At 62.1% G+C, this 57,671-nt stretch carries 46 protein-coding genes and 1 tRNA gene (2 of these 47 running past the window's edge); 29 read left to right on the forward strand and 18 right to left on the reverse strand.

Features of this window, described 5'->3' with window-relative positions; translation table 11 throughout:
* Window positions 1–441, forward strand: the 3' portion of a protein-coding gene (gene plsY / locus GWL_RS01240; protein WP_008325770.1) for a glycerol-3-phosphate 1-O-acyltransferase PlsY. It extends 177 nt beyond the left edge of the window; 441 of the gene's 618 nt are visible here — the last part of the coding sequence; the start codon falls outside the window, past its left edge; the stop codon is at window positions 439–441.
* A 102-nt stretch (window positions 442–543) separates the two neighbouring features.
* On the opposite strand, the gene tsaD is transcribed toward plsY, so the two are convergent.
* Entirely contained in the window at window positions 544–1,599 is a 1,056-nt protein-coding gene (tsaD, locus tag GWL_RS01245; protein ID WP_008325771.1) for a tRNA (adenosine(37)-N6)-threonylcarbamoyltransferase complex transferase subunit TsaD, read from the reverse strand.
* 128 nt (window positions 1,600–1,727) lie between these two features.
* On the opposite strand from tsaD, the gene ybiB reads away from it, so the two are divergent.
* Window positions 1,728–2,762, forward strand: a complete 1,035-nt coding sequence (gene ybiB, locus GWL_RS01250; protein WP_008325772.1) for a DNA-binding protein YbiB — start codon at window positions 1,728–1,730, stop codon at window positions 2,760–2,762.
* Between the two features lie 234 nt (window positions 2,763–2,996).
* Here ybiB and GWL_RS01255 read toward each other — a convergent pair whose 3' ends face one another.
* Entirely contained in the window at window positions 2,997–3,449 is a 453-nt protein-coding gene (locus GWL_RS01255; RefSeq protein ID WP_008325773.1) for a hypothetical protein, read from the reverse strand.
* Between the two features lie 1,000 nt (window positions 3,450–4,449).
* On the opposite strand from GWL_RS01255, the gene GWL_RS01260 reads away from it, so the two are divergent.
* Complete coding sequence (locus GWL_RS01260; RefSeq protein ID WP_008325775.1) at window positions 4,450–6,552, forward strand: bifunctional diguanylate cyclase/phosphodiesterase; 2,103 nt, start codon at window positions 4,450–4,452, stop codon at window positions 6,550–6,552.
* Here GWL_RS01260 and GWL_RS01265 read toward each other — a convergent pair.
* From GWL_RS01265 to trxA, 5 genes are all read right to left on the reverse strand, one after another.
* Complete coding sequence (locus tag GWL_RS01265) at window positions 6,542–7,933, reverse strand: MATE family efflux transporter (RefSeq protein WP_008325776.1); 1,392 nt, start codon at window positions 7,931–7,933, stop codon at window positions 6,542–6,544. The two genes, GWL_RS01260 and GWL_RS01265, sit on opposite strands and share 11 nt — an antisense overlap.
* Before the next feature lie 17 nt (window positions 7,934–7,950).
* A complete protein-coding gene (locus tag GWL_RS01270; RefSeq protein ID WP_034349695.1) occupies window positions 7,951–9,675 on the reverse strand; it encodes a glycosyltransferase family 39 protein in 1,725 nt (574 codons plus the stop codon).
* Between the two features lie 241 nt (window positions 9,676–9,916).
* The gene (locus tag GWL_RS01275; RefSeq protein ID WP_008325780.1) at window positions 9,917–10,186 is read right to left on the reverse strand and encodes a type B 50S ribosomal protein L31; all 270 of its coding nucleotides are present in this window, start codon (window positions 10,184–10,186) and stop codon (window positions 9,917–9,919) included.
* Window positions 10,187–10,463: 277 nt separating this feature from the next.
* Window positions 10,464–11,726: a transcription termination factor Rho gene (rho, locus tag GWL_RS01280; RefSeq protein WP_008325783.1), complete on the reverse strand. Its 1,263-nt coding sequence runs from the start codon at window positions 11,724–11,726 to the stop codon at window positions 10,464–10,466.
* A gap of 131 nt (window positions 11,727–11,857) precedes the next feature.
* Complete coding sequence (trxA, locus tag GWL_RS01285) at window positions 11,858–12,184, reverse strand: thioredoxin TrxA (RefSeq protein WP_006462943.1); 327 nt, start codon at window positions 12,182–12,184, stop codon at window positions 11,858–11,860.
* A 514-nt stretch (window positions 12,185–12,698) separates the two neighbouring features.
* Between trxA and GWL_RS01290 the strand changes: the two genes are divergently transcribed.
* The 8 genes from GWL_RS01290 (at window position 12,699) to dnaG (ending at window position 26,146) form a co-directional block, all read left to right on the forward strand.
* Entirely contained in the window at window positions 12,699–15,458 is a 2,760-nt protein-coding gene (locus tag GWL_RS01290) for a PD-(D/E)XK nuclease family protein (protein ID WP_008325787.1), read from the forward strand.
* Window positions 15,455–18,928, forward strand: a complete 3,474-nt coding sequence (locus tag GWL_RS01295) for an exodeoxyribonuclease V subunit beta (protein WP_008325788.1) — start codon at window positions 15,455–15,457, stop codon at window positions 18,926–18,928. Before GWL_RS01290 ends, GWL_RS01295 begins: the two co-directional genes overlap by 4 nt.
* Before the next feature lie 317 nt (window positions 18,929–19,245).
* Window positions 19,246–20,454, forward strand: coding sequence for a cation:proton antiporter (locus GWL_RS01300; protein ID WP_008325789.1), 1,209 nt, complete (start codon window positions 19,246–19,248; stop codon window positions 20,452–20,454).
* Window positions 20,451–21,680, forward strand: a complete 1,230-nt coding sequence (locus tag GWL_RS01305) for a YbdK family carboxylate-amine ligase (RefSeq protein WP_008325791.1) — start codon at window positions 20,451–20,453, stop codon at window positions 21,678–21,680. The genes GWL_RS01300 and GWL_RS01305 overlap by 4 nt, the downstream gene beginning before the upstream one ends.
* A 251-nt stretch (window positions 21,681–21,931) precedes the next feature.
* Complete coding sequence (locus tag GWL_RS01310; RefSeq protein ID WP_008325807.1) at window positions 21,932–23,140, forward strand: NAD(P)/FAD-dependent oxidoreductase; 1,209 nt, start codon at window positions 21,932–21,934, stop codon at window positions 23,138–23,140.
* A gap of 212 nt (window positions 23,141–23,352) precedes the next feature.
* Entirely contained in the window at window positions 23,353–23,565 is a 213-nt protein-coding gene (rpsU, locus tag GWL_RS01315; protein ID WP_006462949.1) for a 30S ribosomal protein S21, read from the forward strand.
* 297 nt (window positions 23,566–23,862) lie between these two features.
* On the forward strand, window positions 23,863–24,309 hold the full coding sequence (locus GWL_RS01320; RefSeq protein ID WP_008325808.1) for a GatB/YqeY domain-containing protein: 447 nt from the start codon (window positions 23,863–23,865) through the stop codon (window positions 24,307–24,309).
* A 40-nt stretch (window positions 24,310–24,349) separates the two neighbouring features.
* Window positions 24,350–26,146 carry a DNA primase gene (dnaG, locus tag GWL_RS01325; protein ID WP_008325809.1) on the forward strand — a complete coding sequence of 599 codons (1,797 nt, stop codon included), beginning with the start codon at window positions 24,350–24,352 and terminating at the stop codon, window positions 26,144–26,146.
* Window positions 26,147–26,619: 473 nt separating this feature from the next.
* Here the strand turns inward: dnaG and GWL_RS23795 are convergent, their stop codons facing one another.
* Window positions 26,620–26,916 carry a hypothetical protein gene (locus GWL_RS23795; RefSeq protein ID WP_237713500.1) on the reverse strand — a complete coding sequence of 99 codons (297 nt, stop codon included), beginning with the start codon at window positions 26,914–26,916 and terminating at the stop codon, window positions 26,620–26,622.
* A gap of 52 nt (window positions 26,917–26,968) precedes the next feature.
* Between GWL_RS23795 and rpoD the strand changes: the two genes are divergently transcribed.
* Together rpoD and GWL_RS01340 are read left to right on the forward strand one after the other, a co-directional pair.
* Window positions 26,969–29,194 (forward strand): RNA polymerase sigma factor RpoD, encoded by a 2,226-nt coding sequence (rpoD, locus tag GWL_RS01335; protein WP_008325811.1) that lies wholly within the window; start codon window positions 26,969–26,971, stop codon window positions 29,192–29,194.
* A gap of 57 nt (window positions 29,195–29,251) precedes the next feature.
* Window positions 29,252–29,330, forward strand: a tRNA-Ile gene (locus tag GWL_RS01340).
* 257 nt (window positions 29,331–29,587) lie between these two features.
* Here the strand turns inward: GWL_RS01340 and GWL_RS01345 are convergent.
* Window positions 29,588–30,619: an AraC family transcriptional regulator gene (locus GWL_RS01345; RefSeq protein WP_008325812.1), complete on the reverse strand. Its 1,032-nt coding sequence runs from the start codon at window positions 30,617–30,619 to the stop codon at window positions 29,588–29,590.
* 128 nt (window positions 30,620–30,747) lie between these two features.
* On the opposite strand from GWL_RS01345, the gene GWL_RS01350 reads away from it, so the two are divergent.
* The 4 genes from GWL_RS01350 (at window position 30,748) to GWL_RS01365 (ending at window position 35,682) form a co-directional block, all read left to right on the forward strand.
* A complete protein-coding gene (locus GWL_RS01350; RefSeq protein ID WP_008325813.1) occupies window positions 30,748–32,418 on the forward strand; it encodes an AMP-binding protein in 1,671 nt (556 codons plus the stop codon).
* A gap of 48 nt (window positions 32,419–32,466) precedes the next feature.
* Complete coding sequence (locus tag GWL_RS01355; protein ID WP_034349705.1) at window positions 32,467–33,231, forward strand: SDR family NAD(P)-dependent oxidoreductase; 765 nt, start codon at window positions 32,467–32,469, stop codon at window positions 33,229–33,231.
* 69 nt (window positions 33,232–33,300) lie between these two features.
* Entirely contained in the window at window positions 33,301–34,503 is a 1,203-nt protein-coding gene (locus GWL_RS01360) for an acetyl-CoA C-acyltransferase (RefSeq protein WP_034349707.1), read from the forward strand.
* 36 nt (window positions 34,504–34,539) lie between these two features.
* Window positions 34,540–35,682 carry an acyl-CoA dehydrogenase family protein gene (locus tag GWL_RS01365; RefSeq protein WP_034349760.1) on the forward strand — a complete coding sequence of 381 codons (1,143 nt, stop codon included), beginning with the start codon at window positions 34,540–34,542 and terminating at the stop codon, window positions 35,680–35,682.
* 77 nt (window positions 35,683–35,759) lie between these two features.
* Here GWL_RS01365 and GWL_RS01370 read toward each other — a convergent pair whose 3' ends face one another.
* From GWL_RS01370 to GWL_RS01395, 6 genes are all read right to left on the reverse strand, one after another.
* Entirely contained in the window at window positions 35,760–36,683 is a 924-nt protein-coding gene (locus GWL_RS01370) for a helix-turn-helix domain-containing protein (protein ID WP_008325817.1), read from the reverse strand.
* A 469-nt stretch (window positions 36,684–37,152) separates the two neighbouring features.
* Window positions 37,153–38,202, reverse strand: coding sequence for a phenylacetaldoxime dehydratase family protein (locus GWL_RS01375; RefSeq protein WP_008325821.1), 1,050 nt, complete (start codon window positions 38,200–38,202; stop codon window positions 37,153–37,155).
* Window positions 38,203–38,227: 25 nt separating this feature from the next.
* A complete protein-coding gene (locus GWL_RS01380; RefSeq protein ID WP_008325822.1) occupies window positions 38,228–39,469 on the reverse strand; it encodes a GTP-binding protein in 1,242 nt (413 codons plus the stop codon).
* Window positions 39,466–40,125, reverse strand: a complete 660-nt coding sequence (nthB, locus tag GWL_RS01385) for a nitrile hydratase subunit beta (RefSeq protein WP_008325823.1) — start codon at window positions 40,123–40,125, stop codon at window positions 39,466–39,468. Before nthB ends, GWL_RS01380 begins: the two co-directional genes overlap by 4 nt.
* Window positions 40,126–40,187: 62 nt before the next feature.
* Entirely contained in the window at window positions 40,188–40,787 is a 600-nt protein-coding gene (gene nthA, locus GWL_RS01390; RefSeq protein WP_008325824.1) for a nitrile hydratase subunit alpha, read from the reverse strand.
* A gap of 70 nt (window positions 40,788–40,857) precedes the next feature.
* Complete coding sequence (locus GWL_RS01395; protein WP_008325825.1) at window positions 40,858–42,372, reverse strand: amidase; 1,515 nt, start codon at window positions 42,370–42,372, stop codon at window positions 40,858–40,860.
* 453 nt (window positions 42,373–42,825) lie between these two features.
* Between GWL_RS01395 and GWL_RS01400 the strand changes: the two genes are divergently transcribed.
* Both GWL_RS01400 and GWL_RS01405 read left to right on the forward strand, forming a co-directional pair.
* Window positions 42,826–43,737 (forward strand): transporter, encoded by a 912-nt coding sequence (locus GWL_RS01400; protein ID WP_034349709.1) that lies wholly within the window; start codon window positions 42,826–42,828, stop codon window positions 43,735–43,737.
* Between the two features lie 114 nt (window positions 43,738–43,851).
* Complete coding sequence (locus GWL_RS01405) at window positions 43,852–44,130, forward strand: hypothetical protein (RefSeq protein ID WP_008325827.1); 279 nt, start codon at window positions 43,852–43,854, stop codon at window positions 44,128–44,130.
* Between the two features lie 134 nt (window positions 44,131–44,264).
* On the opposite strand, the gene GWL_RS01410 is transcribed toward GWL_RS01405, so the two are convergent.
* Complete coding sequence (locus GWL_RS01410) at window positions 44,265–45,659, reverse strand: PLP-dependent aminotransferase family protein (RefSeq protein ID WP_034349712.1); 1,395 nt, start codon at window positions 45,657–45,659, stop codon at window positions 44,265–44,267.
* 443 nt (window positions 45,660–46,102) lie between these two features.
* On the opposite strand from GWL_RS01410, the gene GWL_RS01415 reads away from it, so the two are divergent.
* From GWL_RS01415 to GWL_RS01450, 8 genes are all read left to right on the forward strand, one after another.
* Complete coding sequence (locus tag GWL_RS01415; RefSeq protein ID WP_006463016.1) at window positions 46,103–46,585, forward strand: MSMEG_0572/Sll0783 family nitrogen starvation response protein; 483 nt, start codon at window positions 46,103–46,105, stop codon at window positions 46,583–46,585.
* A 16-nt stretch (window positions 46,586–46,601) separates the two neighbouring features.
* Window positions 46,602–47,684 (forward strand): Nit6803 family nitrilase, encoded by a 1,083-nt coding sequence (locus GWL_RS01420; RefSeq protein WP_008325830.1) that lies wholly within the window; start codon window positions 46,602–46,604, stop codon window positions 47,682–47,684.
* Window positions 47,641–48,723 carry an MSMEG_0568 family radical SAM protein gene (locus GWL_RS01425; protein WP_008325832.1) on the forward strand — a complete coding sequence of 361 codons (1,083 nt, stop codon included), beginning with the start codon at window positions 47,641–47,643 and terminating at the stop codon, window positions 48,721–48,723. The genes GWL_RS01420 and GWL_RS01425 overlap by 44 nt, the downstream gene beginning before the upstream one ends.
* A gap of 1 nt (window position 48,724) precedes the next feature.
* The gene (locus GWL_RS01430) at window positions 48,725–49,288 is read left to right on the forward strand and encodes an MSMEG_0567/Sll0786 family nitrogen starvation N-acetyltransferase (RefSeq protein ID WP_008325833.1); all 564 of its coding nucleotides are present in this window, start codon (window positions 48,725–48,727) and stop codon (window positions 49,286–49,288) included.
* Window positions 49,285–50,286: a sll0787 family AIR synthase-like protein gene (locus tag GWL_RS01435; RefSeq protein WP_008325834.1), complete on the forward strand. Its 1,002-nt coding sequence runs from the start codon at window positions 49,285–49,287 to the stop codon at window positions 50,284–50,286. The genes GWL_RS01430 and GWL_RS01435 overlap by 4 nt, the downstream gene beginning before the upstream one ends.
* Window positions 50,287–51,480: an MSMEG_0565 family glycosyltransferase gene (locus tag GWL_RS01440; RefSeq protein WP_008325835.1), complete on the forward strand. Its 1,194-nt coding sequence runs from the start codon at window positions 50,287–50,289 to the stop codon at window positions 51,478–51,480. It abuts the gene before it with no gap.
* Window positions 51,473–51,760: an MSMEG_0570 family nitrogen starvation response protein gene (locus tag GWL_RS01445; RefSeq protein WP_008325836.1), complete on the forward strand. Its 288-nt coding sequence runs from the start codon at window positions 51,473–51,475 to the stop codon at window positions 51,758–51,760. The genes GWL_RS01440 and GWL_RS01445 overlap by 8 nt, the downstream gene beginning before the upstream one ends.
* A 64-nt stretch (window positions 51,761–51,824) precedes the next feature.
* Entirely contained in the window at window positions 51,825–53,108 is a 1,284-nt protein-coding gene (locus GWL_RS01450; RefSeq protein WP_008325837.1) for an MSMEG_0569 family flavin-dependent oxidoreductase, read from the forward strand.
* Between the two features lie 67 nt (window positions 53,109–53,175).
* Here GWL_RS01450 and GWL_RS01455 read toward each other — a convergent pair whose 3' ends face one another.
* Together GWL_RS01455 and GWL_RS22680 are read right to left on the reverse strand one after the other, a co-directional pair.
* Window positions 53,176–54,435 (reverse strand): type II toxin-antitoxin system HipA family toxin, encoded by a 1,260-nt coding sequence (locus GWL_RS01455; protein ID WP_008325838.1) that lies wholly within the window; start codon window positions 54,433–54,435, stop codon window positions 53,176–53,178.
* Window positions 54,422–54,757: a helix-turn-helix transcriptional regulator gene (locus tag GWL_RS22680; RefSeq protein ID WP_008325839.1), complete on the reverse strand. Its 336-nt coding sequence runs from the start codon at window positions 54,755–54,757 to the stop codon at window positions 54,422–54,424. The genes GWL_RS01455 and GWL_RS22680 overlap by 14 nt, the downstream gene beginning before the upstream one ends.
* Window positions 54,758–55,272: 515 nt before the next feature.
* On the opposite strand from GWL_RS22680, the gene GWL_RS01465 reads away from it, so the two are divergent.
* Together GWL_RS01465 and GWL_RS01470 are read left to right on the forward strand one after the other, a co-directional pair.
* On the forward strand, window positions 55,273–56,211 hold the full coding sequence (locus GWL_RS01465) for a LysR family transcriptional regulator (RefSeq protein ID WP_237713501.1): 939 nt from the start codon (window positions 55,273–55,275) through the stop codon (window positions 56,209–56,211).
* Window positions 56,212–56,677: 466 nt separating this feature from the next.
* Window positions 56,678–57,671, forward strand: partial view of a DUF1338 domain-containing protein gene (locus GWL_RS01470; RefSeq protein WP_008325859.1) — the 5' portion only. It continues 80 nt past the right edge of the window; 994 of the gene's 1,074 nt are visible here — the first part of the coding sequence; the start codon lies at window positions 56,678–56,680; its stop codon lies off the right edge, out of view.

The following is a 57,671-nucleotide window of genomic DNA, read 5'->3' on the forward strand; positions in this document are numbered from 1 at the left end:
GACGGTTTCAAGGGTTGGCTGGCAGTGTGGCTGGCACAGAAGTTCGGTCCGCAGTTTGGCGTGGACGATACCGGCATTGCGCTGGTGACTCTGGCCGTCTTCCTGGGCCATCTGTGGCCGGTGTTCTTCCGCTTTGTCGGCGGCAAGGGCGTGGCGACCGCACTGGGCATCCTGCTGGCGCTGGATCCGTGGCTGGGCCTGGCGACGCTGGCGACCTGGCTGGCGGTGGCCTTCGCCTTCCGCTATTCGTCGCTGGCGGCGCTGGTGGCAGCGCTGTTTGCGCCGTTCTACTACGGCCTGTTGTTCGGTACTACCGATGGCATTCTGCTGGCCGTGGTGGCCATGGCGGCCCTGCTGATCTATCGCCATCGCAAGAACATCGGCAACCTGCTGGCGGGCAAGGAAAGCCGCATTGGCGACAAGAAGAAGGCTGCCAAGTAAGGCCAGGCAAGGCCAGGCAAGCCTGCCGATTGGATTGGAAAGAAGGGCCGCAATTTGCATTGCGGCCCTTTTTGCTTATATCGTTTAAATAATTTACGTGATTCAGGCAGTAGTGGTGTCTTCCTGTCGCTGCGGCGGCCGCAACTCATCCAGCGGCCAGCGCGGGCGTACGCCAAAACCGTATTCCTTGCGCGCCGCACCCGGCTCCTCACGCAGGCGCATGGCACCGGCGAAGGCGATCATGGCACCGTTGTCGGTGCAGAATTGCAGTTCCGGGTAGAAGACTTCATAACGCCGCTTGGCCGCCGCCGCATCGAGGGCCGCGCGCAGCTGCGCATTGGCACCCACGCCGCCGGCGATGACCAGACGCTTCAGGTTGGTCTGTTTCAGGGCCGTCATGCACTTGGCCACCAGCACGTCCACGATGGCATCGACGAAACCGCGCGCGATGTTGGCCTTGTCCTGTTCGCAGATGTTTGCGCTGTGCTGCTTGACCACGGTGAGTACCGCCGTCTTCAAGCCCGAGAAACTGAAATCGAGATTCTTGGAGTGCAGCATCGGACGCGGCAATTGATAAGCATTCGGATCGCCGAACTCGGCCAGGCGCGAAATCGCCGGCCCGCCCGGATAGCCCAGTCCCAGCAGCTTGGCCGACTTGTCGAAGGCTTCGCCAGCCGCGTCATCCAGAGTTTCACCCAGAAGTTCATAACGCCCCACGCCATCCACGCGCATCAACTGCGTATGCCCGCCCGAGACCAGCAAGGCGATGAAGGGAAAGCGCGGCGGCTTGCTCGCCAGCAGGGGCGAGAGCAGATGACCCTCCAGGTGATGGATGCCCAGCACCGGCTTGTCCAGCGCCAGGCCCAGCGCGCAGGCCACCGACGCACCCACCAGCAGCGCCCCGGCCAGACCCGGCCCCTGGGTGTAGGCGATGGCATCGATGTCAGTGGCGGGCACTCCGGCATCGGCCAGAGTTTGCGTGAGCAGCGGAATGGCGCGGCGGATGTGGTCGCGCGAGGCCAGCTCGGGGACGACACCGCCGTATTCCTGGTGCATGGCAATCTGCGAATGCAGGGCATGCGCCAGCAGACCGCGCTCGGTGTCGTACAGAGCGAGGCCGGTTTCGTCACAGGAAGATTCGACGCCGAGAACTAACATGGGATGCACTCAATGAAGCCGCCGCACCAGCGCAGGAGCACCGTGCGGCAAAGGCGCTATTGTAAAGGAAAGCCGCCGCACGAGCGCTGCAGCTGGGGCATCCGGCGCTTTTGGTGTACCCTTCGCCCATGTCAAACGATGCCCACATTCCTGCTCCGGCTGCGGCCGTCGAGCCTGCCTCCGGCACTGCGCTGCCGTCAGCGCCCCCCTTCGCCGCCGCCCGTTTCATCAAGGAAATCGGACGCGGCAAGGACGGTGCCCGCAGTCTCTCGCGCGAGGATGCGCAATTGCTGTACGCCGCCATGCTCGAGGGGCGCGTTAGCGATCTCGAACTCGGTGGCATCCTCCTGTCCATGCGCATCAAGGGCGAGTCGGTCGACGAGATCGCCGGCTTCCTGGCCGCCGCCGAGGCTTCTTTCACACCCTTGCGTGCGCCCGCAGGGCCCTATGCACCGGTGGTGCTGCCCAGCTACAACGGCTCGCGCAAGATGGCCAACCTGACCCCGTTGCTGTGCCTGCTGCTGGTGCGTCGCGGCGTGCCGGTGCTCATGCACGGCGTCACGCAGGACCCGCAGCGCGTGACCAGCGCCGAGATCTTTACCGCCCTGGGCGTGCCTCATGCGGCGTCGGCGGCCGAGGCCGAAGCCCGCATGGCCGCCAGGCTGCCGGCCTTCATCCCGATCGCTGCCCTGGCGCCCGCGGTGGCCCGCCTGCTGGACCTGCGTCGCATCCTGGGGGTACGCAATTCCACCCACACACTGGTCAAGATCATGCAGCCGTTCGCGCAGCCCGCATTGCGTCTGACGTCGTACACCCATCCGGAATATCTGGAGATGCTGACCGACTACTTCAGTCATGCCGCCCCGCATGATCGCGGCGATGCCTTCCTGATGCGCGGTACCGAAGGCGAGACCGTGGCCAATGCGCGGCGGGCCCAGCGCATCGACTGGTTCAGTCGCGGCATGCGCACCGTGCTGGTGGAGAAACAGAGCGTGGCCGAGGAGCTGCCGGATCTGCCCGATGGACAGGACGCCGCTGCGACCGCAGCCTGGATCATGGAGGTGCTGGAAGACCGCCGTCCGGTCCCGCAGGCCATCGCCGAGCAGGTCGATCACTGTGTCGACGTGGCCGCGCGCGTGGGAGGCAACCTGCCTGCCGCGTGAACGATGTGCCACAGAGAATCCCGTGAGGCGGGAAGCTGACACGTTCACAGGATGCGCGCGCAAGCGCAGTGGCTTGGGACCGATCCTGCACAGGCCGGCGATAAGAAAACAACGCGAAGAAGCAGGATCCCAGGGGGGGCGGGATCGTGATTCGGAGAGGTGGGAAACTGGGAGAAAACGTCAGGAAATCATGCAGCCGACGCTACGCACGAGCGTGAAAGCGTGAGATCGTCTTCAGGTGCGTGATCGACGACGCGGGGTGGTCTTGGCGGCCGGAATGATCTTCTCGGCCGCCTGGATAGCAAGCTGGGAGAAGGCGAAGATCACTTCCTTGACGATCTTGCGCTGCGGCGCGGGCAGATTGATGAACGCCTCGAAGGCTTCGCGTTCGCGGTAGCCGATGGCTTCTTCCCAGCGGGCGCGACGCTTGTCGATGCGCTTGCTGAGTTCTTCGCCGAAGCGCAGATGCTGTGGCGTGACAATGAGCCACTCGGCCAGGGTTTCCAGCTTGTCCTGCTTGGGCATTGACTCCCCCAGCAGCCAGCGGCGTACCCCATGCAGGGTCATCGGCTTGCCCCAGTAACGCAGATTGAATTCCCTTTCCAGAACGGCGGGCTTGGGTTCGTATCCAGCTTTTTCCATCGCTGCGCGCAGGCGCTTGGCGAATTTTTGATTGGCGGTTTCCATGATTTCGAAGGTACTTTGAGGTAGCGCTTTCCGGGGTACGTTTGCTTCCGAGGTGAGTTACGCCGCAAACGTGATTTATACTCACTGCCTTGAACGCCTGCGCCATCGCTCCGGCAACGGGCCGCACGCCACCCCGCCGAAGCAGTTCCGGCAAGCATTTCCGGCCGATGGGAAAGCGTCCATGTGCAAGTCTCCACAGCGATCTTTGGTGCAGTGTGCAGCCGCATTTGGCACGGTGCGCCGTGCACAGATGTCAGGTCATCAGGCCACTGCAAGTACGTCGTGGAGAGTGCGTTGCAGGGTCGGCCGGGTGCATCGCATGCTTGACGCAGGAGGGACGATGCCGGTCTTGTGATGTCTGCATTGTCGGTCCAGATGTCTTGCGTGTGCATCGGGTGGGCGCAAATTTTTAAGGTTTGTGTCCGCCGCGAGACACGCGCCGTGGTACGCGATGCGGGCTTTACGATCTGGCGCGGCGCGGCATTTCGCGCCCGAAGCGCGCTAGAATAGCGGGACAGAGAAAAGGGGAACCGGGCATCCGGTGAATGAATAGCCGATATCTTTCCCATTCCACGGGGATGGAATTTTGTTAGATAATTCGGCCCATCCTTTTGGGGGGCAGCAAGGTCCGAAAACTTTCCGGACAGTCACACGAGCAGCAAGCTGGTTGCAACTAATCGAACAAATCAAAGAAGTCAGCAGCATCCTTGTGGTACGTTTTTGTTACGTAACTTTTTGATGTTCCCGCAATGACGCCTGTGGCGTCGCGTCAGTGGCATGGTTTCCTGCCGCACGCGATGCGGCCAGCTCCATTGCGGGATGGAACGCGGCGACCCGTGGAGATGCCACGGCGATCGACTGACGTCCTGCAGCCCGCTACGCCATGTCGGCAGCGTGGGTGCGCCGGGACGGAACGGCCGCGATACCGAGCAGGCGTGCTGTCCTGCGGGCTCCCAGCGATCGCCCGCGTGGAAGGTGCGCACCCGAGCCAGGTCCGACGATGTCAGCTTCCTTTCATTTCCTGCTGTTGGCCTTCGCCTTGCTGGTCGCCAGCCTGTCGTCCTATGCGGCCTTGGAGGTCTCCGAGCGCATCGTGCTGCAGGAAGCCCAGCGCCGCCGGCTATGGCTCTCGGTAGGGGCGGTCGTGTTCGGCATGGGCGTGTGGGGCGCCATGCTGCTGACCGTGGCCTCGCTGGACACCCCCGTGCGCATTGGTTTCGATGCGCGCATGGTGGTGCTGGCCCTGTTGCTGTGCCTGGCCAGCGCCTTTTACCTGATGCACCTGACGGGCATGCGGCGCCCCCATTCCACCCGGCTGGTGATCGGCGGGCTGGCCATCGGCGCAGCCTTCAATGCCGCCTTCCACATTGCGCTGCGTTCCATGACGCTGGTGCCGCCCGTGCTGTACGACACGCACCTGCTGATCCTGGCGCTGGTGGTATCGGAGGTGCTGGCGGTGTTCATCGTCACGCTCTTTTCGGCCAGCAACGGACGCAAGCCCATGACCGGTTCGCTCAACTCGCAGCAGGCTCGTCGCGTGCTGGCCGCCCTGCTGGTGGGTGCCGGAGTGGTGTCGGCGGCGGTGGCCGGGCTGCGTGCACTGCGCATCGACCCGCAGACGCAGAGCCTGGCCGGAGAAGGCATCACGCGTGAGCATCTGGTCAATGGCCTGGTGTTCCTGGCCTTCCTGGCCATGGCGCTGGCGCTGGTGGTCAGCGGCGTGCAGCGCAACCAGGTCTTGAAGAAGATCGTCGGTCGCACCAATGACAAGCTGCTGCACTTTGCCACCCATGATGTACTCACCGGCCTGCCCAACCGGGCTTTGCTGGCGGACCGCATCCAGCATGCGGTAGAGGTGGCGCGCCGCAATGGCAGGCCGTTCGCGGTGCTGTTCATGGATCTCGATGGCTTCAAGGCCATCAACGATTCGCTCGGCCATGCCGTCGGGGATGGCCTGCTGGTGGCCGTGGCGCAACGTATCCGCGCCTGCATCCGGGGCGAGGACATGGTGGCGCGCATTGGTGGCGACGAGTTCGTGGTGGTGATGAGCAATCTCTCCACGCCCGAGGTGGTGGAGCAATTGTCGGAAAACATCCTGGCCGTATTGCGCCAGGATTTCCAGATCGAGGACGCGACCCTGCGCGTGACCTCCAGCATCGGCATTGCCGTCTATCCCAACAGTGGGGAGTCGGTCGATACCCTGATGAAGAACGCTGACGCCGCCATGTACGAGGCCAAGCAGAGCGGTCGCAATACCTATCGCTTCTTCGAACCAGCCATGCACGCCAGTGCCATGCGCCATCTGCAGGTGCGGCAGGCACTGCAGCAGGCCATCGACGGCCAGCAGTTCCGCCTGCATTTCCAGCCCAAATATCGTGGCGCCGGCAAGGAACTGACCGGGCTGGAAGCCCTGCTGCGCTGGCATCATCCTGAACTGGGCGAGATGGCGCCGTCCGAATTCATTCCCATCGCCGAGCGTTCGGGCCAGATCCTCAGCATCGGCGACTGGGTGCTGCAGGCGGTGTGCACGCAGATCGCCTGCTGGGATGCGGCCGGGATGAAGCCGGTCAAGGTGGCCATGAACCTGTCGCCGCTGCAGATGCGCAGCGATCTGGTGGACAGCATCGTCGAGGTGGTCAGCGCAGCCGGCATCGCGCCGCAGCGGCTCATGTTCGAGATCACGGAAACGGCCGCCATGAAGGATGTGGAGCGCACCACGCGGGTGGTGCGCGAGCTGCAGTCACTGGGCTTCGACATTGCCATCGATGACTTCGGCACCGGCTATTCCAGCCTGGCCTATCTGGCGCAGTTCCACTGCCGGCAGGTCAAGATCGACCGTTTCTTTACCTCGCGCCTGGACCTGGAGGACCACTCCGGACGCGCCATCGTGGCCGCCATCATCGCGCTGGCACATGCCCTGCAGATGGAGGTGGTGGCCGAAGGGGTGGAGACCGAAGGGCAGTTGCGCGAACTGCAGCTGCTGCATTGTGATCAGGTGCAGGGCTTCCTGCTGGGGCGACCGGATGAGCCCTTGAGCGTGCCCGGGCTGGTCAATGCCAGCAATGACGATCTGTTTGCGGCCGGCAGCGTGATCAAACGCTGAGTTCGCCGCGTTGCGCGCGGCGCTGTATGACCCGCAGATAGGCCAGCAGTCCTGCACCCACCAGGCCGAGACTGACACTGTTGGCCAGCCAGAATCCGGCCGGACCGCGCAGGGCCGACGGTGTCACGCCCAGCGGATCGAGTCCCAGCAGATAACCGCCGCCCAGACCCACCCCCCACAGCGTGACCGCGTAGATGACGGTGGGCACCACCGCCACCTTGTAGGCACGCAGCACGAAGGCCGTGGTCACCTGCATGGAGTCGAACAGCTGGTAGAAGGCGATGTAGAGGAACAGCGGCAGTGCTGCACTGACGATGACCGGGTCCGGCGTATAGGCGCGAATGATATGCCCCCGCAGGAACCAGACGATCACGCCGATGACCACCGACAGCGACACCGCCAGGCGTATGCCGGCACGGCCGATCTTTCTGGCCTCAGGCATGTTGCCGCCGCCGATGGCTTGCGCCACCAGCGTGCCGGTGGCGCTGGCAATGGACAGCGGCAGCATGTAGAGCACCGTGCCGACATTGGCCGTGATCTGATGTCCGGCCACCGGTACTGCACCGAGGCGCGCGATGAACACCGCCATCAAGGTGAAGGCGGTGACCTCGATGAAATAGGACATGCCGATCGGAATGCCCAGTCGCAGCAGGGTGCGCTGGCTTTTCCAGGAGGGCGCGACGAAACCGCTGCCAAACAGCTTGAGCGGACGATACAGGGGCAGGCGGGCGACCAGCATCCAGGCCGCAATCATCATCAGCCAGGCGATGAGGGTGGTGGCGATGGCGCAGCCTGGGCCGCCGAAGGCCGGCAGTCCCAGGCCGCCGAAGATGAGCAGGGCATTGAGCGGGAGCTTCAGCAGCAGTCCGCCCAGTTGCAGGGCCATCACCATCTTGGGCCGGGCCAGTGCCGTATTGAGCGAGGAATAGACGCGGAAGAACAGCGTGGCCGGCAGCGCCAGCGCTTCGATGCGCAGGTACAGCGTGGCCTTTTCCACCAGTTCCGGCGAAGCCTTGGCCAGCGCCAGGAAGAGCGGCGAGAACATCAGGATCAGGGAGCCCACGATGGACAGCAGTACGGCCAGCCACAGGCCCTGCTTGACCTCGTGGCCGATCTCGCCCGTGCGACCGGCGCCGAAGAGCTGGCCGATGGTGGGCTGCAGCGCCTGCAATACGCCCGACAGGCCGACGAAGACGCTCACGTAGATCGACACGCCCAGTGCCAGCGCGCCCAGGTCCAGGGCCGAAAAGCGCGAGACCATGGCGGTATCGATGACGCCATTGGCGATGATGGCCAACTGCCCGATCAGCAGTGGCCAGGCCAGCCGCGCGATGCGGCCGACGTGATGGCGGGAGGAGAGGGCGGGCAGTTCAGTGGTCACGCGGCGATGGTCCCCGATCAGCGACCGGCGCGGCGATACAGGCGGAAGCGCTCGTCGCGGTCGGAGGGCCGGCGGCCTTCCCAGAGCATGCGCCAGTTGCCAGGGTACTGGCGCAGCATGAGCGAGGCATCCTGGTTGCTGATGTCATCCTGCAGCAGCAGGTAGTCGCAGCTCTGGTCGCGCTCGTCGGCAAAGCGCACGTTGCCGAAGTAGGCGAAGGAAGCGCGCTGGGCCGGACCGACATTGGTCTGTACGCATTGCTTGACCGAGCCCAGTTTCGATTCGATCTGTTCGGCCACGCCTGCATAGCTCTTGCCATAGTTGACCCAGGGCAGCCACAGCGTCATCAGCAGTACCCAGCACAGGATCACGCCGCCCGAGGACAGCACGACCGCGCGCCACAGTACCGAAGGACGGCGCGAGATGCGCCAGTGCACCACGACGATCCAGGCGATGGTGGCGGCCACGGCTATGGCCAGGGAAATCCAGGTGAAGCCGGGTTTGAAGCCGGGGGCCAGCTTGTAGGCATTGCGGGCGATCTGCGCCGGCCAGCCGGTTTCCTTGGCGATCCAGCCGATCCAGATGAAGGCGGCCGAGGTGGTCAGCGTCATCACCGAGAACCAGTCCACCGCATTGATGGCGCCGCGCTTCATGGTCGGCAGGCCGAAGGCGGCCAGGATCGCCAGTGCCGGCAGCAGCGGCAGCAGCATGCCTTCTTCACGATGCACGTTGATGAGCACCAGCAGCGTGATGGGGATCAGGAAGGCCAGTGGCAAGGCGATGTGCAGCGAACCCAGCTGACGTCGCCAGGCGTACAGCGCCCAGCCGGCGAAAGGCCAGGCGGGCCAGGCGAACCAGACGCCGTACTTGCCGAGGAAGGCCAGGGTGGACAGCGTCGGACGATTGAGCTGGTAGATGTTCCAGCTCATCCACAGTTCGAACTGGCTGGCCGCTTCGGCCGGGATGAGGTGCTGCAAGGCCACCACCCATGCCGCGCTGATGAGCAGGGCCAGCGGCAGTGCCAGCAACAGCAAGCGGCTCATGGCGCGGCCGTCCTTGCGCAGGAGCGCCAGCAGCACCAGCGCGATGAGCACCCCAGCCGGCAGCAGCCAGCCATAGGTCAGCACCAGCATGCCCAGCGCCAGGCCCAGCCACATGCCGTGACGCCACTTGCCGGCATCGAATACGCGCGCCGCGCCGAACATGGCATAGGCCACCAGCGCGATCTGCAGGGTCTTGGGACTGGTCTCGTGGCTGTGCAGCAGCAGGCCGAGGAAACCGAGATAGATCAGGAAGGCGCCATCGGCCAGGGTACGGCCGAAGTCCTTGGGCTCGGGCTGGCCGCCGAAGGCCAGCTTCAAGGGCTGTGCTTCGGCGCGGCGACCCAGCAGGTAGGTGGTGTACCAGATCGACATGGAGCCGACCAGGAAGCAGCCCACCACCGAGATGCGTGCGGCCAGCGGGTCGCCCAGCAGCCAGCCGAAGAGTTTGATGCAGATTGCACCAAACCAGTAGGCCAGCGGGCTTTCGGCCGGCAGCGGCAGGCCGGCCACGTTGGGGGTGAGCCAGTCGGTCAGCGTGCCGTGGGCCATGGTCCACATGATGCCGAAGCTGGTGGCGTCCTCGTTCTTCCACGGATCGCGGCCGATCAGGCCGGGCAGGATGTAGAGGAGGGCAAGCGCAAGCAGGACCATGCGCGGAAGCGCATTGGTCGCGGCGGCGGGAAGACGGACTGGCTTCATCAAGATCTTGTTGCTCTTGTTCTGTGCTGCGTGTTGGGTGATGCGCTGGCCGGAGGGCCTGGGCCGCGCGGTCGCCGTTGTGTTCGGCGGCTGGTGTTTTTTTAGCAGGCCCTATTGTGCAGGAAAACCCGGTAAAAAGTTGTTTCTGTCTGCTACATCGTGGTGCAGGCGCGGCCTGGGCACCACCGAAGATCCAAACAAAAAAGGCAGCCGGAGCTGCCTTTTTTGAGGGAAGTACAGATTACGCCTTCGAGACCGCAGTCTTCGAACCGACGGAACCGAACTTCTGGCGGAACTTCTCGACGCGGCCAGCGGTGTCGACGATCTTGTGCTTGCCGGTGTAGAACGGGTGCGATTCGGAGGACACTTCGATCTTCACCAGGGGATATTGCTTGCCTTCGAACTCGGCGGTTTCGCGGGTGCCGATGGTCGAGCGGGTGATGAACTTGAAGTCGTTCGACATGTCGTGGAACAGGACTTCGCGGTAATCCGGGTGGATGCCTTCTTTCATGATTGCCTCAAGAGTAGTTTGGTAGCCAATCGCCACTTCGTCGGTCGCCCTGCTTCTTGACCCGATTGATGATCACTTGCCGGTTTGGAAAAGTCCGAAATTATACAGTGGAATCAGGGGCTTGGGTCAAGGCGGGCAAGCGCTCGGGCCGGTGCGGCGTGGTATTTCAGATGAAAACGCGCCCCGCTTGTTTCCCATCGGGCAATGAAAAACGGCATGTCCGGTGAGGGACATGCCGTTTTCCGAACCTGCCAGGGACTTAGTTGCTTTGATGAACTTAGTTGCCCCGGCGCATCATGTCGAAGAACTCGGCGTTGTTCTTGGTGGACTTCATCTTGTCGAGGATGAATTCCATCGCCTCGATTTCATCCATGTCGTACATGAGCTTGCGCAGCACCCAGATCTTTTGCAGCTGGTCCGGCTTGATCAACAGCTCTTCGCGGCGGGTGCCGGACTTGGAGAGGTTGATGGCGGGGTAGACACGCTTCTCGGCCAAGCGACGTTCCAGGTGCACTTCCATGTTGCCGGTGCCCTTGAATTCTTCGTAGATCACGTCATCCATGCGCGAACCGGTTTCGATCAGGGCGGTGGCGATGATGGTCAGCGAGCCGCCTTCTTCGACGTTACGTGCCGCGCCGAAGAAACGCTTCGGGCGTTGCAGCGCGTTGGCATCCACACCGCCGGTGAGCACCTTGCCGGAGGCCGGGATCACGGTGTTGTAGGCGCGTGCCAGACGGGTGATCGAGTCCAGCAGGATGACCACGTCCTTCTTCATTTCCACCAGGCGCTTGGCCTTTTCCAGCACCATCTCGGCGACCTGCACGTGACGCGTGGCCGGTTCGTCGAAGGTGGAGGCGACCACTTCGCCGCGCACCGAGCGCTGCATTTCGGTCACTTCTTCAGGACGTTCGTCGATGAGCAGCACGATCATCACGGTATCCGGATGATTGGTGGTGATGGCGTGGGCGATGTGTTGCAGCATCACCGACTTGCCCGACTTGGGCGAGGCCACCAGCAGGCCGCGCTGGCCGCGGCCAACCGGGGCGATCAGGTCGATGATGCGGCCGGTGATGTTTTCCTCGCCGCGCATGTCGCGCTCCAGCTGCAAGAGCTTGTTGGGGTGCAGGGGCGTGAGGTTTTCAAACAGGATGCGGTGCTTGGAGGCTTCCGGCGGTTCGCCGTTGACCTTGTCGACCTTGACCAGGGCGAAATAGCGCTCGCCATCCTTGGGCGTGCGCACTTCACCTTCGATGGAGTCGCCGGTGTGCAGATTGAAACGGCGGATCTGCGAAGGCGAGATGTAGATGTCGTCGGTGGACGCCATGTAGCTGGCGTCGGGCGAGCGCAGGAAGCCGAAGCCGTCAGGCAACACTTCGAGGGCGCCATCGCCAAAAATCTGTTCTCCTGATTTTGCGCGCTTCTTCAGGATGGCAAACATCAGCTCCTGTTTGCGCAGGCGCGCAGCATTCTCGATGTCCAGGCTGATGGCCATTTCCAGCAAGGCAGAGACGTGCATCGCTTTTAGTTCTGATAAGTGCATATGAGTGTCCCGGGACGGGATAAGTAAAGGTGGGGGAGGGAATTGCGTGGTGTGGATCTAGGATAAAGCCTGGCGTCCTGTGCCGGGCGGACGGCAGCGCGAGCGCGCCGCCGTCGGATGTTACATCAGAATCAGATGTTGCTGTCGATGAACGAGACCAGCTGACCCTTGGCCAGTGCGCCGACCTTCTGGGCAGCGGCTGCGCCGTTCTTGAACAGGATCAGGGTCGGGATGCCGCGAATGCCGAACTTGGCCGGGATGGCCTGGTTGGAATCCACGTCCAGCTTGGCGATCTGCAGCTTGCCGTCGTATTCCTTGGCGACTTCTTCCAGGATCGGGGCGATGGCCTTGCAGGGACCGCACCATTCGGCCCAGAAATCAACCAGCACGGGCTTGTCGGACTTCAGCACATCGGCTTCGAAGGAGGCGTCAGTAATATGTTTGATATGTTCGCTCATGGCATTTCCTCGAGATGAGGCAGTGGTGTAATTAGTCAATCAGCGCCGTGGACACATACCATCAGGCCTGGCGTGAGCCATCAACGCTTCCGGAGTTGCTAGGTCTACGTGGAGTCGTTGCGCGCCGATTCAAGTTGTAATTGAAGCGCGGCAGAGGTAAGCGGCGGGGTACAGGGGCAATCATAACCCATTTTCAGGGAAAGTGTAGACGCGCAGGCCAGGGCTTGTTGTCACCCGTCCTCATTGCGACTGCTTCGGCGCCAACCGAGTACCGGCGCGGCTTTGCCCGCAGGCACCGAGCCCGGCGCAAGGGCCGCTCCGGGGCTGGCTGGCATACAATGCGCAACAGCGGCTGCGCGCAGGCGATTGAAAAAATCTGTTGGAGCAAGAGAAAAATACAATGGCCGTGCTGGTCATCCCTGCTCTTGTGCCACCTCTCGTGGCGCCTTGGCAGGGCGTCCGCGCTATCCTCACCAGCCCTCACCGAATCCAGAGAACAGAGAACAGAGAACGCATGCTGCTTGCTACCGTACCGATCCCGCCCACTCCCGATTTCTGGCAACAGGCCGTGCGTGCGCTGCTGCGCGAGGGCCAGCCGCTGGGCCAGGCGTTGCAGGCCCAGACAGCCGGAACGCTGGATTTCTCGGGCGTGCAGTTGATGGTGCCGGCGTTTTCCCACGCCCAGAATTTCAAGGCGGCCCTGGCCCGCGAACTGCGTCGTCCCTATATCGCCCCGCGCATCAATACGCTCTCGGGCCTGTTGGCGATGCAGCCGCCGGGCGAGCGTACGCCGCCCTCCGAGAGCGAGCGACTCATGCAGCTCTATGCGCAATTGCGCGAGCATGGCTGGCTCAAGAAAATGTTTTCCGCCCGTCGCAACGCCGATCTGCTGCCGCTGGCGCATACGCTGCTGTCCCTGTCCGATGAGCTGACCCTGGCATTGCTGCCGGAGATCCGCGCCAATGCCGATGGCGAAGACGCCGCCGTGGGCCGCTGGACCCAGGCCCTGGCGCAATTGCTGGAACCGCTGGCGCCTTCGGCGCACGGCATGCTCTCCGATGAAGCGGCGCTGGTGTGGCAGGTCTGGAAGACCCAGCTCGATGCCCAGGACCGCATCGTGCAGCGCTTCGACGCGATGCTGGCCCTGGCCGAGCAGGCCAGCCTGCCACTGGTATGGGTCAGCCCGACCGAGCCGGAGCCGCTGGATGCGGCCTTCCTCGCAGCCTATGCGCAGCGCCAGCCGGTGCGCATCGTCACGCTGGACTGGCGTCGCGCAGCCATCGCACCACGGCATCCCTTGTATCTGTCGGCCTGGGAAGAACTGGTGCAGGACGATGACACCATCGCGCCGGAGCCCGGCGCGCCCGCCGTGGCCACTGCTCCGTCCATCGCGCTACCGCGACTGTGCCCCGCCGCGGATCTGGAGAACGCCGCCGTGCAAAGCGCACAGATCGTGTTGCGCTGGCTGCAGCAGGGCAAGACCGACATCGCCATCGTGGCCCAGGATCGCGTCACCGCACGTCGCCTGCGCGCCCTGCTGGAGCGCGCCGAAGTGTCCGTGGCCGACGAGACCGGCTGGAAACTCTCCACCACCCGCGCCGCTGCCGCCCTGGCGGCCTGGAACGACCTGGTCTCGGCCCGGGGCGAAACCAATGCACTGCTGGACTTGCTGAAATCGCCCTTCGTCTTCCCCGACGATGCCGACCGCACCGACCGCGTCATGCGCATCGAGGCGCGCCTGCGCCGTACCAATATCGCCGGTGACTGGCAGGCGCTGCAATCGGCCTTCGCCGAGACAGGGCGTGAGGATGAGCTGGCCTGCATCATGACGCTGGCCAGGCAGGCCGCGCGCTTCGGTGGTCGCAAGACGCTGGCGCAATGGTGCGAGACGCAACGCGGCCTGTGCCAGGCGCTGGGCATGGACGCCGCGCTGCGCGCCGATGGCGCGGGGGAGCAATGCCTGCTGATGCTCGACGAGATCGCCGCCGAGCAAGGTGGCCTGAGCGATACGTTCAGCTTCGCCGAATGGCGCGCGCTGCTCAACCTGCGCCTGGATGCCACTTCCTTCATGCCGCCGATCAAGGACCGGCGCGTCGTGATGCTGCCGCTGAACGGCGCGCGGCTGCGGCGTTTCGAGGCGGTACTGGTGATCGGTGCCGATGCCGCGCATTTACCTTCACCTCCGCAGGAAACCCTGTTCTTCTCCAATGCCGTACGGCGCGAACTGAACCTGGCCACGCGGGCCACGCGCCAGCGTCAGCAATTGCGCGATCTCACCGAATTGCTGTGCGTGAATCCGGAGGTGGTGCTGTGCTGGCAGACTCATCAGGAGGGCGAACCCAATCCGGTCAGCCCGTGGATCCAGCGCCTCGAACTGAAGCTGGCGCAGCAGGGCGCCGCGGCACTGGAACGCGTGACGCTGCCGCCACCGGTGAAGCCATTGCGTGCCGTAGTCTCATCCATGCCCATGCCGAGCGCACCGGATCTGTTGCCGACGTCCTTGTCGGCCAGCGGCTTCGGCAGTTTTCTGGCGTGCCCCTATCAATTCTTCGCGCAACGCATGCTGCGCGTGGCGGTGATGGATGAGTTGTCGGACATGCCCGAGAAGCGCGACTACGGCAGCTGGCTGCACGAAATTCTTTATCGTTATCACGCCCACCTGCGCGATAACGCCACCCCGCTGCCAGCCCGCGCGCCGCTGCTGGCGCAGTTTTCCGAGGAGGTGTTCCAGCGCGAGATGCAGCGCCATCCGGCGGCGCTGGCCTTCCATGCGCGCTGGCAGAAGGTGATGCCGGCCTATCTCCTGTGGGCCAATGAGCGCGAAGCCGAGGGCTGGCATTTTGCCTTCGGTGAAGAAGCGCAATCACACGCCCTGCAGTGGGAAGACGGCGGTATCGAATTGGTCGGGCGCCTCGACCGTGTGGATCGCAATGCCGATGGCGAGCGCGCCGTGCTCGACTACAAGACCCGTCCCGTCGGCCAGCTCCGGCAGAAGGTCAAGGAAGAGGACGACCATCAGCTGGCCTTCTACGGCCTGCTCGCCGGTGGCCGGGTGGAACACGCACACTACGTCGCCCTTGAACTCGGCCCCGACAAGAAAACCGGCGATGCCGCCGCCCCTGATTTCGTACGCCAACAGAAGATGCTCCAGCAACAGATCACCACCACCATGCACGCCGTCGCCCACGGCGCAGCCCTGCCGGCCAACGGCATCGAATCGGTCTGCCAGTATTGCGAGATGCGTGGCCTGTGCCGCAAGGGAGCGTGGCTGTGAGCGCCGCCGACAAGCAAGCCGCCGCCTACGAGGTCAATGGTCAGGCGGTGGAGGCTGCCGTCTTCACGCGCGCAGCCTGCGATCCGCGCCATTCGGTCGTGGTGGAAGCCTGCGCCGGCAGCGGCAAGACCTGGCTGCTGGTGGCGCGCATGTTGCGCTTGCTGCTCTCCGGTGCGCAGGCGTCGGAACTGCTGGCCATCACTTTCACCCGCAAGGCCGCCCAGGAAATGCGCGAGCGCCTGCTCGAACTGCTCCATGAACTGGCCCTGGCCGATGACACGCAGGCCGCTACCCTGTTGCGCGAGCGCGGCGTGGCCGAACCCGATCTGCCGCGGCTGCTGCCGATCGCGCGTGGACTCTACGAGCGCATCCTCGCCTCAGAACAGAGCCTGTCCATCGATACCTTCCACAGCTGGTTCGCGCGTTTGTTGCAGATTGCACCTTTGGCCTCGGGGGTGCCCCACGGCTATACCCTGACCGAAAAGAATGGCGAACTGCTGGACGAAGCCTACCGTCGCTTCATGCAGCAGTTGCGCGATCCCGAGGGCGCCCCCATCAAGGCGGCGTTGCTGGAACTCTATGAACTGGCCGGCGATTTCAATGCACGCCAGTTGCTCGATGCCTTCATCGACAAGCGTGCCGAATGGTGGGCCGCTACCCAGGACGACGGTGAAGAGGGGGAGGACGGCGCTGCGATACCTGCCCCCCTGCGCTGGCTGGAAGCCCTGTGCGGCGACGATGCGCAGCGTGATGCGCGCCTGTCGCTGTGGGATGATCCCGCGCTGGTAGCGCGCGCCAGCCAGATCGCCCTCCTGCTGGGGCAGGGCGGCAAGCCCAACAAGGACCGTGCGGTGGCCATCGAATCGGCCTTGACGGCGGGTGCCGCGCTGGACAACTTCGATGCGCTCTGCAACCAGTTCGTCGACGACAAGGACAAGCCGCGCAAGAACGGCAAGGCCAAGTCCCTGCTGGCCGCACTGGCGCAGCACTTCGGCACCGGCGAGGAGGCTGCGCTGGCGGCCTTTGAAGAGGAGTTCAATGCAGTTGGCAACGAACTGCGCAAGTTGCAGGGACGCAGCAAGGAAAAGGCCGTACTGCAACTCAACCGCGCCCTCTTCACGGCAGGCCGCGCCTACCTGGCCTGCTACCAGGAAGTGAAGTCCGAACAGCGCGCGCTGGACTTTGCCGACCTCGAATGGCAGGCCTACCGCCTGCTGCGCAACGAGGCCAGCGCGGCCTATCTGCAGACCCGGCTGGACGCGCGCTACAAGCACATCCTGCTGGATGAATTCCAGGATACCAATCCGCTGCAATGGTGCATCGTGCGCAGCTGGCTGGATGCCTATGGCGATGATGCGGCTCAGCCCAGCGTGTTCGTGGTGGGCGATCCCAAGCAGTCCATCTACCGCTTCCGCCGTGCCGAACCGCGCGTGTTCGTCGCCGCGCGCGAGATGCTGGGGGCGCAGGGCGCAGCCATCCTGCGCGCCAACCAGACGCGCCGCAATGCCTCGGCCGTGGTCGATGTACTGAATCGTTCATTCGTCATGGGTGGCAATCCGCTGTTTGCGCAGCAGACCACGCTGGGCCTTGCCGGGGGCGAGGTGTGGCGGCTTCCGCTGGCGCGTCAGGACGATGATGCAGAAAACGTCAATGCGCCTGAAACCGCCGACGAATCGGCTTCCCACGAGGCCACGGAAAACGCTGAAGACATCATCCCCTGGCGCAATCCGCTGACCACGCCACGCGGTGAGCAAGACGATGCCCGCCGCCTGCTGGAAGGACAGGCGCTGGCGCAGGCCTTGCTCAAAGCCTGTCGCGAAGTGCCGGTGGCCGACGGCCGGGGTACTCGGCCGATGCGCTGGGGCGACATCATGCTGCTGGTGCGCAAGCGTACGCACCTGGCCGCCTATGAGAGCGCCTTGCGCGCCGCCGGGATTCCCTTCATTTCCGACAGGCGCGGCGGTCTGCTCGAATCGCTGGAGATCGCCGACCTGATTGCGCTGCTGACCTTCCTCATCACCCCCAACGATACGCGGGCGCTGGCCCATGTTCTCAAGAGCCCGATCATCGGGGCCGCCGACGATGAGCTGGTGCAGATCGCCCGCCGGGTGGCGCATTCCGAGGGGGGGCACTGGTGGCAGCATCTGCAGGAGATGCAGGATCAAGGCGCGGCCCCGGCCGCCCTGGTGCGCGCCGTGACCCTGCTGCGACGCTGGCTGCAGGCCGCACCGCACCTGCCGGTGCATGACCTGCTGGACATGATCCTGCATCAGGGCGAACTGGTGGCGCGCTATGCGCAGCATGCCTCGCCGCTCACGCGCAACCAGACGCTGGGCAATATCGCGGCCTTCGTCGAGTTGTCGCTGAACATGGATGCCGGACGCTATCCCAGCCTGCCCAAGTTCATCGATGCCTTGCGGCTCCTGCAGCGCAGCTCGGGCGGTGATGCGCCCGACGAGGCCAGCGTCGACGCCAGCGCCGATGCGGTGCGCATTCTCACGGTGCACAGCGCCAAGGGGCTGGAAGCGCCGGTGGTGGCCATTCTCGACGCCAATCACAGTGATGGGATGGAAGACAATCTCGGCATCCTCTGCGCCTGGCCGCAAGACCGGGATGCACCGACCCACTTCTCTGCCTTCGGCCGACGCAGCGAGCGCGGCGCTGCGCGCGCCCCGCTGTTTGAGGAAGAGGAAAGCCTGAAGACACAGGAAGACTGGAATCTGCTCTACGTTGCCGTCACGCGCGCCAAGCAGTTGCTGCTGGTCTCGGGCGTGGCCGGCACGCGCGGTGCGGGCGAGGGTGGCGTGGTGGAAGGCAGCTGGTACCAGCGTCTTTTCGCCAGCGATGCGCCGGTGCGCGAGATCAGCGGGGAGGCCGTTCACGGCGCCGATGCCGCCGCCATCGAGGAGCAATTCTCGCTGGCGCTGTTCGATCCCGAACCGGTGCCGATGTCGCTGTTTGGCGCAGCGCAGGACGATGAAGAGGCGCTGCCCGAGGTCGATGCCGATGGCACGCTGGTCAGCACCGAGGCCATCGATGAAGGCGTGGCCCTGCATGCGCTGCTGGAGCGGCTCACGCATGGCAGTGCATGGCCGCTGCAGCTGCCGTCGTCGTCCGCGCTGGTGCGCTGGCTGGGCATCTCTGCGCAGATGGCACAGGTGGTGCATGCGCAGGCGCGCGTGGTGCTGGCGCAGCCGCAGCTGGAGCGCTTCTTCAATCCGGCGTTGCATCACTGGGCACGCAATGAGATGGAGATCGTCGCGCCTGCGGGGGTGATGCGGCTCGACCGCGTGGTCATGTTCGATGACGAAGTCTGGGTGCTCGATTACAAGCGTCGCCTGCTCGACAGCGAACGCGCCGATTATGCCGCGCAGCTGGCCCGTTACCGCAGCGCGCTCATGTCAGTCTTTTCCGACAAGCGAATCAGGTCTGCGCTGATTACCGCCGATGGCGCACTGATGGAACATTGAGGCTCCCCCAACTACATTCATCTTCTCAATGCGCTTCGGATAACTTCCAGAAATTCAATAACTATCAAATCAGGAAATCAAGATTTCCGTTGTAGGTAAAAAAAAGATCATCGCGTAGAGCAAGAGTGATATCTTCTGTGCTCCGAGTTTTCCGGCGGGCGATTTTTTTGGGAAAATCCTCTCTCCGGACTCGGGCCCGATCTCGTCGGGCAGTTCGACAAGCGCATGCCAGGCATGTTGCTCACGCGATCCGCATCGAGCATGTCACCTGATGGCTTGCCAGTGCGGTTCAACACCTAATCGTTACAGGAGGAGATATGGAGTGGGCTCTTCCGTCGTTCACCCTCGCACAGACGCTGCAATGGAATGCCCTGCTGGTATTCGGCGGCCTGCTGCTGTTCGGGCTGATCGCGGGCTATGTAGTTTCCAAGTCCCCATGGGTGCCACGCATCACGGGTTATTTGCTGGTCGGCTTCCTGCTGGGAGAGGGCGGTTTCAATCTGCTCTCCGGTGAAGTCCTCAAGGTCACCAACATCTTTGCCGACATCGCTGTCGCCCTGGTGGTCTATCAGCTGGGTCGCTATGTCGACATCGGCTGGCTGCGTCGCGAAAAATGGCTGATGATCACGGTGGCCGTCTCGGCCGTGCTGTGCTTCGGCTTCGTCAGCATCGCCCTGACCTGGTTCGGGACCGATTCGGTGATGGCGCTCTTGGGTGGCGTGATGGCCATTGCCACCGCACCTGCCGTGGTGCTGGTGGTGTTGCGCGACCTCAAGGCCGAAGGCCAGGTCACGCGGCGCCTGGCGGCCATGACCGCGCTCAACAATTTCGTTGCCGTGCTGGCCGCCTATGCGCTTCTGCCGGTGATTGCGCATGAGGCGGGAACACCTGTCTGGACCTTGATCCAGCACACCCTGTATTCCCTGATCGGCTCGGCCATTCTGGCCTATCTCACCTACTGGCTGATGATGCCGCTGGCGCGCCTGCTGGGTCGCGAGAACAGTTCGCAGTTCGTGCTGGTGATCTCGGTGATCGCACTGGCCATCGGCGTGGCGCATGCACTGCATCTGCCGGTGATGCTGTCCATGCTGATCTTCGCCATCCTCTCCAAGAACCTGGATCGCCAGTTCGATCTGATGGAGCTGGAGTTTGGCGTGGCCAATGAACTGTTCGTGGTGATGCTGTTCGTCACCGTGGGTGCGTCCATGAAGTTGTCGGACCTGAGCCTGTTGGGCTTCTCGGTACTGATCCTGATCGCGGCGCGCTTTCTGGCCATGGGGCTGGGCATCTTCCTGTTCGCCCGCTTTGCGCGCATGAACTGGCGTCAGGCCGGCCTGCTCACGCTGGGTACCTTGCCCATGACGGAAGTGGGCGTGGGCCTGATGCAAACGGTCTCGTCGCTGTATCCGCACACCACGGCCAATGTCTTGCCGCTGCTGGCGGGCAGCATGGTGGTCCTGGAATTCCTGGGACCGGTGGCAACCCAGTTTGCCCTGATCAAATCGGGAGAGAGTGGACGCGAATGAATACCGACACACTGATCCGCAACGAACACGACGACCCTGCCCACCGCGCCCACGTGGCCGGACCGCAGGGCAGCGCCGGCATCCTGCCGTTCGGTTCTTCCACGCCCTTCACCATGGGCATCGAGCTGGAACTGCAACTGGTCAACCGCCGCAACTACAACCTCGCCAGCGATGCGGTCGACCTGCTCAACTGGATCGAGCCGCGCGACCTGCAAAAGCAGATCAAGCTGGAAATGACGCAGGGGATGATCGAGCTGAACTCCGGCATCCATACCCGCGTCGATGAACTGATCGAGGAGTTGAAGGGCTTGCGTGCCGCCTTGAACCGGGGCGCGCAGTATCTCAACATCGATGTCTCCGGCGGCGGCGCGCATCCCTTCCAGCACTGGAACGAGCAGCGCATCACGCCCAGCGAGCGCTTCCATCACCTGCACGAGAAATACGGCTACCTGGCCAAGACCTTCACCGTCTTTGGTCAGCACATCCACATCGGTGTGGAGAACGGCGATGATGCGTTGTACCTCACGCATGGCTTCTCGCGTTACGTACCGCACTTCATTGCGCTGTCGGCGGCCTCGCCCTTCTACCAGGGCGCCGATACCAAGTTCGATTCCTCGCGCAGCAACGTGGTGCGCGCGTTCCCGTTGTCGGGCACGGCACCGGTACATACCACCTGGGCCGAGTTCGAGACGTATTACGATGAGTTGCTGCAGATGGGCATCATCGCCAGCATGAAGGACTTTTATTGGGATATCCGTCCCAAGCCCGAGTACGGCACCGTGGAAATCCGCGTCTGCGATACCCCGCTGACCATCGAGCATGCCGCGCATTTGGGCGCGTATGCGCAACTGCTGGCACGCTGGATCCTGAGCGAGCGACCCTTCGTCATCGGCGATGATTTCTATCTGCTGTATCAGTACAACCGCTTCGAGGCCAGCCGCTTCGGGCTCAATGGCCAGCTCGCCCTGCATGGCGCCACGCCATCGCAATCGCGCAAGCTGCCCATCTATGAGCATCTGCTGCAGCAGTTGCAGCTGCTGGAGCCGTATGTGGCCAATGAGGCCGAGCAGCAGACCCTCGCGCGCCTGCGCCGCATCGCACATGATCGCCTGTCCGACGCCAGCTGGCTGCGCCAGATGTTTGCCCAGCGCGGTTCGCTCAATGACATGATGCGCTTGTCTTCGGAATTGTGGATGGGCGTAGAGCCGCCGCCGTATTTCCAGTAAACGATATAAACGATTGCTTAAGATAATATTGCATCAAAGTTGAGGCACCTGGCATTGCGTGTGTTTGCAGAGCGTGCGCAATGATGGGAGGAAGAAGGCGAAGGGCCGGTATCGAAAGATGCCGGTCCTTCGTCTTTGTGGCATCTGGAAACGGCGTTGTGTGCGGGTGCTTGTGTTTTCGGGGCAGGATCGCGGACAATCACGGCTTTGAAGCGACCTCGGGCTGCACCGAGATGCGTGCCGGAGCGAGCATGAGCAAGAACAATCCCAATCATTTTGATGTCGCCATCATCGGCGCCGGTGCGGCCGGCATGATGTGTGCCGCCGTGGCGGGCCAGCGCGGTCGGCGCGTGGTACTGATCGACCACGCCGCCAAGCTGGCCGAGAAGATCCGTATCTCCGGCGGTGGCCGCTGCAATTTCACCAATGTGGGCGCGGGTCCGCAGCATTATCTCTCGCAGAATCCGCATTTCTGTCGCAGCGCCTTGTCGCGTTATACGCCGCAGGATTTCATCGGCCTGGTCAAGCGCCATCGCATCGGTTTTCATGAGAAGCACAAGGGGCAGCTCTTCTGCGATGACTCCGCCGAGGACATCATCGCCATGCTCAAGGCCGAATGCGACGCGGGCAACGTCAGCTGGCGCATGCCCTGCACGGTGCAGGAGGTGGGCAAGACCGGCGAACTGTTCCGCGTGGCCACCAGCGCCGGCGAGATCCAGGCCGCGAGTCTGGTCATTGCCACGGGTGGCCTGTCCATCCCCAAGATCGGTGCGACCGACTTCGCTTATCGCATCGCCCGTCAGTTCGATCTGAAGCTGGTCGAGACCCGTCCGGGCCTGGTGCCGCTGACCTTCGACGGCAAGGCCTGGCAGTCGCTTGTCGAACTGGCCGGCATCGCGCTGGAAGTGGCGGTGGAGACGGGCGTGAAGAAGGAGAACGGGTATTTCCTGGAAGACCTGTTGTTCACCCATCGCGGTTTGTCGGGGCCTGCCATTCTGCAGATTTCCAGTTACTGGAAGCCCGGCACGCCGCTGATGCTGAACCTCTTGCCGGGGCTGGATGTGGGCCAGTTCCTGATCCACGGCAAGGGCACGCTCAAGAAGAACCTCGGCAATCTGCTGGCGCAATGGCTGCCCAATCGCCTGGCCGAGGGCTGGCTCAAGATCAACGGCTTCGATGCCGGGGCGCGCATTGCCGACATGCCCGACAAATCCCTGAGGAAGCTGGGTAGTTCGCTGAACCACTGGGTCATCCTGCCCAGCGGCTCGGAAGGCTACCGCAAGGCCGAGGTCACCCTGGGCGGGGTGGATACCCGTGAACTCTCGCAGCAGACCATGATGGCCAGCAAGGTGCCGGGACTGCATTTCATCGGCGAGGCCATGGACGTCACCGGCTGGCTCGGCGGCTACAATTTCCAGTGGGCCTGGGCCTCAGGTGTGGCGGCGGGTTCGGCGGTATGAGCCGGGCCTGGAAGGCCGATGTCTGACTTGTTTCTTCATTTGCCCTTGACTTCAGGTGAAGGATCATCTTGACTGTGATAAGTGCCTGATTCTTATCCGTTTTTTACCACGGTGGTGGAAAAAATGCCACGTTTGGCCTTCCAATCGGGTGCCAGTCCTGCTACAATCGCTTTCTTTGCTAATCCAACCTAACCTTTTTGGTTTGAATTTACATGACCACTATTCGCGTTAAAGAGAACGAGCCGTTCGAAGTTGCAATGCGTCGCTTCAAGCGCACCATCGAGAAGACCGGTCTGCTGACCGAACTGCGCGCACGCGAGTTCTACGAAAAGCCGACCGCTGAGCGCAAGCGCAAGCTGGCAGCTGCCGTGAAGCGTCACTACAAGCGTATCCGCAGCCAACAGCTGCCGAAGAAGCTGTACTAAGAATTTCTCGCCGCACACTCGTGCGGCCGATGTGTAAACCCGCTCCGGTGTTGGTCCGCAGCGGGTTTTCGCATTTATTCCCGATTTGTCGTGGTGTTTTCTCCGGGCGGCCGGCTGGCCTGGTTTTTCCTATGGGTACCCCCAAATAGGAAGGAAAAGCACCAAATCGGGCTGGCGATAAGCCCATCCATGTTCTACGATCCTAAGACCGGGGCTGCCTTGTTGCCGCCCGGAATACTGGATGCGGGATGGCGCCAGATCGCAGAATACTCATCCACCTCATCTTCGGAGTACCCCATGGGTTTGAAAGAGCAGATCACGGAAGACATGAAGGCCGCCATGCGCGCCAAGGACATGGGCAAGCTGGGCACCATCCGCCTCTTGACCGCCGCGATGAAGCAGAAGGAAGTCGATGAACGCGTCGAACTGACCGACGCTCACGTGCTGGCCATCATCGACAAGATGGTCAAGCAGCGCAAGGATTCCATTTCGCAGTTCGAAGCGGGTGGTCGCCAGGATCTGGCCGACGTCGAGAAGGCCGAGCTGGCCGTGCTGTCGACCTACATGCCGGCCAGCCTGTCGGATGACGAGATCAAGGCCGAAGTCCAGGCCGCCGTGGCCGCCACCGGCGCTGCCGGTCCGCAGGACATGGGCAAGGTCATGGGCGTGTTGAAGCCCAAGCTGGCCGGACGTGCTGACATGACCGCCGTGTCCGCGATGGTCAAGGCCGCGCTGGCTTCTTGAGCAGCGTCTTCGTCGCGTTGTTGCCAAGCTTGCTGCCCAGGTGATTCCTCAGTCGTTCATCCAGGACCTGTTGAACCGCGTCGACATCGTCGACGTGGTCGGTCGCTATGTGCAACTGAAGAAGGGCGGCGCCAACTTCATGGGCCTGTGCCCCTTCCACAACGAGAAATCCCCCAGCTTTACCGTCAGCCCGACCAAGCAGTTCTATCACTGCTTCGGCTGCGGTGCCCATGGGACGGCGATCAGTTTCCTGATCGAGTATTCCGGCATGGGCTTCGTGGAAGCGGTCAAGGATCTGGCTCAGAACGTCGGCATGGTGGTCCCTGAGCGCGAGGACAGCATCCCCCTGGCCCAGCGTCAGGAAAAACAGGCCAGGAGCATGGCGCTGTCGGACGTGATGACGCGCGCCAATGATTTCTATCGTCACCAGTTGCGTAGTGCCCAGCCTGCCATTGGCTACCTGAAGGGGCGCGGTCTGACCGGCGAGATCGCCGCTCGCTTCGGTCTGGGCTATTCGCCCGACGAGTGGGACAGCCTGCGTCAGGTCTTTCCTGATTACGAGAACGAGGTGCTGGTCGAGTCCGGCCTGGTGATCGACAAGAGCGAAGAAGGGGGCGGTCATCGCAAGCGCTATGACCGTTTCCGTGGTCGCATCATGTTCCCCATCCGCAATACCAAGGGCCAGGTGATCGGCTTTGGTGGTCGCGTGATGGATGGTGGCGAACCCAAGTACCTGAACTCGCCCGAAACGCCGCTGTTCCAGAAGGGCAGCGAGCTCTACGGTCTGTTCGAAGCGCGCCAGGCGATCCGCGAAGCCGGTTACGTGCTGGTCACCGAAGGCTACATGGATGTGGTGGCGTTGGCTCAGCTGGGTTTCCCGCAGGCCGTGGCCACGCTGGGTACGGCGTGTACGCCCATCCACGTGCAGAAGCTGGTGCGCCAGACCGATCAGGTGATCTTCAGCTTCGATGGCGACAATGCCGGCCGCCGCGCCGCCCGCCGCGCACTGGAAGCCTGTCTGCCGCACGCCTCGGACAACAAGACCATCAAGTTCCTGTTCCTGCCCAAGGAGCACGACCCCGACAGCTACGTGCGCGAGATGGGCGCGCCCGCCTTTGAAGAGCAGATTCGCGAGGCGTTGCCGCTGTCGCAGTTCCTGCTCAAGGAAATCATCGGCGAAAACGACCTGCGTACGCCCGAAGGCCGCGCCCACGCGCAGTTTGCCGCCAAGCCGCTCTTGCAGGCTCTGCCGGCATCCGGATTGCGGCTGCAGATCGTGCGCAGCGTGGCCCAGGCCACCCAGACCACGCCGGCCGAGCTGGAAGTGCTGTTCGAGCTGGAGAAACCGGTGGCGCGCGTACGCAGTGCCCCGCCGCGCAGCAAGCGCAGCGCTCCGCTCGGGCTGGAGCGTCAGATCATGCGACTGCTTGTGGCGCATCCACAACTCTCCGCCGATCTGGATGCGGCTGCGCTGGAGGCCATCGCCCGCATCGCGCCGGACCAGGCCGAGATGCTCGCGCATCTGGTCGGCGTGGCCCAGAGCATGGGCGAGCAGGCCAACTTTGCCGCGCTGGTCGAGCATCTGCGCGAGGGTGGTCCCGAGTTCGACTCGATGATCGCGGAAATCGCGGCCGAGTCGGAATCCGAATTCGATGTGGTGCGGGCCGAGATGGCCGGCGCCATCCGCCAGGCCAGGATCCGCGCCCTTGATGAGGAGATGCAGATGCTGGTGGCCTCCAACCTGCGCACCGAGGAAGAGCGCAATCGTTATCGCGAGCTGATGCAGCGCAAGGAATGGCTCAAGCGCCAGACCGGCGGCGCAGTCGCGGCAGGTTGAGTGCAGCTTCACCGGCAGGTGGAAAGAAGGAGATGGGCAGGCAGGGATTCCCGCAAGATTCAGCGGGGCCAGGTCTGACGGGTGTGCAGGAGCAGTAGATGCCCGGATGTGGAAAACACGGTAAAGCGCTGCAAATTGTCGTGATTTACGCACCGGATCGCTGGCGGATGGCCGAATATCCCGCCTTGATCCCCGGGAAAAGGGCCCCATCTGTGCTATACTATAGGGCTTTAGTTCCGCCGGATGGCTCTTGCATCCCCACCCTGCGGCGACATGCCTTCAGCCCGGCGCATCGGGAGGAAGGACGGCAGAGAGCGGTATCGCTGCCGGATCGCAAGCGGCATGACTGCCTGCTGCACGCGATCAATGGCCCGCCGGTAAAAGGAACGTTGCGCGTGCAGCCGGAGTCTACCGGGCAACCGGTACCGGAGTTGCATCATTAGCATGACTTGATTGGCGCAATGAGTGAATTCTCAATTGGCAGTTGATTCTATGGCAAATGCAATGAAGAAACCCGCGAAAACTCCAGCAGCGTCGGCAAAGAGCAGCAAGACGGCCACGGCGGTAAAATCCACCGCCGTGACCAAGACCTCCAGGGCGGTAGCCGCCACATCGCCCGTCAAGGGGACGGCGAAGGCAGCGGTCACCACCGTAAAACCCACGGCAAAGACTGCAGCAGCAGCGACGCCGAAAAAGACGGCAGTCAAGACAGCTGCCGCCAAGCCGGCCCGCGCCGCAGCGCCCAAGGCGACTGCAACGCCAGCCAACAAGTTACCTCAAGCCGCCGAACAAGCGGTTTCTGTGAAAGCGACGAAGACTTCCGTGACCACCAAGAAACCCGAAACCAAGACTGCCAAGACCACCAAAGCTGCACAGGTCGAAGGCAAAGACGTCAGCGCGACCGCCGCGTCGAGCGTAAGCCAAACCACTGATGCCGCTGCTCTGGCAGCCATCGACACGTCCGGCTATGTGCTGCCGAGCGTCAAGGTGCCGGGCCGCCGTGGTCGCAAGCCCAAGGAATTCCAGCCCGAGAGTGATGAAGTTGCAGCACTGAACACCATCGAGCGCACCGAACTGAAGGCTGCCGACAAGGCCAAGGCCAAGGATCGCAAGGCCAAGGAAAAGGCCCTGTTGAAGGACGCCTTCTCTTCCGACACCGAAGCCAGCGAAGAAGAGCTGGAGCGCCGTCGCCAGAAGTTGAAGACCCTGATCAAGCTGGGCAAGGAGCGTGGTTTCCTGACCTTCTCGGAAATCAACGACCACCTCCCGGAAAACATCGTCGACCCGGAAGCCATCGAAGGCATCATCGGCACCTTCAGCGACATGGGCATCTCGGTCTACGAGCACGCTCCTGATGCAGAAACGTTGCTGCTGTCGGACAACGTGGCCAACGTCGCCAGCGATGACGACGCCGAAGCCGCAGCCGAAGCCGCGCTGTCGACCGTCGATTCCGACTTCGGTCGTACCACCGACCCGGTGCGCATGTACATGCGTGAAATGGGCTCGGTCGAACTGCTGACCCGCGAAGGCGAAATCGAAATCGCCAAGCGCATCGAAGACGGTCTCAAGGACATGATCCAGGCCATCTCCGCCTGCCCGACCACGATCGCCGAGATCCTGGCCGCGGCTGACCGCATCTCTAAGGACGAGATCAAGGTCGACGAAATCGTCGACGGCCTGGTCGACCCCAACGAGAGCGAACAGCAGGTCGAGGCCGCCTCTTCCGACTCCGATGAGGACGACGAAGAAGAGGAAGAAGAGGAAGAAGACGAAGAAGAAGAGGAAAACGAGAGCAGTGGCTCTGGTGCCGCTGGCTTCTCCGCCGAACAGCTGGAGCAGTTGAAGCGCGACGCGCTGGGCAAGTTCGCCGTCATCGGCACCCAGTTCGAGAACATGCGCAAGGCTTTCGAGAAGGAGGGCTACAACTCCAAGCCTTACGTCAAGGCGCAGGAAATCATTTCCAACGAGCTGCTGGGCATCCGCTTCACCGCCAAGATCGTCGAGAAGCTGTGCGACACCCTGCGTGCGCAGGTGGACGAAGTGCGTACCGTGGAACGCCAGATCCTGGACGTCGCCGTCAACAAGTGCAACATGCCGCGCGCGCACTTCATCAAGGTGTTCCCGGGCAATGAAGTGAACCTGGACTGGGTGGATGGCGAAGTCGCTGCCAACCATGACTACAGCGCCGTGCTGAGCCGCAACGTGCCGGCCATCAAGGAACTGCAGCAGAAGCTGATCGACCTGCAGGCGCGCGTGGTACTGCCGCTGCCGGATCTGCGTGCGATCAACAAGAAGATGGGCGCCGGCGAGAAGAAGGCGCGCATGGCCAAGCGTGAAATGACCGAGGCCAACCTGCGTCTGGTGATCTCGATCGCCAAGAAGTACACCAACCGTGGCCTGCAGTTCCTTGACCTGATCCAGGAAGGCAACATCGGTCTGATGAAGGCGGTGGACAAGTTCGAATATCGTCGCGGCTACAAGTTCTCGACCTATGCGACCTGGTGGATCCGTCAGGCCATCACCCGCTCGATCGCTGACCAGGCGCGCACCATCCGTATTCCGGTGCACATGATCGAAACGATCAACAAGATGAACCGCATCTCGCGTCAGATCTTGCAGGAGACCGGTGCCGAGCCTGATCCCGCGACCTTGGCGATCAAGATGGAAATGCCGGAAGACAAGATCCGCAAGATCATGAAGATCGCCAAGGAACCGATCTCCATGGAAACGCCGATCGGTGACGACGACGATTCGCATCTGGGCGACTTCATCGAAGACAACAACACGCTGGCACCGGCCGATGCGGCGCTGCATGCGTCGATGCGCAACGTGGTCAAGGACATCCTGGATTCCCTGACCCCGCGCGAAGCGAAGGTGCTGCGCATGCGTTTCGGTATCGAGATGTCGACCGACCATACGCTGGAAGAAGTGGGCAAGCAGTTCGACGTGACCCGTGAGCGTATTCGCCAGATCGAAGCCAAGGCATTGCGCAAGCTGCGCCATCCTTCGCGTTCGGACAAGCTCAAGAGCTTCCTTGAAGGGAATTGATCTTAAGGGTGAGTCAGGATTGGCCGGCGAGATGTTAAAATCGCCGGCTGATTTTTTGGCCCCCTAGCTCATGCTTGGTTAGAGCAGCGGACTCATAATCCGTTGGTGCCGTGTTCGACTCACGGGGGGGCCACCAGTACAGAAGCGGCTTAGCGACTTATTGTCCTAAGCCGCTTTTTCTTTGGCTGGAGGATTTTTTGCCGATCTTGACAAATGGCTCTGGGCAAGCGAACTGTTTTGTTCAACCGCTGAAGGCTCAGGTGATAATTGGTCTAGAGAGAATGTCGGCTTCGGGCTGAGGCTCTGTTTTTACACAGCCTCGGCCGTTTGCAGACATTGATTCTCTATACTCGCCCGCCCGCGGCGAATAGTGCAATTGTGAAGTTGTCTTGTCTAGCTTGAATCGATCACCCTCACATGCAATAAGTCTCGCCGGTAAGCGCCGGGGCTTTTTCCGGTCCACTTACGAAAGGCCCGGTGGAACGCACTGGCTTCGGTAAAGCCAAGCTGAACAGCTATGGCGGCCACGCTGAGTTCATTTCGTCCCAGCAGTGTCTGGGCGATGCCACTGCGTATTTCATCTTTGAGAGAGGCATAACTTTGCCCTTCTTCGCGCAGGCGACGCCGCAGGGTCGCAGGCGATACGCCTAGCCGCTCGGCAATTGCTTCGAAGTCCATCCAATCGGTCGGAGGAGATTGCTTCAGATAGGTTCGCAGCTTGGTTACCCATCCGGTGTCGTGGCGGTAACGTACCAGCAGGTTGGCAGGTACGTCACGCAGGAAGGGCTTCAAGGCGATGTCGGAGCGGATCACCGGAAGGTCGAGATAGATGGCATCGAAGCTTAGGGCGCAGCGCGATTTGTTGAAGTTGACGGGCACTCCGAAGAATTCCAGGTAATCAGGCCTTCCTTCGGGAATCGAGCAAGAAAAGTCGATGCACTGCAAAGGAATGCGCCGACCCACGAGCCAGCAGGCCAGCCCGAGCAGCAATAGCAGAAAAGTCCGGTAGGCAAAGGCGGGATAGGGCGATCTGTTCTTGATCAGGATGATGTGCACCTTGCCACCTTCGATGCGCAGCTCTCCATAGGGCTCGTCAAGCACGATGCGCAGGAAACGCAATGCCCGGCGCAAGGCCTGCCCCAGCGACTGCGAATGCAGCACGGCATGGCACAGCAAGGTGAAACTTCCCTGTCGCATGGGACGGGCCGACAGGCCGAAGAATTCATCGTCAGTGACGCGCGCGATGGCCAGCCACAACGCCCCATATTGCTCTGCCGTGACGGGCCCGAGCTCATCCTCATTCCTGACCAGCCCGGCTTCCTTGAGCACCTGCGCAGTGTCGTATCCCTGCCTGACCAGACAATCCAGGGCATCTTTAACAAAAGCGAAAGGAATGGAAGGTGTGTCGCTGGCCTTTTTCAACATGGTAAATCCGATCAAGGAATCAGCAGGTATTGGTCATTGCTTGCAATGTTCTGCCCGCCTAGTATCTGTTTCCATACACAGTGAAGTCGCAAGTGTAAGCGCAAAAAATACAAAGTGGAGACGAGACCATGCCTGACCCTATTCCAGCGCCGCGCAAGCCGGACTACGAAGACGTCTATAGCGCATTTCGTATCGAAGCATTGCGAGAGCAGTTCCAAGGAGACTTCGAGACGGGCATCAACGCCTGTGTCGAGTGCTGTGATCGGCATATCGAAGGAGAAAATATCGCTCTGGATTTTGTCTCCATACATGGAGAGCATCAACAATACAGTTTTGCGCAGGTTCGTTCGATGGCGGCACGGGTGGCCAATCTGCTCAAGCAGCAAGGCGTACAGCCCGGCCAGATCGTGGCCGGGATGCTGCCGCGCACGCCGGAGCTATTGGCCACGGTACTCGGTACGCTGCGCGCCGGTGCGGTCTATCAGCCTCTGTTTACGGCCTTCGGCCCCAAGGCGATAGAACATCGGCTGGCGTTGAGCGGTGCCAGGCTGGTCGTCACCAATGTGGTCAATCGGACCAAGCTGGATGAGATCACCAATTGCCCGCAAGTCTGTACCGTCAGGGAGAGCGGTGACCCCTTGCGCGCTGGTGATATCGATTTTCGCGCGGCCGTGGACGCGCAATCCGATGACTTCGCCCCGGTCATGCGCAGGGGCGGTGACCTGATGCTCATGATGTCCACCTCCGGCACCACAGGCGCGGCCAAGGGTGTGCCGGTGCCGCTGTTGGCCCTGCAGGCGTTCTCTGTCTACATGCGCGAGGCAGTTGGCCTGCTGCCGCAGGACAGATTCTGGAACATGGCCGATCCGGGCTGGGCCTATGGTCTCTATTACGCCATCATCGGTCCCTTGGTCATCGGTCAGGGCATTACCTTCAACGAAGCCGCATTCACCGTCCAGGGAACCTACGAGATCATTCGCCGCCTGGGCATTACCAGCCTGGCCGGCGCCCCCACCGCCTACCGCATGATGATGGCCGCGGGCGAGGAAGCTGCCGCTATCGTCAAGGGCCGGTTGCGCGCCGTCAGCAGTGCCGGCGAACCACTGAATGCCGAAGTAGTACGCTGGTTCGCCAGCGCCCTCGATGTCCCCATCCATGACCATTACGGACAGACCGAACTGGGCATGGTGGTCAACAACCATCATGCCTTGCGGCACGAGGTCGTGCCTGGGTCGGCCGGCTTTGCCATGCCAGGCTATCGTGTGGTGGTGCTTGACGACAATCGGCAGGAACTCGGAGCGAACCAGCCCGGCGAACTGGCCATCGACATTGCGCGCTCGCCGCTGTTCTGGTTTTCCGGCTACTGGAAGCAGGAGACGCCTGCCATTGCCGGCGGCTATTACTCTACCGGCGATAACGTCGAGCTGGAGAAAAACGGCAGCATCAGCTTCATCGGTCGTTCCGATGACGTGATTACCTCGGCCGGCTACCGGATCGGGCCATTCGATGTCGAAAGCGCACTGCTGGAGCATCCTGCGGTGGCCGATGTGGCCGTCATCGGCCTGCCCGACCCGGAGCGTACCGAGATCGTCAAGGCCTTCGTGGTCCTCTCGGACAAGTTCAAGGCCAGTGATGAATTGGCGGAACAATTGGCGCAACACGTCAGACGGCGCCTTTCCGCGCATGCCTATCCACGTGCCATCGAGTTTCTCGATGCGCTGCCCAAGACGCCCAGCGGCAAGCTGCAGCGTTTCGTGCTGCGCAAGATGGAAGCAGACCGGCGTGCTGACCACTCCTGAAACGCGATGATCGCGTTCGATGCAATCCAGAATAACCGAGGAGAAACAATGGCCATCAAACATGGTGTCTATGTCGTTACCGGCGCCGCTTCCGGGCTGGGCGCCGCGACGGCTGCGCAGCTCATCAGGGCCGGCGCGCAGGTGGTGCTGGCTGATGTCAACCCGGTGGCCGGTGAAAAGATGCAGGCCACACTGGGCCTCAATGCCAGATTCGTATTAACTGACGTCACCAGCGAGGCCAGCGCGCAGGAGGTCTTCGATGTCGCCAGCGCCATGGGGCCGCTGGTCGGCCTGGTCAACTGCGCCGGCATTGCGCCGGGCGAGAAACTGCTGGGCAAGAACGGTGTGCATCGATTGGACAGCTTCATGCGTGCCCTCAACATCAATCTGGTAGGCTCGTTCAACATGGCGCGGCTGGCGGCGCAGCACATCAGCGCCGGCCAGGCCGACGCAGAGGGCGAGCGTGGCGTCATCATCAATACGGCCTCGATTGCGGCCTTTGAGGGGCAGATGGGGCAGGTGGCCTATGCCGCCTCCAAGGGCGGGGTGGTGTCGATGACTTTGCCGATGGCACGCGAGCTGGCGCGTCATGGCATCCGCGTCATGACGATTGCACCAGGCATCATCGAAACCCCCATGATGCTGGGGATGCCTGAGGAGGTGCGGGAATCTCTGAGCCGCAACGTACCTTTCCCACCTCGGCTCGGCAAGCCTTCCGAATTCGCTGGCCTGGTCATGTACATCCTGGAAAACCGCTACCTGAATGGCGAGGTCATCCGCATGGATGGCGCGCTCCGTATGAGCGCCACGTAGCGACACCTGGCGAGATGCGTCAACAAGCGTGATGAACGAAATATGAATGAAGCTGCAAAAGGAAAAAACATGTCCGCAGACCCGGTTGTGATTGTGTCGGCCGCCCGTACCGTCATGGGCAGCTTCCAGGGCGCACTGGCTGATCTGTCGGCGCCGCACCTGGGTGCGCTGGCGATATCGTCTGCCCTGCAACGCGCCCGGTTGTCTGCGCAGCAGATCGCGCAGATCGAACAGGTATGGATGGGCTGTGTGCTGCAGGCAGGCCTGGGGCAGTCTCCTGCTCGCCAGGCTGCCTTGCGCGCCGGGTTGTCGCAGTCGGTAGCCTGTGCCACCTTGAACAAGGTCTGCGGCTCGGCCATGCAGGCCGTCATGTTGGGTCATGACAGCATACTGGCCGGTTCCGCGTCGATGGTGGTGGCAGGCGGCATGGAGTCGATGTCCAATGCTCCGTATCTGCTGCCCAAGGCGAGGCGCGGCTACCGGCTGGGGCACGACAGGTTGCTGGATCACATGTTCCTCGATGGACTGGAAGACGCCTATTCGGACCAGTATCGTGGCCGTCTGATGGGAACCTTCGCCGAGGATTGCGCCAGCGAGTTCGGTTTCACCCGCGACCAACAGGATGCCTACGCAGTCCAGTCCACCCTGCGGGCACGCGAGGCGATCAGCAGCGGCGGTTTCGACTGGGAAGTGGTTGCTGTCGAAGTGGCGGGAAAGAAGGGCAGCGTCGTGATCCGTCAGGATGAGGGGCCGATGGCGGTGAACCTGGAGCGCATCGCTACGCTCAAGCCAGCCTTCCGTAGCGATGGGACCGTCACTGCAGCCAATTCTTCTTCCATCTCTGACGGCGCGGCGGCCCTTGTGCTGATGCGCGAATCGGAGGCGTTGAAGCAAGGCTTGATGCCCTTGGCCAGGATACTGGGTCATGCGTCGTATGCCGGCGCACCCGAGAAATTCCCCACCGCACCCATCGGCGTGTTACGCAAGATATTCGCCAAGACCGGGTTGAATGCCGCCAGCACCGACCTGTTTGAAATCAACGAGGCGTTTGCGGTGGTGCCCATGGCGGCCGGCCGGGAACTGGGCATCGCCATGGAGAAGATCAATGTCCATGGCGGTGCCTGTGCACTAGGGCATCCTATCGGTGCTTCAGGGGCGCGCATCATTGTGAGCCTGTTGGGAGCACTCAAGGCGCGCGGACTCAAGACGGGCATCGCCAGCCTGTGCATCGGTGGCGGTGAAGCGACGGCCATCGCCCTGGCGCTGTCGTGACGGTCGAATAGCGTTTGCATGGAGAAAGAGATGGACATGTTGCTGAGCCCCGAGCATGAGATGATTCGTGATGCCATGCGTCAGTTTGCACAAGAACGCCTGTTACCCTTTGCCGCAACCTGGGATAGACATCACACCTTTCCTGCCGAGGCCCTGAAGGAACTGGCCGGATTGGGCGCGATGGGGATGTGCGTGGCGGAGCAGTGGGGCGGTGCCGGCTTGGATTACATGAGCCTTGTGCTGGCCTTGGAAGAGATTGCCGCCGGTGACGGTGCCACCTCCACCATCGTGTCGGTCCAGAATTCCCTGGCCTGTGGCATCACCGAGAAATACGGTAGCCCGGCCCAGAAGGAGCAGTGGCTCAAGCCGCTGGCACGCGGCGAGATGTTGGGTTGCTTCTGCCTGACCGAGCCACACACCGGCTCGGACGCGGCAGCCATCAGGACCAGAGCCGAGCGCGATGGTGACTATTTCATCCTGAACGGGACCAAGCAATTCATCACCAGTGGCAAGCACGCTGCGGTGGCCATCGTATTTGCCGTCACCGACAGGGCCGCTGGGAAGAAGGGCATTTCCTGCTTCCTGGTGCCGTGCGATACGGCGGGCTTCGTGGTTGGACGTAGTGAAGAAAAGATGGGGCAACATGCTTCGGATACGGTCCAGATCATGCTCGATCACTGCCGCGTTCCGGCCACCGCCTTGCTTGGCAAGGAAGGGGATGGCTACCGCATCGCCTTGTCCAATCTCGAAGCCGGCCGGATCGGCATCGCCGCGCAGAGCGTGGGCATGGCGCGTGCGGCCTTCGAGGCCGCCGTCAGCTATGCCCGGCAGAGGGAATCGTTCGGAGTACCCATCATCGACCACCAGGCCGTCAATTTCCGCCTGGCCGACATGAACACCTTGCTGGATGCGGCCAGGCTCATGGTGTGGCGGGCTGCCCAGTTGAAGGATCAGGGGCGTCCATGTCTCAAGGAGGCATCCATGGCCAAGATGTTCGCCTCCGAGGCAGCCGAGAAGATTGCCTCCGATGCGATCCAGATTCATGGTGGCGTCGGTTATACCAGCGACTTTCCGGTCGAGCGCATTTATCGTGATGTGCGCATCTGTCAGATCTATGAGGGGGCCAACGATATCCAGCGTCTGGTCATTGGTCGGGCCATCGCCAGTGATCAGGCGTAGTCTTGAAGCTGACGCACTTCGAATGCAACAATAAAGGCTGCCAACCGGCAGCCTTTATTGTTTGGGGGCACCGGGCCCTAGTGCGACAACAGACTCTGCGGAGTACAGCCGAAGGTCGCACGGAATACCCGGCTGAAGTGGGACAGATCGGAGAATCCGGAGTCAAGTGCTGCGGTGGTGACATTGCCGGCATTACCTTCGGTGAGCGCACGGTAGCTGGCTTGCAGTCTCACCCGGCGCAGCACATCCATGGGAGTCTGGTTGTGCTGGGCAAAGGCGCGTGTCAGTGTTCGTTCGGACACGTGGTGAGCTGCGGCCAGGACGTGGAGATTGAGTTGCGGATCAGCATAGTTCTCACGCAGATAGGCAATAACGCGTTTGTAGAGATCGTTCTTTTCTGCCGCAGCTGTCCTGGAACCTGGTGCGGCCAGGCTCAAGGCGAGTACGTCCAGCAAGGCGGCGCTGTAGCGCACCGCCGACTCGGCATCGTTGAATTCGCAGGCGCTTGCCTCTTCCAGCATCGAACGCAGCGCCATCACACCGGGCCTGCTGGTGTCGATCAACTGCGCTGTCATGTGTTCGGCCTCGGGACAGCGGCTCAGCAGGGATTTGCGCGGCAAGCGCGTCAGATAGATTTTCTCGGGGCCCAGTGCGAACTCGAAAGGACGGGCGCCATCGTACAGGGCCATATCGCCCGATTGCAGGCGCGTCTGCCTGCCATCCTGTGCCAGATGGGCTTGGCCACTGATCATGAAGGCGAGCCATAGGTCATCATCGGGATTTGAGCGAATATGGTGCGCACTACGTTGCCAATGGTGCAAAGGCGAACTCATGATGGCCATGTCGAGCATGCCGATGGAATTCACGGACATGGCGCCGTCGAAGACAGGTGCTCCCAATAGCTTGCTGTCCGCCTGAAGGCAATGACGACAAACGACATCATTCCAATACTCGAAGCGCCGTGGCGCTTCGACGACCTCAGTGGTGTATTGAGCCTTCATAAGGGGCACTCCTGACGTATCGAGTCGATGCAGACATGCTGTGGCTGATTACCGGGCTGGCGAATGACCTTGGCTGGCTGGTTTCGTGCAGCGTTGTGGCTGCTGAAGGACCGATCTCCGGTAACAAAGTATCCGTCAGATGAACGCGCCAGGGCAATAGAATTTCATGCGTCGCTGCCAATGGTGCTACATGTTTTGTGCAAAATTTATGCCTGCCTTCGACTATCCGGGCAAGGTGTCCTGAAGGGGGAATTTGATTGATCGATTGCGCATCGTCTGAGACAGTCAATCGCCTGAAAATCGGCCAGGGGGAAGGAGTTTCTGCATGGCGCAGAAATGGAAGAAGACCAGAGTAGTGTCGCTCCATACTCTGCCGGAGATACGGAAAAGGACGAAAAAAACCACTGGGTGGGTGCGCCAGTGGTCGTGCCGATGAGCTGTCGGCTGAGCAGTCAGGGAGTGTTTCTGCTCAGGAAGTCAGGGCGTCACGCAACATGCCTGTTTTCGGATGGCAGTTGATGTATTCCAGCCATTGCGTGGCACCATCGGAGACCGACACTTCGTGATAAAGCCTGAGTTTTTTCAAGCCGGTGACGACCTTGAAGAAGGTGGTGAAAATGCGCAGGTGGGTGGGATGTGATTCGGCCCAGCGTTCCAGCAGATCCAATGAGCGCCAGTGGCCGATGTCGTAGGCGATATCGAGCAGGTTTCCATCCAGGTCCACGTTGCGCACGAAGCGATTGCTGTAACAGCCGATATCCTTTCCCTGGTCGCGCAGAAAGTCCATGCCATCCTGCAACGGTGGCAGCATCTCGTTGAAATAGAGTGCGCGCTCCTCCGGGTCGGCATCAACCCAGTCCTGGCCGGAGCGAATCAATGCGATGTTGTCATGGCCCTTGAGCACCACCCGGCCGCCTTTGGCGGGGGCGCCGGAGATCACTTCCAGCTGGCCGGAAGGGCGCATCCGGTCCACTTGTGAAGCGGGGATGCGATCACGCATCGATCCCCAGTAGCCGTGTTCTTCGATGTCATCGCTGATGCGGTCCATGACGGCGCCCACGCCTGGCAGATCTTCCTTGAAGGCATACAGGGTCTCGAACTGTTCGGCGCGTGGCGAGAACACTTCCTTGAAGTAGCCGATGCCGTCGGCGAGTCGGGCCTCGCTATCCCACCATCCGGCCACTTCGGGAGAGCGCATCCAGCGGCAATAGCGGCCTGCATCACGCCAATATCCGACAACGATGAAGTTGCCATAGCCTTCATTGTCGAGGTGATAGCTCATGTCATGGTTACCTGGTCCATCGGCCAGACTGAAGCTGGCGACGATGTGGCGCATGGCCTGCAGCGCATCCGCACGTTTTTCTTCCTTGAACTGGATACCGAGGTAGGCCATCGTCACCTGGGTCAGGCTTTCGTCAGCGCGACCGACCCACATCGGGAAGGGGGGCTGGTAATCGTCGCCAACCCGGCGCGAAAGAGTACGAGGGCATTTGAGGTGCTGGTCGATTGCGGATTCCATGTGGGATCTCCTTCTTTTGAAAATATCAGTGCAAAGTGCTGCTGGCCTGTTGCTCGAACGCGGCAGCACCGTGTAGTTGTGCCCAGGCATCGGGACCTGCTTCGATTTCGACGGTGGTCAGCAAGCAGGCATCGAGCTCCTCGGACAGCAGGTCCCAATCAATGCCCTGGCCGATGAAGACCAGTTCCTGCCGGCAGTCGCCGACCAGCGCGTCCCACTTTTCCTGGATGCCTTGCCGACGATAGGTGTCCTGTGGCCATTGATCTTGCGCGATGAAACGCCACCACCGCCCCACGAAGCCCCACTGGAACTGGCCCCCGGTCTGCACCAGCATGGTGATGTCCGGGTATCTGCTGGACATCCAGAGATAGCCTTTGCAGCGCAGCAGGCGACCATTGCGCCAAGGACGTCCCAGCCAATCCAGCAGGCGCCCCGGATGAAAGGGCAGTCTTGCGCGATAGACACTGGAGGAGATGCCGTAGGTGTCGGCCTCCGACGGCGAGTGATCGCTCTCCATGGTCTGCATCCATCCTGGCATTCTGGCCAAGCTGGGCAGATCGAACAGTTTGGTATCGAGCACCTGGTTCAGATCGATCTGCCCATGCGCCATCGGCAGAATCCGTGCAGTCGGATTGAGCCTCTGCAGAACCGCCTTGAGCGCGGTGAAGGCGCTGGCATCGATCAGATCGACGCGGCTGACCAGGATCACGTTGGCATACTCGACCTGTTCGATGAGCAGGTCGGAAAGCGGGCGTGTGCTGGCACCATCGGCCTGAGTGACGGCGGCGTGTTCAGACAATTGCTGTTCGAACGTTTCGCCGTTGACCACCGTGACCAGTGTGTCCAGTCGCGCCAGTTCGCTCAGGCTGAAGCCATCGCTGTCGAGAAAGGCAAAGGTCTCCGCCACCGGAATGGGCTCGGAAATGCCGGTCGATTCGATCAGCAGATAATCGAAGCGGCCCGACCTTGCCAGCGCGCTGACCTGCTCCAGCAGGTCGGCGCGCAAGGTACAGCAGATGCAGCCATTGCTCATCTCCACCAGCTCATCGTTGCCACGGTAAAGTTCGGTGTTGCGCCTTACGTCGTCGCCATCCATGTTGACTTCGCTCATGTCGTTGACGATCACCGCCACTTTCATTCCGGCCCGGTTGCGCAGGATATGGTTGAGCAAGGTGGTCTTGCCAGATCCGAGAAATCCCGATAACACCGTCACCGGGATTCTCTGCGCCTGAGCATTCATCAATACCTCGGGCGCCGGTTTGTTCATGCACGTCCACCTTGTTGCGGTACTTTGTCCAGATAACCTTCGAACAGGTCGACCACCACGAAGCCATCATCGCAGGCATCTCCCCACACATCGCGGTTCCTGAACTGAACGTGATAAGTCGGCTGCATCACGGCACTCTTGTCACCATGACCGATGGTGTCCGGGAAGGGCCACTGTTCGGTAGTGCGATGGAGCACCACGCCTTCTTTGCCACGGACATAGCCAGGGCAGCGGATGTGGCCGGTGACACGTTCGTCGCGCACCAGCACGCGGTCGCCGACTTCGAAGGGCGGGCGGCCGGTGATGGCGGGACGGCCCTTGGACTGCGCGGGGCTGGCCAGCTTGAAGTGAGAGCCCAGCGCTTCGTCGAGCTCCTGCTGGGTGAGCACGCCTTGCTCAACCAGCAGCGATGCGGTGGCGATGACATAGCGCTCGTAGTACTGGGTTTGGGAGTGCTGGCGGAATTCGATGCGTTCCACCGCGTGACGCACTTCGTCCACGCTGAAGAGCTTCATGTGATCGGCACCCAGGAACATCAGGGTGTAGGCCAGGTGTTCCCAGTCCTGCTTGAAGACCTTCTTGTAATCGAGGCTGTTGATGGTATGCGGAATCCGGCCGAAGCCCTGAACGCCGCCGAGGTCGTGAAAGCCATCCATGTTTGAATCTCCAGTGATTGAATATGAAATAAAAGCCAAGCTGCGGTGGTGCAGACCGGTGCTCAACCCACCTTTGGCAGGGCCACGCCGATGAGCACGTCCTTGGTGATGAGCTTGCTGAGCGCCTCTTCGCTCCAGCCTTCGGTACCGGCCGGGCGCATCGGCAGCACCAGGTAACGGGTCTCTGCGCTGGTGTCCCAGACTTTCACGGCCATGTCCTTGGGAAGTTCGGTGCCGAGTTCAGCGAGCACCGTGCGTCCCTCGCGCACCAGGCGGGCACGGAATTCGAAGCCCTTGTACCACTCCGGCGGCAGGCCCAGTACTGGCCAGTTGGTGCAGGAGCAGAGACTGCAGACGATCACGTTCTTGAGTGTGGGCGTGTCTTCGAGCGCCACGATGTATTCGCCCTGCGGGCCGGTGTAGCCGAACTGTTCGCAGGCGGCGGTGCCATCACGCAGCAGCAGTTCGCGGTATTGCGGGTCGCTCCAGGCCTTGGCCACTACGCGGGCACCATTGGCCGGGTCGAACTTGTTGGCCAGCAGATCGGTCAGGCCTTCGATGTAGCCTTCCGGGATCAGCTTCTTGTCGTTGAGAACCTTGAAGAGCGCCCAGGCCCGTTCACCCGGGGTGGAAGTTTGTGCGGAAGAGGATGGATTGCTCATGATTTTTTGACTCCTGGCTTGAAAATGCGGGGTGGTAAAAAATGCCGGTAAGAACTTCACGAAAGAAACATCAGTGCTGCTGCCAATCCACGCTGGCCTCGAAGGCTGCCGCTGCCTGATAGAGCGTGGTTTCGGCGTAGTGTTTGCCGACCAGCATCAATCCCACGGGCAAGCCATCGAGCGTGCCACAGGGAACGGACATGGCCGGGTGGCCTGTGATGTCCAGCGGTGCGGTATTGCCAATCATCTCGAAGGCGCGCGCGACGTACTCGGCCAGGGGGCAGCCTGCGACCGGCAATGGCTGCGCGATGATGGGGACGGTGGGCATGACCAGCAGATCGAAATCGGCCAGCGCCTTGTCGTAGCCGACGCGGGCACGGCGGGCGATGTTTTGGGCCTTGGCATAGAAGCGGCCCTGATACCGGGTCAGCCCGTATTGGCCGACGAACATGCACAGCTTGAGCGTGGCCGACAGATCGTCGGCATGTTCACGCCAATGGGCGTGGTGCTGCAGGAGGCCAAGGTCGTAGAGCCCCTTCCAGTTGAAGCCCATGCCGTTGCCATGCATCATCTGCATGGTCAGGCCTTCGCAGCCGATGGGCTGCCAGAGCGCACCGGCGAGCACATGTTCCTCGACCGATACGGTGGCTACGGATGCCCCCAGTTTTTCCAATTGGGCAATCGCATCCCGCACCTTGTCTGCCACCCGCTGATCCATATTGCCCAGGGCAAAACCTTCGGTGAGGATGCCGATCTTCAGACCACGCACGCCACGATCAAGCGCTGCGGTATAAGGCTGCACCACGGGTGCGTATTGACGCGGGTCAAGGCCATCGGCACCGGCGATGACTTCCAGCATCAGCGCGTTGTCGCGCACGTTGGCGGTGATCGGCCCCACATGATCGACCGTCGCTTCAATGGGCATGACGCCGGTATAAGGAACCAGGCCATGCGTGGCCTTCATGCCATAAGTGCCGCAGAACGCCGAGGGAATGCGGATCGAGCCGCCCTGGTCGCCACCGATGGCCATGTCGGCTTCGCCTGCCGCCACCAGCGCAGCACTACCCGATGAGGAACCACCGGAACCATAGCCCTGGCGGCGCGGGTTGTGGACCGGAGCGGGATCGGAGGTATGGCTGCCGCCCGACAGGCAGAAATGCTCGCAGGTGGCCTTGCCCAGAATGGTGGCACCGGCATCGAGAAGGCGCGTCACGACGCTGGCGTCGTAGCTCGGCACGAAGCCTTCCAGTGTGGAAGAGCCGTTCGTCATGGGCACACCCGCCAGGGCCACATTGTCTTTGAGCACCACGGTGCGGCCCGCCAGCTTGCCCTCGGTAGCACCCTTGACGATGCTTTTGCAGGCCCAGGCATTGAGGGGATTGTCCTTGGCTGCCGGTCGTGCCCCAGCCGAACGCGGGTACCTGACGGCAGGAATTTCATCGGGCAAGCCATCGATGACATCGTAGGCATCGAAACTGGCCTGCATCAAGTCCAGGTATTGAGTGGCCTGCTCCGTGGTGAGCTGGATGTGCAGGGAACTGGCGAGCTCTTTGAGTTGCTCAGGGGTAGGTCGGACGATAGGCATGAAATTCGCGCTCCTGTATTTCCAATGCACCGTGAGGGTGCATTGCACTGCAATGGGAAGGTCAGCATCGGCAGTCCGCAAGCTCGGGGCGGCCACCGCGCATCGCTATCATTGGCGAGCGTCACTGTTACTGCTTGTTCGTACAGGTCATTCGTTTGTCATTTGCGGACAAGTCAGCCAGGTGTCGTGAGGAAAGATGAGAAATAGTTTACGTATTTCTGTCTTTGCGTTCTGCAAACCAGGAAGGGCGAGACAGGCATGCAATCCGCGTCAGAGCGGGCGCGGAAAATATCGGTTTTCAAAATGTCTTGTTATGGCAAGTACCTTGGCCTGATTTGACGAGTCAGGCGGGCCTCGCCTCTTTATCTTTTCATCACCGTCGGAACGGTGCTGGCGTGTGACAACGCCTGTCCGGAACACGGCGATTCCATCCATATGAAAAGAGAGGACAAGATGAACATGAACCTGAAATCCGGGCGCCGTTTCGCCTCGTTGCGAGCGGTCCTATTCTCCATTGCCGTTGCCCTGGCGATGGGCGTGATGGCCGACGCCTGTGCCATCGATGTAGACCCGGCAGATTATGTGCCCGCGCCCGCAGGCACCACTGCCGTTCTACTGTACCAGCAACATGCCGAACGCGACTCCAGCTACAGCGGTGGTAACCGCAATCCTGGCAATCCTTTGCTGACCACTGATGTGACCATCCTGCGCTTTGTGCATTACATGAACATTGGCGGCTATACGGTGGGCCCACAGGTACTGTTGCCCTTCGCCAGTATGCGTAGTGGCCGCGATATCAAGACGCTAGGCAATGAGAATGCGCTTGGTGACCTGATCCTGGCTGCCCCCCTCTGGCTCATCAACGATCCGACGAAATCAACCTTCTTCGCTGTGGCCCCATATCTCTACCTGCCCACTGGATCGTATTCCGACAGTCGCGCGCTCAACGTTGGCGAGAACCGATGGAAGTTCGACCTGCAAGCGGGTCTGGTTCAGCAGATATCTGGTCCCTTGTATCTCGACCTGACCGGGGATGTGATGTTCTATGGCAAGAACAACGATTATGGAAGTGGTCGCGGCAGTATGCGTCAAGCACCGCTTTATCAATTGCAGTCCTATCTGCGCTACCAGTTTTCTGCCACCACCAACGCTACTGCGGGGTTGTCGCGGACCTGGGGCGGAGAAACCAGCGTCAATGGCGTGGACAGCCACGACCAACCCAATCAGTTGAAAATTTCCTTCGGTGGCAGCACCTTCGTGGGACCCAAGACGCAGCTCATGGGCAGTATCGGTCGCGACTTGTCGGTCGACAATGGGTTTAAAGAAAACTTCCGTCTGAACCTGCGATTGCTGCAGATTTTCTGATTGAGCCGGGATCCATCGTTGTGCACGCTTGATCGCTCCGATGGCTCGCGGCTTGGGTGCCGAGCTGCGGGGCGAGCAAGCCATGCTGTCTGAGTTGACCTTGAAGGATTCTCTATGAAGCTGAATATCGTGTCTCGCCTGAACCTGGTAAGTTTTGTGCTGGCACTGGGATTGCTGGGTGTCAGTAGCACGGCCTGGATTTCACTGAACAACGTCTCTGCCGTCGCCGAGCGCACTGCCAGTGTGCGGGTAAAGCAACTGGAGCGCATTGCAGATGTGGAACTGATGATCACGCGTATCTCTGCACAGTTGCGTCATACCATGCTCAATGCCCGGCAGCCGCAGGCGGTAGCCGAGATTCAGGTCACGAATGAGCGGCCCTGTTTTTTATAGCCGGCGCCAGACAGAGTTAGTCATCAGCATGTTTTAAGTAACCGCTTGGCTATTCCGCCAGTACTGTCTTGCGAATTCGGTCGGGGCAGTTATCCAATCCTCACCCAAATTCGCGGAGCCCTCAAAGTCTTCAATCAAACCACAGCCGCCCTGACCAACGGCTGCTCCGCCAAGGTATCCCGCATTAACGTCAACGCATGCTGAATATCCCCCCGACTGGCAATCCCCCCAATACAAACACGCACAGCCTGCACCGGCGCAGTAGTCACGGCAAACGCATCTACCCCCACCACCGCCACCCCATTGGCGCGCATCTGCGCCGAGAAGGTACTGGCCTGCCATCCCCCCGGCAGCTTCACCCACAAATGAAACGCCTCCGGTTCCGAGGCATACCCATGCTCGGGCAAGATGCGGGCCGCAATCTTCTGCCGCGCCATCGACTCCTTGCGGATATTGGCCAGCGCCAAATCCGCCACGCCATCGCGTATCCAATAAGTTGCCAGGGTCGAGGTAACCGGTGAAGCCATCACCGTCGTCGCACGCAGTGCCGCCGTCAGGCGCGCAGCCGAGGCGGCATCGGGCGCCACCATATAAGCGATGCGCAAACCGGCCCCCACGGTCTTGGCCAGTCCGGTGACATAGTAGGTCAGCTCGCTGCCCATGCTGGCAATGGCCGGCGGTGCTGCACGCGGCAGGAAGCCATAGGCATCATCCTCGATGATGGCCACTTCATAGTGACGGGCGATCTCCACCAGCGCCTGGCGGCGCGATACCGAAGTCGTGCAGGTGGTCGGATTGAGCAGGGTGGGATTGCAATACAGCGCTTTCGGCGCATATTGCGCACAGGCCCCGGCAAAGGCCACCGCATCAATGCCCTCATTGTCCATCGGCAAGCCGACCAGCTTGATGTTGAGATGCCCGGCCAGGGCGCGCAGGCCGGGGTAGGTCACGTCCTCGCAACAGAGCACTCCGCCAGGTCCGACCAGCATGGTCAGGATGGCCAGCAGCGCACATTGCGCCCCCGGCGTCACCAGCACCCGTTCCGGTTCCACCACCAGCCCGCGCCGGCGCAGCCACAGCGCACCGGCTTCGCGATCCTCGGGCGAACCACCGAAATCCTGGTAACGCATCAGGTCACGCAGGCGCGCATTGACCTTGTTCCAGCCCGACTGCATCAACTCCATCAGCTCCGGCGACTCCGGCTCGGGCGGCATGTTCATCGACATGTCGACGTTGGGCCGGCCCTCAGTCAAGCGCGGGATGCGCGGGCGGCGCTTGCCACAGACAAAGGTGCCGCGTCCCACCACCGAATCCACCAGTCCGCGCCGATGCGCTTCCGTATAGGCGCGCGCGACCGTGGTGAAGTCCAGGTCCAGCACCTCGGCCAGCTTGCGCTGCGGCGGTAGCCGCTGCTCGGGCTGCAGGTGGCCGGTGGCGACGTCCTCGGCAATCGCATTGGCGATGGCCAGATAAAGCGGGCCGCCACCTTTCTTCAATTTGGGAACCCACATGGCGCTGTTCTTGGTCATGGCAACTTCCTCGTTTCCTGACTTCAATATTGACCGCATCGACTGGTGTCATTGAATGCAATTTGCATTCCATCCAATCTCTGCCGTACAGGTACAAAAGTGCACCGTCTTGCATCATCCGCGCGCAGCGCTCTGCACCAACTCAAGACGCGCCGCAACGCCAGAGTGCACAAGGGTTTGCGCGATGCTGTCCGATTGTATGGAGCGATTGAATGGATTGCTTCACATGGCCCAAAAACCATGCTGCAAGCACCGATTCGGCAAGCCGCGCAGATGCTGGATTCCATTCTGCGAGGGGAGGATTGACGGGATTTTTATGCAGTCAATTCGCACATTGACGGGGTGTTGGTGGCATGACTGATGCCTTCAATTCCAGTGTCGCGGCGAACTCGCCGGACCACTTCCCCAAGTGCAGACCAACAGCAATCGAGAGGAGTATCACCATGCCCGCAGTCACCAAAGCAGCCCACGCCCCCGGCGATTTCCTGGTGGATTATGAAGAGAAGGTGTTCGAAGATGTCAAAGCCCAGCCGGGAGAAAAAGCGCTGGTGACCTTCCATACGGTGGCCTTCGAAGGCTCGATCGGTTTCGTCAACCTGCTGCAGGCAACCCGCTTGAAGCGCAAGGGTTTCGAGACCTCCATCCTGCTCTATGGTCCCGGCGTGACGCTGGGCGTGCAGCGCGGTTTCCCCACGCTGGGGGACGAAGCCTTCCCCGGTCACCAGAACTTCAACAAGCAGATCGTCAAGTTCATGGAAGAGGGCGGCAAGGTCTACGCCTGCCGCTTCGCCCTGCAGGCGCTGTACGGCCACGGCGAGCCCTCGCTGATTCCCGGCATCCGCCCCATCAATCCGCTGGACGTGCTCGACCTGGTGCTGCTGCATCGTCGCGACAACGCCTTCATCCTCGATACCTGGACCCTGTAATGGAAAGGGGCGGCACATGAGCATCCACAAGAGAACGGTACGGGCGGCGGCGGTGCAGATCGCGCCCGACCTCGACAGCGAACTCGGTACCGTGGCCAAGGTATGCCAGGCCATTGCCGAGGCTGCCAGACAAGGCGCGCAACTGGTGGTGTTTCCGGAAACCTTCGTTCCTTACTATCCGTATTTCTCGTTCGTGCGGCCGCCTTTTGCGTCAGGTCCGGAACACCTGCTGCTCTACGAGCGTGCGGTGACGGTGCCCGGCCCCGTAACTCAGGCGGTGTCAGAAGCGGCACGCGCGCATGGCACGGTGGTGGTGCTGGGCGTCAACGAACGCGACCACGGCACGCTCTACAACACGCAACTGGTCTTCGATGCCGACGGCGAGCTGGTGCTGAAACGCCGCAAGATCACGCCGACCTATCACGAGCGCATGATCTGGGGGCAGGGCGATGCCAGCGGCCTGAAGGTGGTGCCTACCGCCGTGGGGCGCCTGGGGGCGCTGGCCTGCTGGGAACACTACAACCCGCTGGCGCGCTACAGCCTCATGGCCCAGCACGAAGAAATCCATTGCGCCCAGTTCCCCGGTTCCATGGTGGGGCAGATCTTCGCTGACCAGATGGAGGTCACCATCCGCCATCACGCACTGGAGTCGGGCTGCTTCGTCATCAATGCCACCGGCTGGCTGACCGATGAACAGATCGCCGCCATCGAGCCCGATCCCAAGGCACAGAAGGCGCTGCGCGGTGGCTGCTGTACCGCCATCGTCTCGCCGGAAGGCAAGCTGCTGGCCGAGCCCCTGCGCAGCGGCGAAGGCATCCTGGTGGCCGACCTGGACATGGAACTGGTCACCAAGCGCAAGCGCATGATGGATTCGGTCGGCCACTATGCGCGCCCCGAACTGCTGCACCTGGTGATCGATGATCGCCGTACTTCTCCCATGTCCTCGCTGTTCCCGGCGGAACAGCCTGCTCCTGTCACTCATCCTTCCGCGAGGTCCCATCATGCAGACAGCCGTCATCCAGTTGCATCCCCAGCGTCCGAGCCGCAAGGCCCCCATGGAGTTGATCTCGGAACTGCAATCCTTAGGGCTGCGTCTTGACGATCCCGGCGCCGGCGCACAGAGCCGGCGCGGTGGGGCCGGGCCGTCGGATCACAAGGCGGTCACCGTCGATGGCCATACCGTGATGATCCCGGTCCACACGGCCGGCGCCTGGTCCTCGCCCTACGTGGCGACCCAGCCCGGCGCGGATGGCGCCTCGCGCATCCTGCGCGATGGCGTGGAGGTGGGCGTGGTGTCCTTCCCGCGCCAGCCGCGCTTCTACAAGATGCAGACCTTCGACGGCATCCCCTACGGCAAGATCGCTACCCTGCACGGCGCCGACGTGCTGGCCACCACTATCCTGCAAAGCTGCATCCGCTATGAGAGCCGCCGCAAGTCCTGCCAGTTCTGCGCCATCGGGCAGTCGCTCGCGGCCGGCCGCACCATCCTGCGCAAGACCCCCGAGCAACTCGGCGAAGTGGCGCGCGCGGCAGTGTTGCTGGATGGCGTCAGGCACATGGTCATGACCACCGGCACGCCCAATGCCACGGACCGGGGCGCGCAGATCCTGTGCGAAAGCGCCTTCGGTGTGAAGTCGGCGGTGAACCTCCCCATCCAGGGACAGTGCGAGCCGCCCGACGACGATGCCTGGTTCCGGCGCATGCACGATGCCGGCATCGATACGCTGGGCATGCACCTGGAGGCGGTCACGCCCGAGGTGCGCCAGCGCATCATGCCGGGCAAGGCCACCGTGCCGGTGCAACGCTACATGGACGCCTTTGCTGCCGCCGTCGAGGTCTTCGGGCGTGGCCAGGTCAGCACCTACATCCTGGCCGGCCTGGGCGACAGCGACGAGGCCATCCTGCGCATGAGCGAGCAGTTGATCGCGCTGGGCGTCTATCCCTTCGTGGTGCCCTTCGTACCCATCTCGGGCACGCCGTTAGAAGACCATCCTTCCCCCGATGCCGCCGCCATGCGCCGCCTGCTCGCACCGCTGGCAGAGATGCTGGAGAACGCCGGCATGCGCTCAGGCGATGCCAAGGCAGGTTGCGGCAAGTGCGGCGCCTGTTCATCTCTGTCTGCGTTCGAAAGGAAATGACATGAGCGACGTAGCCGAAAAAAACGCACTGGCACAGGAAGTTCAGGCCCGCGGCGTGCGCATCAAGCTGGCGCTGGACCGGTGGGAGCGCGAAGAAGCACGTCGCTTGCGCCGTGACGTTTTCTGCACCGAGCAGGGGGTCTTCCGCGACGATGATACCGATGCCATCGATGACATTGCCATGCCCATTGTGGCCGTACTGGAACACGATGACGGTTGTCGTGAAGTCGTAGGAACGGTGCGCATCCACGAATCTGCGGCAGGTGTCTGGCACGGTTCGCGCCTGGCCGTGGCGCAGCATGCGCGCCGTATCGGTTCGGTCGGCAGCGGCCTCATCAGGCTGGCCGTCTGCACCGCCCATGCGCATGGTTGCCATACTTTCCTGGCCCAGGTGCAGAGCCAGAATGCAGAGCTGTTCCGGCGTCTGCACTGGCACACCCTGGCCGAGATCGAAGTGCACGGGCTGCCGCATCATCAGATGCAGGCGGACCTGGGCTTTTATCCGCCCATCAGTGACGGCGATATCGGTTTCCTGGTGGGTGGCCGCGAGGAGCGCCGGCCATGAACGCGCGCGACACCTCGTCCTCGCTGGCGCAGATCGTGCAGGATCTGCGCGCCTCGCGCGGCATCGCCCACAAGCGCGATATCGACGCGGTGGTGCAGGCTTTGCCGCTGGCGCCGGCCATGCAGCACCAGGGCCATACGCTGGCCGTGGGCGATGATTGCGCAGCCATTCCCGATGGCGATGGCTACCTGCTCTTTGCCATCGAAGGCTTCATCAACGAGTTCGTCCAACAGCAGCCGTGGTTTGCCGGTTACTGCGGGGTGATGGTCAACGTCAGCGACATCTACGCCATGGGCGGCCGTCCGCTGGCGGTGGTCGATGCCCTGTGGAGCCGTGGCGGCGAGGCCGCGCAGCCCATCCTCGCCGGACTGGCCGAGGGGGCGCGCGTGTATGGCGTACCGCTGGTGGGCGGGCACAGCAATCGCCGCAATGACCGCGAGCAGCTGTCGGTGTCCATCATCGGCCGGGCCAGGCGCTTGCTGACCAGTTTCGATGCCCGCAGCGGAGAACACCTGGTGGCCGCCATCGATCTGCGCGGCCGCTTCCAGGAACCCTATGCCTACTGGAACGCCAGTACCGGCGCGCCCGCCGAGCGCCTGCGCGCCGACCTTGAATTGCTGCCCGAACTGGCCGAGCAGGGCCTGGCGCGCGCTGCCAAGGACATCAGCATGGCCGGCGTGATCGGTACCGCCCTGATGCTGCTGGAGTGTTCCGGCAAGGGCGCGGTGATTGACCTTGATGCTTTGCCTTGTCCGCCGGGAGTGGATTTCACGCGCTGGCTCACGGCTTTCCCCAGTTACGGTTTCCTGCTCAGCGTGGCCGACGATGACCTGCCTGAGGTCTTGGCGCGCTTTGCGGCACGCGACATCGCGGCCGCCTCCATCGGGCGCATCGACGACAGCGGCCAGCTCGATCTGTGCATGCAAGGGCAGCGCCTGCCGTTCTGGAATCTCAATGACGAAGCGCTGATCGGCTGCGCTTTGCGCCGGGAGGCATGAATGCAGCTGTCATCACACCTGCGCATCGCCATGCTGACCCATTCCGTCAACCCGCGCGGCGGCGTGGTGCATGCGCTGCAACTGGCGGAGAGCTTGCAGGCACTGGGTCACGAGACCACGCTGTTCGCGCCCGATGCACGCGGCCGTGGACTGTTCCGGCGCGCCGCCTGCACCTTCCATGCGGTGCCGGGGCCGGTGTATTGCGCGGACGTGGCCGACATGGTGCGCCAGCGCATCGATGATTACCTGCACTGCTTCGAGCAGATCGACATGGCGCGCTTCGATATCTGCCATGCCCAGGATTCCATCAGCGCCAATGCGCTGGCCACGTTGACGGAGCGCGGCGTGATCGACGGCTATGTGCGCACCGTACACCATCTCGACCAGTTCGACGATGTGCGGCTGCATGACTGGCAGGAGCGCGGCTATCGCGCTGCCGACCTGGTGCTGTGCGTCAGCCGCACCTGGCAGGACATCCTGCAGCGCGAGCACGGTATTCGTGCCGAGCTGGTCGCCAATGGTGTCGATATGGCGCGCTACGCTCCTCGCCAGGGGCTGCATGAGCAGACCCTGCGTCAGTCGCTTGGCCTGGTCGGTGCGCCTTTGCTGCTGGCCGTGGGCGGCGTGGAGCCGCGCAAGAATACGCTGGGCATCCTGCAGGCCTTCCTGCGCCTGCGCCGCGTCTACCCGCAGGCGCAACTGGTCATTGCGGGCGGCGCCAGCGTGCTCGATCACGCCGGCTACCAGCGCGCGTTTCAGGGCGAGCTGGAGGCAGCGTCCCTGCCTGCCGGGGTCGTGCGCATTCTGGGCGAGGTGGGGGATGCCGACATGCCTGCACTGTTCCGCTGTGCCGATGCGCTGGTGTTTCCTTCCCTGAAGGAGGGCTTCGGCCTGGTGGTACTGGAGGCCATGGCCAGCGGCGTGCCGGTGGTGGTCTCGCGCATCGCGCCCTTTACCGAATATCTCGATGGCGACTGCTGTGCCTGGGTTGATCCGAATGATCCCGCTGCGATTGCTGCCGGCATCGCCCATGCACTGGACCCGGCTGCGCGCATGGCCATGGTGGAGGCGGGTGCGGACGTGTGCGCGCGTTTTTCGTGGGCGCGCTCGGCAAGCCGCCATGTGGCGCTTTATGAAAATTTCATCAGCCGCTGTCCAGTAGCGGCCTCATTCCAAGAGGAACACCATGCCTGAAATGCACTTTCGTGTCCGCTGGCCGGACGATACCGTCACCGATTGCTACTCGCCTTCGCTGGTGGTCAAGGAACACCTGGAGGCTGGCCGCACCTATGCCCTGGCCGAGTTCGTCGAGCGCAGTGCTACGGCACTGAACATCGGCAGCGAGCGGGTGCGGCAGAAGTATGGCTTTGCCTGCTCATCGGCGCTGGACCAGTTGCGCCGCATCGAAGAAACGGCGGCCCGCTTCGAGGGCACTGCCGATCCCGTGGTCCGGGTCGAATCCTTCATTCCCTGATCAGGCCCTGATCACCTCGTCACCGACTTTCCATTCAACACGACATCACTGCAAGAGGAACACCATGTCCACCCAAGCCCAAGGCGCAGCGCGCCATCACGGCGTCATCATCATCGGCGGCGGCCAGGCTGGCCTGTCCATCAGCTGGTATCTGAAGCAGGCCGGCATCGATCACCTGGTGCTGGAAAAACACCAGGTCGGCCACGCCTGGCGCCATGAGCGCTGGGACACGTTCTGCCTGGTCACGCCCAACTGGCAATGCAATCTGCCCGGCTATCCTTATCGCGGCGACGATCCCTACGGTTTCATGAAGAAAGACGAGATCGTGGCCTACATCGATGGCTTCGTAGCCAGCTTCCAGCCACCGGTGCGCGAAGGCGTGACCGTCGAGAAGCTCTGGCGCGTGGGCCATCGCTGGCACATCACTGCCAGCGATGGCGCCTACACGGCCGATCAGGTGGTGGTCGCCGTCGGCGGCTATCACATCCCGGTGGTGCCGCGCGCCGCCGAGCGTCTGCCGGCCGACATCGTGCAGATCCACTCCAGCCAGTACCTCAATGCGCAATCGTTGCCGGAGGGCGAAGTGCTGGTGGTCGGCACCGGCCAGTCCGGCTGCCAGATTGCCGAAGACCTGCATCTGGCCGGTCGCCGCGTGCACCTCGGCGTGGGCGAGGCACCGCGCGTGGCGCGCACCTATCGCGGCAAGGACGTGGTGGAATGGCTGGACAAGATGAAGTACTACGATCTCCCCGTGGACCAGCACCCGCTGGGCACGGGCGTGCGCGAGAAGACCAATCACTACGTGACCGGGCGCGATGGCGGACGCGACATCGACCTGCGCAAGTTCGCGCTGGAAGGCATGCAGCTCTACGGCAAGTTCGAAGGACTGGAAGGCGACGTGGTACGTTTCGGTGGCGGTCTCAAGGGCTATCTCGACGAAGCCGATGCGGTCTCCGAAAGCATCAAGGACAGCATCGACAAGTTCATCGCCGCGCAGCAGATCGAGGCACCCACGGAGGCGCGCTACGTGCCCGTGTGGCAGCCTCCGGCAGAGGAACTGCGCACGCTGGATTTGCGCGGGCGCGACATCTCGGCGGTGGTGTGGTGCATTGGTTTTCGTACCGATTTCAGCTGGATCGCCGAGCCCATCTTTGACGGTCGTGGCTATCCCGGCCATGAGCGCGGCGTGACGGCTGCCCCCGGTCTGTACTTCCTCGGCTTGCCGTGGCAATACACCTGGGGATCGGGTCGCTTCTCGGGCATCGACCGTGATGCGCGCTACCTGTTCGATCACATCACGGCCTTGCGCACCCAGGCCGGCCAGCCGACGCTGTCGCAAGCCGCCTGAGCCTGAGCGAGAGACGCGTGCGTCGGCCAGCGTCAAACTGCCTTGGCGATTGTCTCTCCGTTAGCCTCTAGCTGTCGTGGCGCTGTTGCCGTCCGCTCAGGAGGGCGACCTGCTGAGACAAGCGTTCGCGCAGCAGGGTTTGCCATTGCTGATCGAGGCAATCTGCAAGCTCGTCAAAGCTGGCCGTGATGCGTACCAGCAGCTTGTCGAGCCAAGTTGCGGCCTCCTCGCGACTGGCAAATCCGAAACGATGGGCGTCAGCCAGAACGGCCTCTCGGGAAATGTCGAAGCGCCCCTGTGATAGCTGCATGTGCAGACGGGCGGGCGTTTCCACCGGGTTCGGCACCACGTCAAACGCGGGTGCGAGGCGCCAGCGGCGATCGTCTTCCTGATAGACGATCGCATGATTGCGCACATGGTCATCATCGTTGCCGCAGACGGCATTGAACACCATGCGCCCAAACAGTTCGATACGGTCTTCACTTGGCGCACCCGCCAACCTGAGTTCTTCGGCCAGACGCGGATAGCTCCAGCGGTCCGTCTCGTGACGCCCCGGATATTCAGCCTGCAGCAAGGAGGCGGCGCTCACGCACATGTGGCGTTGCTGACCTGTGCGGTCAAACCTGAGAACCCGTACCGTCTTTCTGCCGCCGGCTTGGGCGTGATAGACGGTTTCGGCAAAGTGCAATCCACTGGCCCTACCCCATTGCTGCCCGACGTGCTCAAGCAGGGGAACAGGGCCAGCGTCTGTGGCAATCTCCGGCTTGATCAGCCAAAACTGGCCGTTGTCGCCTCGCACCGTCGCCTTGGGCCGCGCACCGCCGACGCTGGCGGTCTGGACCAGCCGTTTGCGAAGGCTGGCACGGATGGCAGGACGATGTTCCGCCAGTGCTGCCAGTTCTTCAATCACTTCATTGAGTTGAGGCAGGCCAGGCGTGTTGATTTGCGCACCGGGCGGCTTGGTACTTGTGCCCACGGCGAGCGCCCCCCAGCGGTCCAGATTGCTGGCCTTGAGCAGGTATTGCAGCGGCGGAGCATCTTCCGAAAGATTGTGTGCGCGGCGCAGCAGCGCTTGCCCCCAGGCATCCGGGCAGGCGTCGCGTAACACGTCATGCAGACCTTGATACCGTTGTGCCCGGAAATCCCTATCCGGCAAAAACCTCAAGTTCTGCGGGTCAATGGTCCAGGTATGCCCGGCCTCGATGTAAGAGGGGGCATACCTGAAAAATCCTTCGCCAGGACCGCCCGTCTTGTACCGGCCAACGGTGACCCACTGACCATTGTCGGGACGCTGCAGATAGACATAGACCGGTTTAGAAATAGTCATCGTCGGCAGCTCCCTTTTTCTCCCGGCTGGTTCTGACACGCTGACCGTAGTCTCCTTGCCAAAGCTCGGCAGGCAATGCCGGTACGGCCTGGTCGAACAGGCCCAGCGCAAGAAGCGCAGTCAGATAGGCGCCCACGCCGGCACCGGGATCGCCTTTTTCCATCCTGGCCAGCGTCACCCGCGAGATTCCCAGCCGGGCAGACAGATCATTGGCAGTGATGCGCTGGCGCAGGCGCTGGGTGGCAATACATTTGCCCCAGGTCGTCAGACGTTCCTGTATCAGCGTTGGCCAGTCTTGTGCCGTGGAGAGTTTCTTGGGCATGCTTTTCTCCGTTCATAGATGTGACATTATAAGGGTTAATGAATTATCTATGTTCGTCTATCATTCATTGTTTGTATTATAGATGTAACCTTATATGATTTAATGTCATCTCTATGATGCGCATGATATGGACTCCTTACCGCCTCACCCTCCCTTTGTCATGGCGATACGGCAGCTGCTGCAATTCATCCAGGTCGGCATGGTTCCAGCACACCCCGATGGCTGTACTGCCTTCGCGCATGTTGCGCAACAGATGGCGGTGCCGGGGAAGTGATCATCTTTGGTCCGGGCTTTTCGCAGATGACTTTGGCGCTTCCTCTCACCATGCCGGGCATCCTCATCAGCCTGTGCGGATCGATGATCTCGGTGAGTTCCGTGACTATCTCATCGCGCCCCCATCTCTCCCGTCAAACAGGAAACAGGCCCCAATCTCCCACTCAGCTCATCTGCTCATCCTACCTCTGCGCGCGCTATAGTTGGCGCACTCTGACTCATCGACCTCCTACCGCGCCAAGATGAAAAACCACGCCATGGATTACCTGCCCCGCATGGTGATCTTCTCCCGCGTCGTCGAACTGGGGGCCTTTTCCAAGGCCGCTCGCGAACTGGGACTGACCTCTTCCTCGGTCAGCCAGCACATCAGTGCGCTCGAATCCATTCTCGGTACCACCCTGCTGCACCGGACCACCCGCAAGCTCAGCCTGACCGAAGCCGGCCAGGGTTTCTATGCCCACTGCGCACGCATCGTTGCCCTGGCCAACGAGGCCCGCGATGCCACCGAGAGCCTGCACAAGGAACTGGTGGGTGAACTGCGTATCGCCGCCTCCAGCTTCATGGCTCCCGAATACCTGGTGCCCGCCCTGGAACATTTCATCCGCAGCCATCCCCAGCTGCGCATCAGCATCGACGTCTGCGATCACAACGTCGATCTCATGGATCACAGCGTCGACCTGGCCCTGCGCGTTGGCAAGACACCCGGCCCCGCCGATATCCCGCTGGCCCGCATGCAAGCCGTGCTGTGCGCGGCACCGGCCTACCTGACGGGGCGGCCACCGATTCGTCGCCCCGAGGATCTGCTGCAACAGCAGATGCTGTTCTTCACCCCCCATGCGCCCGATGCCATCGTCGAGCTCACGCTCCACCATCGCACCGGGCAGTGCGCGCAGATGCGGCTCAGTCCACGCATCACCGCCAACCACGCACGTTCGGTGCGGCAGCTGGCGCTCCAGGGACACGGTATCGGCCGCTTCCTGCGCAGCAAGGTACAAGCCGATCTGGAGGCAGGGCGGCTGGTCGAGGTGCTGCCGGAGTGGTCGCTGGAGGGATTCTGGGCCTTCATCACCACCCGCCACCGTGACGCGGTGCCCGCCAAGATCCTGGCCTGCATTGCGCAGATCGAGGAATATTTCGCACGTCGGCATCCGCCTGAAGACGGAGATCGGCCGGCGCGGTGAGGTCAGACTCTCTTCGCATTGTTCAATTTGATTAACGAGTTCATTCGTAAAAGGACGGCTAATCAAATTGTCCTGCTTGTAATACAGTTCCCCTGTCGTTCCCTGTCGGTCATGTGTCGGGGGGCACTGCGGGCGAAAGCTCGCGCCGGCGCTGCGTCACCGTGGAGGGGGTTTTCGGTGTGCAGCACTGTAGAGGGAAGAGGGCGATGCCGAACCATCGCAGGATGCACCCGACTTTCCTCTCCGGGACGACCGTCAATGGACAGATCAGGCATCTGCTCGGCATCGTGATCGACATTGGCATCAACGGCTCCCGCCAGTCCCGCGCGGGTCCGTGTTCGTCTCTCCATAGTCCCCTCTTGCATGAGTAAAAGGCATTGAAGCCTCAGAAATAATCGTTTTATTCCGACCCCAAGCTGCCCTTACCATGAGGCTATCTCATAGTCACCCGGTCAAAGGCACGCAAATGACGATCTCCGCGCAGCACAGCAATCTCCATCAACTCCTGCTTTCCCACTACGGCGACGAGGCCCTGGTGCAGCGCCAGTTCGCGCGCCTGGAAGTCCCTGCCTCGACCCTGCGTCCGGCAGCCGCCGAGGTCTCGCGCCTGGAACTGGCGCAGGCCCTGAACATGCTGCTCTTCGAAGGCCTGCTGCAACAGGTCGCCACCGGTCGTGACTACGTGGCCGATGCCGAGCGCGAGGGCGTGAAGATCTGCTTCGACCACGGTGCCGTGCGTACCGTGCGCCTGGGCCGCGACAGCGGTTTCCCTGATGGCGAAACGCTCTTCACCAGCGTGCTGCTGCCGCTGGGCTACCAGCAGACCGGCACCTACCCGCTGGCGCGCATCAAGATGACCGGCCGCGTCTATACCCACATCGACGACGCTGAACAGATCGCCCAGTTCTTCGTGAGCGAACTGCATCCGGAACAGTTCTCGCCCCAGTTCCAGCAGACCGTGGATGCCGTGCTGGCGACGTCGCGCAATCCGCTCTCCGATGAGGTGCTGGCCCTGCTGGCCAAGCTCTCCGCACAAGGCAAGCTGGGCATGGACGAGGCCAGGCGCCTGCTGCCCTCGATGCTCAAGTGCTTCGCCCGCCATCACGACCTGCCGACCCTGGCGCAATACGAAACGCTCAAGGCCGAATCCGCCGAGATGGCCTGGATCTCCACTGAAGGCAATGCCTTCAATCACGCCACCGACCGTGTCTCCGACGTGGTCGCCACCGCCGAGCGCCAGCGCCAGCTGGGCCGTCCCATCAAGGATCAGGTGGAAGTCTCGCGCAATGGCCGCGTGCGCCAGACCGCCTTCCGTGCGGTCAAGGTCGATTACCAGTTGCAGGATGAGGATGGCCAGCCGGTCGCCGTCACCGTGCCGGGTTCGTTCTACGAATTCATCTCGCGTGACTATTTCGCCGACGAGGCCGGCCAGCGCAAGCTGGACCTGACGTTTGACAGCG

The sequence above is a fragment of the Herbaspirillum sp. GW103 genome, from assembly GCF_000261365.1.
Classification (GTDB): domain Bacteria; phylum Pseudomonadota; class Gammaproteobacteria; order Burkholderiales; family Burkholderiaceae_D; genus Herbaspirillum.

What these genes read in the sequence shown, in the direction of transcription:
- tsaD (WP_008325771.1), bottom strand. Translation starts at nt 1,599, where the DNA reads ATGTTAGTTCTCGGCGTCGAATCTTCCTGTGACGAAACCGGCCTCGCT.
- GWL_RS22680 (WP_008325839.1), bottom strand. Translation starts at nt 54,757, where the DNA reads ATGCCCAAGAAACTCTCCACGGCACAAGACTGGCCAACGCTGATACAG.
- GWL_RS01275 (WP_008325780.1), bottom strand. Translation starts at nt 10,186, where the DNA reads ATGAAAGAAGGCATCCACCCGGATTACCGCGAAGTCCTGTTCCACGAC.
- GWL_RS01405 (WP_008325827.1), top strand. Translation starts at nt 43,852, where the DNA reads ATGAAGCTGAATATCGTGTCTCGCCTGAACCTGGTAAGTTTTGTGCTG.
- GWL_RS01400 (WP_034349709.1), top strand. Translation starts at nt 42,826, where the DNA reads ATGAACATGAACCTGAAATCCGGGCGCCGTTTCGCCTCGTTGCGAGCG.
- GWL_RS01395 (WP_008325825.1), bottom strand. Translation starts at nt 42,372, where the DNA reads ATGCCTATCGTCCGACCTACCCCTGAGCAACTCAAAGAGCTCGCCAGT.
- GWL_RS01255 (WP_008325773.1), bottom strand. Translation starts at nt 3,449, where the DNA reads ATGGAAACCGCCAATCAAAAATTCGCCAAGCGCCTGCGCGCAGCGATG.
- GWL_RS01445 (WP_008325836.1), top strand. Translation starts at nt 51,473, where the DNA reads ATGCCTGAAATGCACTTTCGTGTCCGCTGGCCGGACGATACCGTCACC.
- GWL_RS01365 (WP_034349760.1), top strand. Translation starts at nt 34,540, where the DNA reads ATGTTGCTGAGCCCCGAGCATGAGATGATTCGTGATGCCATGCGTCAG.
- GWL_RS01440 (WP_008325835.1), top strand. Translation starts at nt 50,287, where the DNA reads ATGCAGCTGTCATCACACCTGCGCATCGCCATGCTGACCCATTCCGTC.
- GWL_RS01420 (WP_008325830.1), top strand. Translation starts at nt 46,602, where the DNA reads ATGAGCATCCACAAGAGAACGGTACGGGCGGCGGCGGTGCAGATCGCG.
- nthB (WP_008325823.1), bottom strand. Translation starts at nt 40,125, where the DNA reads ATGGATGGCTTTCACGACCTCGGCGGCGTTCAGGGCTTCGGCCGGATT.
- GWL_RS01310 (WP_008325807.1), top strand. Translation starts at nt 21,932, where the DNA reads ATGAGCAAGAACAATCCCAATCATTTTGATGTCGCCATCATCGGCGCC.
- GWL_RS01430 (WP_008325833.1), top strand. Translation starts at nt 48,725, where the DNA reads ATGAGCGACGTAGCCGAAAAAAACGCACTGGCACAGGAAGTTCAGGCC.
- GWL_RS01450 (WP_008325837.1), top strand. Translation starts at nt 51,825, where the DNA reads ATGTCCACCCAAGCCCAAGGCGCAGCGCGCCATCACGGCGTCATCATC.
- GWL_RS01375 (WP_008325821.1), bottom strand. Translation starts at nt 38,202, where the DNA reads ATGGAATCCGCAATCGACCAGCACCTCAAATGCCCTCGTACTCTTTCG.
- GWL_RS01270 (WP_034349695.1), bottom strand. Translation starts at nt 9,675, where the DNA reads ATGAAGCCAGTCCGTCTTCCCGCCGCCGCGACCAATGCGCTTCCGCGC.
- GWL_RS01465 (WP_237713501.1), top strand. Translation starts at nt 55,273, where the DNA reads ATGAAAAACCACGCCATGGATTACCTGCCCCGCATGGTGATCTTCTCC.
- GWL_RS01290 (WP_008325787.1), top strand. Translation starts at nt 12,699, where the DNA reads ATGCTGCTTGCTACCGTACCGATCCCGCCCACTCCCGATTTCTGGCAA.
- GWL_RS01415 (WP_006463016.1), top strand. Translation starts at nt 46,103, where the DNA reads ATGCCCGCAGTCACCAAAGCAGCCCACGCCCCCGGCGATTTCCTGGTG.
- GWL_RS01435 (WP_008325834.1), top strand. Translation starts at nt 49,285, where the DNA reads ATGAACGCGCGCGACACCTCGTCCTCGCTGGCGCAGATCGTGCAGGAT.
- GWL_RS01355 (WP_034349705.1), top strand. Translation starts at nt 32,467, where the DNA reads ATGGCCATCAAACATGGTGTCTATGTCGTTACCGGCGCCGCTTCCGGG.
- GWL_RS01370 (WP_008325817.1), bottom strand. Translation starts at nt 36,683, where the DNA reads ATGAAGGCTCAATACACCACTGAGGTCGTCGAAGCGCCACGGCGCTTC.
- GWL_RS01320 (WP_008325808.1), top strand. Translation starts at nt 23,863, where the DNA reads ATGGGTTTGAAAGAGCAGATCACGGAAGACATGAAGGCCGCCATGCGC.
- GWL_RS01425 (WP_008325832.1), top strand. Translation starts at nt 47,641, where the DNA reads ATGGAGTTGATCTCGGAACTGCAATCCTTAGGGCTGCGTCTTGACGAT.
- rpsU (WP_006462949.1), top strand. Translation starts at nt 23,353, where the DNA reads ATGACCACTATTCGCGTTAAAGAGAACGAGCCGTTCGAAGTTGCAATG.
- GWL_RS01410 (WP_034349712.1), bottom strand. Translation starts at nt 45,659, where the DNA reads ATGACCAAGAACAGCGCCATGTGGGTTCCCAAATTGAAGAAAGGTGGC.
- rho (WP_008325783.1), bottom strand. Translation starts at nt 11,726, where the DNA reads ATGCACTTATCAGAACTAAAAGCGATGCACGTCTCTGCCTTGCTGGAA.
- GWL_RS01345 (WP_008325812.1), bottom strand. Translation starts at nt 30,619, where the DNA reads ATGTTGAAAAAGGCCAGCGACACACCTTCCATTCCTTTCGCTTTTGTT.
- GWL_RS01350 (WP_008325813.1), top strand. Translation starts at nt 30,748, where the DNA reads ATGCCTGACCCTATTCCAGCGCCGCGCAAGCCGGACTACGAAGACGTC.
- GWL_RS01305 (WP_008325791.1), top strand. Translation starts at nt 20,451, where the DNA reads ATGAATACCGACACACTGATCCGCAACGAACACGACGACCCTGCCCAC.
- trxA (WP_006462943.1), bottom strand. Translation starts at nt 12,184, where the DNA reads ATGAGCGAACATATCAAACATATTACTGACGCCTCCTTCGAAGCCGAT.
- GWL_RS01380 (WP_008325822.1), bottom strand. Translation starts at nt 39,469, where the DNA reads ATGAACAAACCGGCGCCCGAGGTATTGATGAATGCTCAGGCGCAGAGA.
- GWL_RS01300 (WP_008325789.1), top strand. Translation starts at nt 19,246, where the DNA reads ATGGAGTGGGCTCTTCCGTCGTTCACCCTCGCACAGACGCTGCAATGG.
- GWL_RS01360 (WP_034349707.1), top strand. Translation starts at nt 33,301, where the DNA reads ATGTCCGCAGACCCGGTTGTGATTGTGTCGGCCGCCCGTACCGTCATG.
- GWL_RS01455 (WP_008325838.1), bottom strand. Translation starts at nt 54,435, where the DNA reads ATGACTATTTCTAAACCGGTCTATGTCTATCTGCAGCGTCCCGACAAT.
- nthA (WP_008325824.1), bottom strand. Translation starts at nt 40,787, where the DNA reads ATGAGCAATCCATCCTCTTCCGCACAAACTTCCACCCCGGGTGAACGG.
- ybiB (WP_008325772.1), top strand. Translation starts at nt 1,728, where the DNA reads ATGTCAAACGATGCCCACATTCCTGCTCCGGCTGCGGCCGTCGAGCCT.
- GWL_RS01260 (WP_008325775.1), top strand. Translation starts at nt 4,450, where the DNA reads ATGTCAGCTTCCTTTCATTTCCTGCTGTTGGCCTTCGCCTTGCTGGTC.